At 33.8% G+C, this 57,671-nt stretch carries 41 protein-coding genes and 1 tRNA gene (1 of these 42 only partly in view); 17 read left to right on the plus strand and 25 right to left on the minus strand.

Going from position 1 to position 57,671, the window contains the following annotated elements:
• Window positions 1-1,665, plus strand: partial view of a penicillin-binding protein 2 gene (gene mrdA / locus PHR76_RS01475; RefSeq protein ID WP_300057644.1) — the 3' portion only. It extends 189 nt beyond the left edge of the window; only the last 1,665 of its 1,854 coding nucleotides appear in the window; the start codon falls outside the window, past its left edge; its stop codon occupies window positions 1,663-1,665.
• Window positions 1,665-2,918, plus strand: a complete 1,254-nt coding sequence (gene rodA / locus PHR76_RS01480) for a rod shape-determining protein RodA (RefSeq protein ID WP_300057647.1) — start codon at window positions 1,665-1,667, stop codon at window positions 2,916-2,918. Before mrdA ends, rodA begins: the two co-directional genes overlap by 1 nt.
• Window position 2,919: 1 nt before the next feature.
• On the opposite strand, the gene PHR76_RS01485 is transcribed toward rodA, so the two are convergent.
• Genes PHR76_RS01485 through PHR76_RS01500 form a run of 4 tightly spaced genes read right to left on the minus strand, consistent with a single transcriptional unit; the run spans window position 2,920 to window position 7,968 of the window.
• Window positions 2,920-3,750 carry an endonuclease/exonuclease/phosphatase family protein gene (locus tag PHR76_RS01485; protein ID WP_300057650.1) on the minus strand — a complete coding sequence of 277 codons (831 nt, stop codon included), beginning with the start codon at window positions 3,748-3,750 and terminating at the stop codon, window positions 2,920-2,922.
• Window positions 3,751-3,759: 9 nt separating this feature from the next.
• Window positions 3,760-4,584, minus strand: coding sequence for a DNA/RNA non-specific endonuclease (locus PHR76_RS01490; RefSeq protein WP_300057653.1), 825 nt, complete (start codon window positions 4,582-4,584; stop codon window positions 3,760-3,762).
• 15 nt (window positions 4,585-4,599) lie between these two features.
• Window positions 4,600-5,706, minus strand: coding sequence for an ABC transporter permease (locus PHR76_RS01495; RefSeq protein ID WP_300057656.1), 1,107 nt, complete (start codon window positions 5,704-5,706; stop codon window positions 4,600-4,602).
• A 42-nt stretch (window positions 5,707-5,748) separates the two neighbouring features.
• The gene (locus PHR76_RS01500; RefSeq protein WP_300057659.1) at window positions 5,749-7,968 is read right to left on the minus strand and encodes a carboxy terminal-processing peptidase; all 2,220 of its coding nucleotides are present in this window, start codon (window positions 7,966-7,968) and stop codon (window positions 5,749-5,751) included.
• A 234-nt stretch (window positions 7,969-8,202) separates the two neighbouring features.
• Between PHR76_RS01500 and surE the strand changes: the two genes are divergently transcribed.
• The 4 genes from surE (at window position 8,203) to PHR76_RS01520 (ending at window position 12,538) form a co-directional block, all read left to right on the plus strand.
• Window positions 8,203-8,979 carry a 5'/3'-nucleotidase SurE gene (surE, locus tag PHR76_RS01505; RefSeq protein WP_300057662.1) on the plus strand — a complete coding sequence of 259 codons (777 nt, stop codon included), beginning with the start codon at window positions 8,203-8,205 and terminating at the stop codon, window positions 8,977-8,979.
• Window positions 8,979-9,251 (plus strand): hypothetical protein, encoded by a 273-nt coding sequence (locus PHR76_RS01510; protein ID WP_300057665.1) that lies wholly within the window; start codon window positions 8,979-8,981, stop codon window positions 9,249-9,251. The genes surE and PHR76_RS01510 overlap by 1 nt, the downstream gene beginning before the upstream one ends.
• Window position 9,252: 1 nt before the next feature.
• Complete coding sequence (lpxB, locus tag PHR76_RS01515) at window positions 9,253-10,362, plus strand: lipid-A-disaccharide synthase (RefSeq protein WP_300057668.1); 1,110 nt, start codon at window positions 9,253-9,255, stop codon at window positions 10,360-10,362.
• A 151-nt stretch (window positions 10,363-10,513) separates the two neighbouring features.
• Window positions 10,514-12,538 (plus strand): ComEC/Rec2 family competence protein, encoded by a 2,025-nt coding sequence (locus tag PHR76_RS01520; RefSeq protein WP_300057671.1) that lies wholly within the window; start codon window positions 10,514-10,516, stop codon window positions 12,536-12,538.
• Here PHR76_RS01520 and PHR76_RS01525 read toward each other — a convergent pair whose 3' ends face one another.
• The 5 genes from PHR76_RS01525 to PHR76_RS01545 all read right to left on the minus strand — a co-directional run bounded on the left by PHR76_RS01525 (window position 12,539) and on the right by PHR76_RS01545 (window position 19,072).
• Complete coding sequence (locus PHR76_RS01525) at window positions 12,539-12,994, minus strand: thioredoxin family protein (protein ID WP_300057674.1); 456 nt, start codon at window positions 12,992-12,994, stop codon at window positions 12,539-12,541.
• Between the two features lies 1 nt (window position 12,995).
• A complete protein-coding gene (locus tag PHR76_RS01530; RefSeq protein ID WP_300057676.1) occupies window positions 12,996-13,460 on the minus strand; it encodes a thioredoxin fold domain-containing protein in 465 nt (154 codons plus the stop codon).
• A gap of 56 nt (window positions 13,461-13,516) precedes the next feature.
• Window positions 13,517-15,019, minus strand: coding sequence for a peptide MFS transporter (locus PHR76_RS01535; protein ID WP_300057678.1), 1,503 nt, complete (start codon window positions 15,017-15,019; stop codon window positions 13,517-13,519).
• A gap of 140 nt (window positions 15,020-15,159) precedes the next feature.
• Complete coding sequence (locus PHR76_RS01540) at window positions 15,160-16,875, minus strand: peptide MFS transporter (protein ID WP_300057681.1); 1,716 nt, start codon at window positions 16,873-16,875, stop codon at window positions 15,160-15,162.
• Between the two features lie 22 nt (window positions 16,876-16,897).
• On the minus strand, window positions 16,898-19,072 hold the full coding sequence (locus PHR76_RS01545) for a S9 family peptidase (protein ID WP_300057684.1): 2,175 nt from the start codon (window positions 19,070-19,072) through the stop codon (window positions 16,898-16,900).
• Between the two features lie 162 nt (window positions 19,073-19,234).
• Between PHR76_RS01545 and PHR76_RS01550 the strand changes: the two genes are divergently transcribed.
• Together PHR76_RS01550 and PHR76_RS01555 are read left to right on the plus strand one after the other, a co-directional pair.
• The gene (locus PHR76_RS01550) at window positions 19,235-20,551 is read left to right on the plus strand and encodes a hydroxymethylglutaryl-CoA reductase, degradative (RefSeq protein ID WP_300057687.1); all 1,317 of its coding nucleotides are present in this window, start codon (window positions 19,235-19,237) and stop codon (window positions 20,549-20,551) included.
• A 3-nt stretch (window positions 20,552-20,554) separates the two neighbouring features.
• Entirely contained in the window at window positions 20,555-21,475 is a 921-nt protein-coding gene (locus tag PHR76_RS01555; protein ID WP_300057691.1) for a GYDIA family GHMP kinase, read from the plus strand.
• An 84-nt stretch (window positions 21,476-21,559) separates the two neighbouring features.
• Here PHR76_RS01555 and PHR76_RS01560 read toward each other — a convergent pair whose 3' ends face one another.
• The 7 genes from PHR76_RS01560 to PHR76_RS01590 all read right to left on the minus strand — a co-directional run bounded on the left by PHR76_RS01560 (window position 21,560) and on the right by PHR76_RS01590 (window position 29,269).
• Window positions 21,560-23,662, minus strand: a complete 2,103-nt coding sequence (locus PHR76_RS01560) for a peptidylprolyl isomerase (protein WP_300057694.1) — start codon at window positions 23,660-23,662, stop codon at window positions 21,560-21,562.
• Between the two features lie 175 nt (window positions 23,663-23,837).
• A complete protein-coding gene (locus PHR76_RS01565) occupies window positions 23,838-25,103 on the minus strand; it encodes a hemolysin family protein (RefSeq protein ID WP_300057697.1) in 1,266 nt (421 codons plus the stop codon).
• A gap of 6 nt (window positions 25,104-25,109) precedes the next feature.
• Window positions 25,110-25,298, minus strand: coding sequence for a hypothetical protein (locus tag PHR76_RS01570; RefSeq protein WP_300057699.1), 189 nt, complete (start codon window positions 25,296-25,298; stop codon window positions 25,110-25,112).
• Between the two features lie 51 nt (window positions 25,299-25,349).
• The gene (lptC, locus tag PHR76_RS01575; RefSeq protein ID WP_300057701.1) at window positions 25,350-25,904 is read right to left on the minus strand and encodes an LPS export ABC transporter periplasmic protein LptC; all 555 of its coding nucleotides are present in this window, start codon (window positions 25,902-25,904) and stop codon (window positions 25,350-25,352) included.
• Window positions 25,905-25,907: 3 nt separating this feature from the next.
• Window positions 25,908-27,269, minus strand: a complete 1,362-nt coding sequence (locus tag PHR76_RS01580; RefSeq protein ID WP_300057704.1) for a tetratricopeptide repeat protein — start codon at window positions 27,267-27,269, stop codon at window positions 25,908-25,910.
• Window positions 27,270-27,288: 19 nt separating this feature from the next.
• Window positions 27,289-28,542, minus strand: coding sequence for a hypothetical protein (locus tag PHR76_RS01585; protein WP_300057706.1), 1,254 nt, complete (start codon window positions 28,540-28,542; stop codon window positions 27,289-27,291).
• A complete protein-coding gene (locus tag PHR76_RS01590; RefSeq protein ID WP_300057708.1) occupies window positions 28,535-29,269 on the minus strand; it encodes a type III pantothenate kinase in 735 nt (244 codons plus the stop codon). The genes PHR76_RS01585 and PHR76_RS01590 overlap by 8 nt, the downstream gene beginning before the upstream one ends.
• A 98-nt stretch (window positions 29,270-29,367) precedes the next feature.
• Between PHR76_RS01590 and PHR76_RS01595 the strand changes: the two genes are divergently transcribed.
• Window positions 29,368-29,440: transfer RNA gene (locus PHR76_RS01595), tRNA-Phe, on the plus strand.
• 49 nt (window positions 29,441-29,489) lie between these two features.
• Here PHR76_RS01595 and PHR76_RS01600 read toward each other — a convergent pair.
• The 5 genes from PHR76_RS01600 to PHR76_RS01620 all read right to left on the minus strand — a co-directional run bounded on the left by PHR76_RS01600 (window position 29,490) and on the right by PHR76_RS01620 (window position 41,069).
• Window positions 29,490-32,360, minus strand: a complete 2,871-nt coding sequence (locus tag PHR76_RS01600) for an AsmA family protein (protein WP_300057711.1) — start codon at window positions 32,358-32,360, stop codon at window positions 29,490-29,492.
• Between the two features lie 105 nt (window positions 32,361-32,465).
• Window positions 32,466-35,351 carry an alpha-amylase family glycosyl hydrolase gene (locus PHR76_RS01605; protein ID WP_300057713.1) on the minus strand — a complete coding sequence of 962 codons (2,886 nt, stop codon included), beginning with the start codon at window positions 35,349-35,351 and terminating at the stop codon, window positions 32,466-32,468.
• Between the two features lie 67 nt (window positions 35,352-35,418).
• A complete protein-coding gene (locus PHR76_RS01610) occupies window positions 35,419-36,462 on the minus strand; it encodes a SusE domain-containing protein (protein ID WP_300057716.1) in 1,044 nt (347 codons plus the stop codon).
• Window positions 36,463-36,493: 31 nt separating this feature from the next.
• Window positions 36,494-38,095 (minus strand): RagB/SusD family nutrient uptake outer membrane protein, encoded by a 1,602-nt coding sequence (locus tag PHR76_RS01615; RefSeq protein WP_300057718.1) that lies wholly within the window; start codon window positions 38,093-38,095, stop codon window positions 36,494-36,496.
• Window positions 38,096-38,105: 10 nt separating this feature from the next.
• Complete coding sequence (locus tag PHR76_RS01620; protein ID WP_300057720.1) at window positions 38,106-41,069, minus strand: SusC/RagA family TonB-linked outer membrane protein; 2,964 nt, start codon at window positions 41,067-41,069, stop codon at window positions 38,106-38,108.
• A gap of 222 nt (window positions 41,070-41,291) precedes the next feature.
• On the opposite strand from PHR76_RS01620, the gene PHR76_RS01625 reads away from it, so the two are divergent.
• The 8 genes from PHR76_RS01625 (at window position 41,292) to PHR76_RS01660 (ending at window position 54,267) form a co-directional block, all read left to right on the plus strand.
• Window positions 41,292-42,317, plus strand: a complete 1,026-nt coding sequence (locus PHR76_RS01625) for a LacI family DNA-binding transcriptional regulator (RefSeq protein WP_300057722.1) — start codon at window positions 41,292-41,294, stop codon at window positions 42,315-42,317.
• A gap of 200 nt (window positions 42,318-42,517) precedes the next feature.
• Window positions 42,518-43,879, plus strand: a complete 1,362-nt coding sequence (locus PHR76_RS01630; RefSeq protein ID WP_300057725.1) for an MFS transporter — start codon at window positions 42,518-42,520, stop codon at window positions 43,877-43,879.
• Entirely contained in the window at window positions 43,879-44,538 is a 660-nt protein-coding gene (gene pgmB / locus PHR76_RS01635) for a beta-phosphoglucomutase (RefSeq protein ID WP_300057728.1), read from the plus strand. The genes PHR76_RS01630 and pgmB overlap by 1 nt, the downstream gene beginning before the upstream one ends.
• Window positions 44,539-44,612: 74 nt before the next feature.
• The gene (locus PHR76_RS01640; protein ID WP_300057730.1) at window positions 44,613-46,922 is read left to right on the plus strand and encodes a glycoside hydrolase family 65 protein; all 2,310 of its coding nucleotides are present in this window, start codon (window positions 44,613-44,615) and stop codon (window positions 46,920-46,922) included.
• 149 nt (window positions 46,923-47,071) lie between these two features.
• Entirely contained in the window at window positions 47,072-48,934 is a 1,863-nt protein-coding gene (locus tag PHR76_RS01645) for a glycoside hydrolase family 13 protein (RefSeq protein ID WP_300057733.1), read from the plus strand.
• A gap of 3 nt (window positions 48,935-48,937) precedes the next feature.
• Window positions 48,938-51,352, plus strand: coding sequence for a TIM-barrel domain-containing protein (locus PHR76_RS01650; RefSeq protein ID WP_300057736.1), 2,415 nt, complete (start codon window positions 48,938-48,940; stop codon window positions 51,350-51,352).
• Window positions 51,349-52,998 carry an alpha-amylase family glycosyl hydrolase gene (locus tag PHR76_RS01655; RefSeq protein WP_300057739.1) on the plus strand — a complete coding sequence of 550 codons (1,650 nt, stop codon included), beginning with the start codon at window positions 51,349-51,351 and terminating at the stop codon, window positions 52,996-52,998. Before PHR76_RS01650 ends, PHR76_RS01655 begins: the two co-directional genes overlap by 4 nt.
• 729 nt (window positions 52,999-53,727) lie before the next feature.
• A complete protein-coding gene (locus PHR76_RS01660; protein WP_300057741.1) occupies window positions 53,728-54,267 on the plus strand; it encodes a hypothetical protein in 540 nt (179 codons plus the stop codon).
• 228 nt (window positions 54,268-54,495) lie between these two features.
• Here PHR76_RS01660 and PHR76_RS01665 read toward each other — a convergent pair whose 3' ends face one another.
• The 4 genes from PHR76_RS01665 to PHR76_RS01680 are packed head-to-tail and all read right to left on the minus strand — an operon-like array spanning window position 54,496 to window position 57,356.
• Entirely contained in the window at window positions 54,496-54,975 is a 480-nt protein-coding gene (locus tag PHR76_RS01665; RefSeq protein WP_300057744.1) for a hypothetical protein, read from the minus strand.
• A 23-nt stretch (window positions 54,976-54,998) separates the two neighbouring features.
• Complete coding sequence (locus tag PHR76_RS01670; RefSeq protein WP_300057747.1) at window positions 54,999-56,531, minus strand: T9SS type A sorting domain-containing protein; 1,533 nt, start codon at window positions 56,529-56,531, stop codon at window positions 54,999-55,001.
• An 11-nt stretch (window positions 56,532-56,542) separates the two neighbouring features.
• Window positions 56,543-56,872 carry a T9SS type A sorting domain-containing protein gene (locus tag PHR76_RS01675; RefSeq protein WP_300057750.1) on the minus strand — a complete coding sequence of 110 codons (330 nt, stop codon included), beginning with the start codon at window positions 56,870-56,872 and terminating at the stop codon, window positions 56,543-56,545.
• Window positions 56,865-57,356 carry a protease complex subunit PrcB family protein gene (locus PHR76_RS01680; RefSeq protein ID WP_300057753.1) on the minus strand — a complete coding sequence of 164 codons (492 nt, stop codon included), beginning with the start codon at window positions 57,354-57,356 and terminating at the stop codon, window positions 56,865-56,867. Before PHR76_RS01680 ends, PHR76_RS01675 begins: the two co-directional genes overlap by 8 nt.
• Window positions 57,357-57,671: the final 315 nt, after the last annotated feature.

The raw sequence follows: 57,671 nt of genomic DNA on the forward strand, positions 1-57,671 counted from the left end.
CAACCTTCTTATGACATTATGGTGGTGCCGAGAGAAATTAAAAATTTGGATACCTTAAAATTTTGCGAGCTATTAAGCATCACCCGTGCAGAATTTAATAAAAAAATTAAAAAAGCTACAATTTATAGTCCGCGACTACCTTCTGTTTTTTTACCCCAATTGAACAAAAAAGAATATGCTGCTTTTCAAGAAAAAATAAGAAAATTTGAAGGTTTTTATATTCAAAAGCGATCCTTACGCGATTATCAAATAAATGCAGGAGCCAATGTTTTCGGATTTATCACCCAAGTAAATCCTTCTATAATTGAAAAAAATCCTTACTATAAAAGTGGTGATTTAATTGGAAAACAAGGCGTTGAAGAATATTACGAAGAATTTTTACGTGGTCAAAAAGGCGTAAAATACATTCAACGAGATAAATTTAATCGTGAAATTGGCCCCTATAAAGAAGGAATTTACGATACTTTATCAAAACAAGGGGATGACATTACACTATCGTTAGATGCCGAATTGCAAAAGTATGGCGAATTACTCATGCAAAATAAACGTGGCGGAATTGTTGCTATCGAACCTAAAACGGGTGAGATTTTAGCTTTAGTTTCTGCCCCAACCTATGACCCTGCTTTATTAGTTGGCAGACAACGATCTAAAAACTATACGGCACTGTATAACGACAGTATTGCCAAACCACTGTATGACAGAGGATTGCTTGCAGAATATCCGCCAGGCTCACCTTTTAAAATTCTAACGGCTCTTATCGCTTTACAAGAAGAAGTAATTGATGAGCAAACTTCTTTTATGTGTCGAAGAGGTTTTAGCTATGGAAATCGGTTTATGAAATGCCACGATTCGGGCCCGTCTCAATTGCGAGATGGTATTTATAAATCCTGTAATACCTATTTTGCAAATATTTACATGAAAACAATCCAAAAATACCCAAATCCTGCAGATGGTGTGGATGTGTGGAGCAATCATTTAAAAAGTTTTGGATTGGGCGATTTTATGGGATATGACTTACCTCCTGGAAGAAGAGGGAATGTACCCACTTCTAAGTTATACAATAAATATTATTCTGCTGGCGGATGGAAAAGCACCACGATTATTTCTAATTCAATTGGTCAAGGGGAAGTGTTAATGACGCCAATTCAATTGTGTAACGTCATGTGTGCTGTAGCAAATCAAGGTTATTATTATACGCCTCACATCATCAAAAAAATAAAAGATCATACCATTGACAAAAAATACACTACTAAACGACAAACTACGGTAGACCAACAATATTTTCCGCCAGTTATTCAAGGTTTGTTTGATGTTTACAATATAGGAACCGCTTCTCGTTTGAAAGTCGAAGGCATTGATATTTGTGGAAAAACAGGTACCGCAGAAAATTTTACAAAAATTGACGGAAAACGAGTACAACTTACCGACCATTCTATTTTTGTGGCTTTTGCACCAAAAGACGACCCAAAAATTGCGATTGCCGTTTTTGTAGAAAATGGTTATTGGGGAGCTCGAATTGCGGGACCAATTTCTAGTTTGATGATTGAAAAATACATTAAAGGTAAAATTACCCGAACAGACCTTGAAAAACGAATGTTAGAATCGAGTTTAGAAAGCGAATATGCTAAAGTAATAAGTGGGCAACCTTTTTCAATTAATAAATAATGAAAAATCAAAGTGTAGTCAATAACTTAGACTGGATAACTGTATTAATGTACACTATTTTGGTTTTGATGGGTTGGTTAAATATTTTTTCAACTTCTATTCCAGTTGAATTTACTGATTTTGATTTTGGCGATTATTACGGCAAACAGTTGATTTTTATCTTATTAACCATTCCCTTAATCACGATTATTTTAACTATTGATGCCAAAATATATGAGAAGTTTTCATTCGTTTTCTATATTTTGGGAATTATACTTTTACTTGGACTCTTTGTATTTGGAAAAACAGTAAAGGGTCAAACCAACTGGTATGGATTAGGTTCTTTTGGTTTTCAACCTTCAGAATTTGTCAAAACGGCGACATCTCTAATCTTAGCCAAATACTTGAGTGATTCGCAAGTTTTTTTAAAAAACACGAACCATCAACTCATTGCTTTTGGAATTATCGGCCTACCGGTTTTGTTGATTATGATGCAGCCGGATGCAGGAAGTGCCATGATTTTCTTTTCTTTATTTTTAGTTTTAAATCGTGAAGGATTGCCAGAATGGTATTTGTGGTCTGGATTTGCAGCAGTTGTTTTATTTTTTGCGGCATTACTCATTCAGCCTATTTACCTAATTATTGCTATATTAATTTTGATGATTCTTCATTATTTAAGAGCCCGAAGAATGAATCGAATACCACTAGCTTATTTAATTGTTTTTATTGCTGCTACTAGCTTTGTGCTTTCAGTTGATTTTGTCTACAACAACATCTTAGAGCCACATCAAAAAGACCGAATTAATGTTTTATTTAGTGATACTGTCGATTTAAAAAATGAAGGTTATAATTTAAATCAATCAATGATTGCGATTGGTTCTGGTGGACTTATTGGTAAAGGTTTTATGGAAGGTACGCAAACTAAAGGTGGATTTGTTCCTGAACAGCATACCGATTATATTTTTACAACCGTTGGCGAAGAATGGGGCTTTGTGGGCTGTGCAGTAGTTATTCTTTTATTTGTAGCCTTACTTTTACGCATTATCTATTTAGCCGAACAACAAAAAACAAAATTTAGTAGGATATATGGCTACTGCGTTGCTTCTATCTTATTTACGCATGTGTTTGTAAACATCACCATGTTAATCAAACTATTTCCCACAATTGGCGTGCCCTTACCTTTCTTTTCTTATGGTGGTTCAAGTTTATGGGCGTTTACAATTTTACTTTTTGTGTTTTTAAAGCTAGATGCCAATAAAGTAAACGAATGGTAAGCTATTTTGTTAAGACAAATTCTACCAATACCGGAAAATGATCCGATGGATATTTACAAGAAGCACTGTCTGTAATTACCGCATATTTTTTTACTGTAATTCCATTTTTACTAAAAAAAATATAATCAATTTCAGTTAGTGCGGGCACATGAAATTCAAATCCGTTAAACGTTCCAGTTGCATTATAAACAAAAGCGGCTGCACGTTTAGAATTCAAATAGCGTTCATTTAAAAACTTCACTTGTTCAGTATCGGGTTCAGAGTTTAAATCGCCCATAATAACTACGGGGTAATTTTTCGGATTTAACGTTGCGATTTTCTCATCAATTAAAGCAATACTTTTAATGCGTGCCTGCTGTCCAATATGATCTAAATGCGTATTGAAAACCCAAAAAAGTTCCTCTGATTTTTTATCTTTAAAAAGAGCATACGTACAAATTCTGTTTAATTGAGCATCCCAACCTTTTGAAATTAGGTCTGGAGTTTCAGAAAGCCAGAACGTATTTGACACGACAACTTCAAACCTTCTATCGTCATAGAATAAAGAAGACTGCTCTCCATTTTGTCCGCCATCTCTACCTTGTCCTATTACTTTATAATTTGGTAATGAAGCGTCTAAATATTTTACTTGATTAGGCAAACCTTCTTGAATACCAAAAATATCAGGTTCATAAAACACAATTAAATCGACAACTTTTTCTTTACGAAAAGTCCAACTGTTTTCACCATCGCTTGTTAAATCCAATCGAATATTATAAGTCATCACTTTATAGTTTTGAGACTCCATCGTTAGCGATACTATCACCAATAAACTGCTTAAAAATATTTTCATAATTCAGTATTAATCAAAGCTCCACGCTTTATAATCGGCATTTTGTTCTAATCTATTTTCTGTTTCATCTGGTAAATTAGGAAAAAAATCAATTCCGGTTAATTTTTCTAATTCATCCGTAGAAATTACAAATTCATAGAGTGGTTTTGTGCTGTTTTGATGCGGAACTAAAAAAGCAATCATTCGAGGTTTTTCTGTAGATAAATTTAGCAATACTTTATAAAAATAATTAGGAACGGCTACATTTTCCTTTCCAATTGTTTTCAAATTTGGTTCCAAAACACCTCCTGTAACGACATAAATTCCGTCATATTTATCAGCCCAATACCGAACTTTTTGTTCTAAGCGATTCCAAACTCCTGCATTGAAATCTTTTCGTTGTGGAGCAATATTAGAAGTAAAAAAAGTATCATTAAATGCCTCTTTTGAAAATTTCATATCTCCAGCCGGGCATAAATGTCCTTTATCATAACCCGAATTTTTATAATTTCTCCAATCTGCCGAGCCTGTTTTAACTTTTGGATCAGCAATAAAATAAGGTCGTGAATAATTATTTTGATTTCGTGTCGCTTTTAACTCATAAGCTACCCACTCTGCTTGCTCGTTTTTTTCTGAATAAGACAACGTATAATAATTGTGATTTATAATTTGATTAGTGGTTGACGTTGGATAATAATTAAATCCCGTAGTCGCAATCTTTTTTTGAGCTAGTTTCGGATTGGAACTTGAATCAGTTTCAATACCCACTAGGTCTTCCTTACAACTGCTTAACACTATAAGTAGAATAAGTTGAAGTACTAAAACAAATTGTTTTTGAAAAGAATTTAAATTCATCGAATAGAAATAAAATTAATTTTTAACGTCTAAGGCATCGCGAAAAGCGTTTCCTGTCATCATAAAAGCTAAGGTTATGAGCATAATTGCTGCACCGGGAATCAACGCTAAATACGGTTTGCCCAAAATAATATAGCTATAATGATCTTTAATCATACCACCCCAACTCGGAATTGGGGGCTGAGCTCCTAGTCCTAAAAAACTTAACCCACTTTCTACCAAAATCGCAGAAGCAAAATTGGCGGCAGAAATCACAATAACAGGTGCCATGATATTGGGTAGGATATGATTTAAAATGATTCTTCTGTTAGAGAAACCTAAGGCACGAGCAGCAGTAACATATTGCATTTCTTTCACACTAATAATTTGTCCACGCACTACACGGGCTACTTCTACCCACATTGTTAATCCGACTGCGACAAAAACTTGCCAAAAACCTTTACCAAGAGCCAAGGTGATTGCAATCACGAGTAACAAAGTAGGAATAGACCAAATGACATTGACCAACCACATGACAAAAGCATCAACTTTGCCGCCATAGTATCCGCCTAAAGCACCAAAAAACAAACCAACCACTACCGATATTAAAACCGCTACAAATCCAATAGAAATAGAAACCCGTGAACCTACTAGCATTCTACTTAATAAATCCCGACCGTATTTATCTGTTCCCAGCATAAATTTTTTAGTCGTAATTAATTTCTTTTCCACCTCTTGCCAACTAGCATAACCTGAAAACTGAGTCAATGCTAGTTCTTTGGTTAATTGAAGGGATTTATCATCAGTAAATTCAACATATTGAAGCTGATTGCCTTGAATAGAATACGATAAAATTGGGATTTCGGCTACTTGATTTTGATGTCCAAATAGGTAATCTTGAAAGGAAAACTCTTTTTTTTCTCCAAATGGGACGGATAGCATTTGAACTGAAAAACCAGGTGGTTTTGAATGTATGGCTAAATGCATTTGATTGGCATTGGCAGAATTATCTGGAGCAATAACATAAGCAAAAATGGATAAAAAAACCATTATCCCAATATAACCCAAACTAAAAACACCCCAAAAATTCTTTTTGAATTTTTGAAGTGCTATAGCGGTTAACGATTGATTAGTTTTGGACATTAGCTATTTTATTCGCTTTTGCTCAAAGATACACGTTGTGATTTAAGATTTAACAACTTTCTCTTTTTTCTTTAAATTCACTTTTCCTTTAATAACCGGACTAGTTTGTAAATCATCTAAAACATTCAAGGCCTCTTCTACATAAATGTCTTTGGCTAAGCTTTCAAACCATCGTTCTCTTTTTTCTTTGAATGATTCGTCTTTACTCATTAACGTTTCATCCTCTGGAATGGCTTTAAAAACCAACTCATTTTTATAGTCGGTAATCGGTTTAAATACTTTTCCTTGCTCTTCAACCTTTTTTTGTTCTGCCATAAAAACATCTAATTTCAAACTATAAACATTGGCATCACGACGGGTTTTTGTCCATTTTGCACTCTTGTCAATCAACTGAAATTGTTCATTTTCTTCCATTCTTTTTTTACTGTTGTCAATGGCTTTATCAAAATTAATTTGTTTATTCCAAACGGTGTAAGATGCTGCATCAATTTTAGACCAAGGCATGGCATTGTCCAAATCGCGTTCTCCAATATCAATATAAGAATAACGATCAGGCATAATCACATCGCTCGATACGCCTTCTAATTGTGTTGAACCACCGTTTATTCTATAAAATTTTTGGGTCGTTGTTTTTAAAGCTCCTAAATCGCCCACCGTATTTCCTCGAACAAATTGATTTAAATCGATAACGTTTTGAACCGTTCCTTTTCCATAGGTTTGCTTGCTCCCAATGATTACACCTCTTTTATAATCTTGAATTGCAGCGGCTAAAATTTCTGAAGCTGAAGCAGAAAAATTATTCACCATTACAACCAATGGCCCGTCCCACTGAATTTTATTATCTCTATCGGACAAGACTTCTTTTTTTGTCCCTGTTGATTTAATCTGTACAACTGGTCCTTGTTCGATAAACAATCCCGTGATGTCTACCACCGTTTTTAAAGAACCACCGCCATTATCGCGAACATCCATGATGATTCCACTAACGCCTTGTTTTTTTAATCGCTCTACTTCAATTGCCACATCTTTTCCGGCATCGCGACTATCTTTATTTTCAAAATCAATATAGAATTTAGGTAGGTAAATAATTCCGTATTTAACGCCATTTCTTTCTACAACACTAGATTTAGCATAGGTTTCTTCCGTTTCAACCATATCTCTAACCAAGGAAATAACGGTAATCGAACCATCAACTTTTTTAACAGTTAATCGCACTTCTGTTCCTTTTGGTCCCTTTATTTTTTTTACAACATTATCCAATCGCATCCCAACAATATCCACCGGTTCTTGATTGCCTTGAGCAACTTTCAAAACCACATCTCCTGGCTCCAATTCTTTTCCTCGCCATGCTGGACCACCAGAAATTAATTCGGTTATTTCTGTAAAATCATTTTTCTTTTGCAAACGGGCTCCAATTCCTTCAAATTTACCGCTAATACTAACATCAAAACGCTCTTTATCATCGGGAGCCATATAATTTGTATGCGGATCAAAACGAGAGGCAATTACATTTACAAAAACACCAAACCAATCATTACGATCTAATTCTTTGATAAACGTAAAATAATCATCCAATGATTTTAACGAACTTTCTCTGGTTTCTTTTTCTAATTCTTCAAACGATTTAGGTTTGTTATCTATTTTAGATTTATCAATTGTAGTTGTTGAATCTTTGATTTTTCCAGATTTTTTATCCTCTTCTAATTTCAATTTATCTGTCAAAGAAGACAAGTTAGAAAGCTTAATCTGTTTTCTCCAACGCTCTTTTAATTCTTTGACATCTTTGGCATACGGCATTTTTTCATACTCCGTGTTAATCGATTCTTCTACATTATAATCAAAAGGATTTTCTAGAATTTCTTTATAATATTCTTGACTTTCCTTCATTCTCTTCAGATAAACCCCATAGGATAAATCAAAAAAAGTCAAGTCTTTATTTTTTATTTGATCATCTATTTGATTTTCATAGACTGAAAATTTATCAAGATCCGATTGCATAAAAAAACGTCTCGAAGGGTCTAGAGCTTCAATATAATCCTTATAAACTCCTTTTGAAAAGGTATCGTCAATATCTACTGGATTATAATGACCTCGTTCTATTACAAAAACCATTAACTCTAGTAAAAGCTTATCTTTTTCAGGATCATTACTGTCGTTAAATATATTTTCTGTTGATTTAAATGCAAATAAAGCCGCCGACAGAACGACCGCTAACAAAACTAATTTGATGTTTCTTTTCATAAATAACAAGATTGTATTCATTTTATTCTTGGATAAGTAGTCATAAAAATGATGCCAACTATAAATTAAAATTACTTTTTGTGAAATTTTTAAGATTTCTTCTACTAACTGAACAAAGTTATGAAAATTGTGATGCGTACAAATCTTAAAAAGAGTTAATTTTGTTAATAATAACAACTGTAACTGTTAGTTTTGTGTTTTTTAGATGAATTTAGTAAGATTTAAACCCGCACAAAAAAACAAAAAAATATTGATATGCAAAAAAGACCGCTCATTTTAGTAACAAATGACGATGGCATTTCTGCCCCAGGAATACGGACTTTAATTGAGGTTATGAAAACACTAGGCGATGTGGTCGTGGTTGCACCAGATAGTCCGCAAAGTGCCATGGGTCATGCCATCACTATTAATAGCACTATATTTGTTAACCAAGTTCATTTTGATGAAAGTTTGAAAGCAGAATACAGTTGTTCTGGCACTCCTGTTGATTGCGTAAAATTAGCAGTGAATGAAATCATGAAACAAAAACCAGATTTATGTGTATCTGGAATCAATCATGGCTCCAATTCCTCTATCAATGTTATTTATTCTGGAACAATGAGTGCTGCAGTGGAAGCGGGTATTGAGGGCATTCCTGCGATTGGTTTTTCCTTATTGGATTATGATTGGAATGCTAATTTTGAACCCATAAAAAATTCAATCCGAACGATTGCCTCAGAAGTATTGATAAATGGTTTACCCGATGGCGTAATCTTGAATGTTAATTTTCCAAAACTAGAAGAAAAAGCAATAAAAGGAATGCGTATTTGCCGTCAAGCAAAAGCAGTTTGGATGGAAAAATTTGACAAACGTCAAACTCCACAAGGAAAAGATTATTATTGGTTAACAGGCGAATTTGTAAACCAAGATAAAGGAGAAGATACCGATGAATGGGCTTTGGAAAATGGCTATATCTCCATTGTTCCGGTACAATTTGACCTAACCGCTCATCATGCAATTCAGCGTTTGAACACTTATAAATTTGAATTATAATGGAAAAAAAAGAGCTTTTTATCGGATTTATTTTAGGCCTCTTAGGAGCAGCTCTTGGCGTTTTTTTATTCGTCACTATCTTTACCGATTATGCTTTTCTGGAAGGAATAACGTATTTGAAAGCTCAACATTCCTTGGGAAAACTCATCGCTTTAGGTGCAGTGGTTAATGTGATTATTTTCTTTATTCTATTAAAATTTCAAAAAGAGCTGATGGCAAGAGGTGTTGTATTGGCTACTATTGCCTTAACCATCGTTACTTTATTTGTATAACATGAAATATTACATCATCGCCGGTGAGGCATCTGGAGACTTACACGGGTCTAATTTAATGAAAGCTCTACAAAAAGAAGATCCTCAGGCAAACATTCGGTTTTGGGGTGGCGATTTAATGCAGCAAGCCGGAGGCGTTTTAGTAAAACATTACCGAGAATTAGCTTTTATGGGCTTTGCAGAGGTTTTGTTTAACCTCAAAACCATTCTGAACAACATTGGTTTTTGCAAAAACGACATCGAAAAATTTCAACCAGATGTGTTAATTTTTATTGATTATCCAGGCTTTAATATGCGAATTGCCGCTTGGGCAAAAAAGAAAGGAATCCCCACTCATTATTATATTTCTCCTCAAATTTGGGCTTGGAAAGAAAACAGAATTAAGGATATCAAGCGTGATTTTGATCACTTATATGTGATTTTACCTTTTGAAAAAGATTTTTTTGAAAAGAAACACCAGTTTCCTGTTGAATTTGTAGGCCATCCTTTAATTGATGCTATTCATCAAAGAGAACAAGTGAATCCTGAACTCTTTAAAAAGGAGCATCAACTAGATGAAAGACCTATAATTGCCCTTTTACCTGGCAGTAGAAAGCAAGAAATCAGCAAGTTGCTTCATGAAATGCTGGCAATTGTACCCGATTTTCCTGACTATCAATTTGTGATTGCGGGAGCTCCAGGTCAAGATTTTGCTTTTTATGAAGGCTTTTTAACAAATCCGGCTGTTAAGTTCATTTCCAATAAAACCTATGATTTACTCAGTGTTTCTCATGCTGCACTCGTAACCTCTGGAACTGCCACTTTAGAAACCGCTTTGTTTAAAGTTCCAGAAGTGGTTTGTTATAAAGGAAATTGGGCCTCGTATCAAATTGCTAAAAGAATCATTACGTTAAAGTATATTTCCTTGGTTAATTTAATTATGGACGAACCCGTGGTGGCCGAATTAATACAAGGTGAATGCAATTCTAAAAGAATTAAAGAAGAATTAACTACGATTTTAAATCCATCCTATCGTTCTGAATTACTAAAAAAATATAATCTTTTGGAAGAAAAACTCGGAGGAGAAGGTGCTAGTGAAAAAGTAGCAAAACTCATCGTGAATTCCATTTAAAAAAATAATTGACCTTTAATTTTATAAAAAGTCAATACTATAAAAAACTTGTGTTAAGGAAGCTATTGTTTTAGGGAATCAGGTTTTGACAAAATTCATTTTTAATTTCATCCATTTATTTTTGTATTGAATTTTTTGTTACTTTCGTGACATGAAGGTGATTAAATTTCCAGCCTTAAACATCACGTTATGTGTTGTGTTGGGAATTTTGGCTTCAAACGAAACCAAGCCCGACCTTGCTACTGCATTTTTATATTTTTCTGTCGCTGTTTTCCCTTTTTTGCTTTTCTATGCCCTTCTTATTTTCAAAAACAAATACAAATTGTATTTTGGAATTTCTACTTATTTGCTCAGTTTTTTTATTGGTGTTTTAACCTATGCCTTACATTATAAACCCAACCAACCGCATCATTATTCTAACAACTCAAACGATGAAAAAGCTGTTGTACGCGGAATAATTTCTGAAAAATTAAAACCAAATGCATTTAGTTATAAATATTTTCTAGAAGTTGAATCCATAAATAAAGTCCATCAAAACGGAAAACTTTTGATAATACTTTCGAAAAAAACCGCCGAAAAAGAATTTCAAATCGGCGATGTAGTATTGACGTATGCGAAAATCAAACCAATCATTCGGCCACACAATCCCAATCAATTTGATTATGCTGCCTATTTAGAAAAAAAGGATGTTTTTGACCAACTGTATTTAGAAAATCGGAATTTTGAAATCATTGGTTCCGAAAAAAACCTTCGCTATCATTTGGAACAAATTAGGCAAAAAATTATTTCTTATTTAGAAAAAGAAAAGGTTCCTAATAATCGGCTTTCTATCATCAAAGCCTTGTTTTTAGGTCAACGACAAAATATTGAGCAGCAAACCTTAAATCAATATTCTCAAGCAGGAGCGATTCATATTTTAGCCATTTCAGGTTTGCATATTGGAATTTTATTATACTTTTTCAAAACTTTATTCAAGCCTTTGGAGCGTTTTAAGTATAGCCGAATTTTTATTCCAGCCTTGCTCCTACTTATTTTATGGTTTTTTGCAATTCTGTCAGGGCTTTCTGCCTCTGTTGTTCGGGCTGCCATGATGTTTTCGGTCGTTACTTTTGTGATGTATTTAAAACGAGATACAAACATTTATAATACGTTGGGCGTTTCTATTTTATTCATTTTGTTATTTGAACCTAACTTTATCTTTGATGTTGGATTTCAATTGAGTTATAGTGCCGTTTTTGCCATTGTAACTATTCAACCGTTGTTTTCAAGGTTGTGGAAATCAAAAAACAGAATTGTACAATACTTTTTTGACATTTTGACGGTTTCCTTTGCGGCTCAAATTGGCGTGCTCCCCTTAAGCATTTATTATTTTCACCAATTCCCGGGTTTGTTTTTTCTGACCAATTTAGTTGTCATTCCACTTTTGACGCTCATTTTAGTTTTAGGATTACTGACATTTATTTTGGGTGGCTTAGGAATGCCCATTTCGATTTTAATTCATTTCTTATCCACATCCGTTGGATGGATGAATCAATATGTGGCGACCATTGCCTCGTTTGAAGACTATATTATTAAAGGAATTCCGTTTAATTCAGCCTTGTTATTGAGTTCAATTATAGCCATCATTTGTTTTGTATTATGGTTTAAAAAACCAAAGTTCATTCATTTAGCAATCGCTTTGATTACCCTACTATTATTTCAGCTAATGCTTTTTGGTTCATGGGAATTTCATCGTTCTAAAAATGAATTTTTAATTTTACAATATCCAAAGCAGACTCTATTGGCGATGAAAAAAGATAATTTAATTACCTTATGGAGTAATGAAAAAGAAGTAGCAGACAATTATGTAATTAAAAATTATTTGCAAGCTAATTTTGGGAAAATTGACTCGATTTCATCCATTCAAAATGTGATGAAAATTAATGAAACTAAATTATTGATTATTGATGAGAAAAGTATTTTTGCGATTCCGATGAAACCCGACGTTATTTTATTAACGCAATCACCAAAAATAAATCTGGAACGTTTGATAACCGATTTACAACCAAAAATTATAGTTGCTGATGGTAGTAATTTTAAAACCCTAGTTGAACTTTGGCAAAAAACCTGTGTCAAAAAAAATATCCCTTTTCATTCTACGAGTGAAAAAGGATATTTTAAAATTGATTTGCCTTAATTATTTTGGTAAAAATTGATTTGCAACCTCAAGAAATTTTTCTGGACCACCAGCCACATAACCCGTTTTTCCGAGTTGTTCTAAATTAATTTGAGTTCCGTTTTTTTGTGGATTCACAAACCATATCGTGGGATAACCTTGTACTTGAAAAATCTGTTGTAATTGTTGATTTTGCTGTTTTAATTTCTCTTCTAGCTGCATCTTACGAGGAAAATCTAATTCTACTAAAATCACCTTATTAGCCCATTCTACGAATTCAGGTTTCATAAAAACTTCTTTTTGAAGTTTGATACACCAGCCGCACCAATCGCTTCCTGTAAAAAATAACATAAGCGGTTTTTTACTTTTAGCAGAAAGTTCAATCGCTTTATTAATGTCTGTTTGCCAAGTAAGTTCCTGTGCTCCAACCGATTGAATTGTCCAAAAAAAGACAAGAATAAAAACTAGCTTTTTCATCTTATTTTACCGTTTTTAATTCAGCTAATAACTGTTCTGGTTGGTAATACCCTACAATAACTTTGGCGATTTCTCCTTTTTTATCTAAAACATACATCGAAGGATAACCCTCTACTTTTAAAAATGCGGTGAATTCATGTAGGCTATTTCGTCCTTTACGTGAGGCATCAAAACCTGGATTAGCATATTTTTTTCCTTTATAATTCACGACAGTGTTTCCTTCTCCGTTAAATTTCACGGCATAATAACTAGCATTGATAAAATCGGCTACTTCTTTGGTTTGAAAGGTGTTTTTATCCAGCATTTTACATGGTCCGCACCAATCAGTATAGACATCCATAAAAATAGGTTTTGGTGATTTTTTTTGCATGGCCAATGCTTCATCAATCGTCATCCAATTAATTTGTTGTCCATTCATGGCAAAAGTAGCAAGAGCTAACAGGAAGGTAAAAAGTACTTTTTTCATTTCTTAAATTTTATTATTTATTCATTTTTCAAAAACAATGCCGAAATTTAAAATAATTATTTTACATCTTGCATTAATTTTTTCACAAAAGGTGAAATTGCGATTAAAACAATGCCAAATATAAGAGCATAAAGGGCTAAATCTTTATAACCATTAGCATATACAATCAATTTATCAAAATTTGAAGCATTTTCAGAAGCTTCGGCTATATTTGCCCCTAGAATTCCAGCAAAATACTGTCCATAAGCACTCGCTAAAAACCACATTCCCATGATCACCGCTTGGGTTTTTTCTGGAGATAATTTAGTCATTGCCGACATCCCGATGGGTGACAGACACAATTCACCAAACGTAATAACCAACCACCCGATTGTAAATAAATCTAAAGAGGTTATTCCTTCTGCATTGGAAAAGAATTTAGTGTAATAAAACACATAGAATCCACCGGCAAGGAATAAAAATGCCAATCCGAATTTAACTACAGTATTGGGCTCTATATTTCGTTTACTCATCCACAGCCAAACCAAGCCTATCAAAGCTGCAAAAGCTATGACAAAAAAGGAATTAGAGGAATTATTCACGCCATTCGGGTCTAATTTAATCCCCAAAACCGTATTGTCTAGATTATTCGCAGCAAACAAACTTAAAGAGCCGCCACTTTGTTCAAAAAATGCCCAGAAAAAGATAGAAAAAATGATAAAAACCAAAGCAGCCATTAATTTCTTATTTTCAACAAGTGTAAAATTTCGCATTTCATAAAACAAATACAAGAGGGCTAACGGTCCGATGGTAAACATAAAATAATCGGTGTATTCTGTTTTGGCCACCATTGTCATAATCACAGGAATAATAATTAAAGAACCCAAATACGTTGCGATTTCTAATTTTCTTCTCTTTGATTTTTCTAAATGAGCTAAGGGTGAAAGTCCAATTACTCCTAACGTCTTTTGCGTTTGAGTGAACGTGAGCAAACTAATCATCATCACAACAGCGGCAAACCCGAAAGCATAATTCCATCGAAATGCTTGCGGAATAAATGATTCCCATAATGTTCCATTCGCTACAGCAATACAAATATAGCCGCCTAATAAAGCTCCTAAATTTACACCCATATAGAAAAAAGAAAAACCGGCATCTCTACGATTGTCATCATCGCGATAAAGTTTTCCGACCATCGTAGAAATATTTGGCTTAAAAAAACCAGTTCCAATAATGGTAAAGCTAATACCGAAAAAGAAAAATTGTTTTGGGTCAATTGCTAAAATGATACTTCCAACAATCATCAATAAACCGCCCCAAAAAAGCGATTTACGATAGCCTAAAATTTTATCAGCAAATAGTCCGCCAATAAAAGTAAATGCATATACGAATGCTTGGGTTGCCCCATATTGTAAGTTTGCCGTTTTTTCATCCATCATTAATTGGCTTACCATAAAGACAGCCAACATCCCTCGCATTCCATAAAAGCTAAAACGCTCCCACATTTCACTAAAGAATAAATACCAAAGCTGTTTTGGATATTTGCCTTTGAAATTATGAATCTGTTCTAATGCATACATTGATTAATCATTTATTGATTGTATTTTATTAGAAATCAACACAAGTGATGATTGCTAATGTGGTGAATTTGTTTGTGACTAAAAAAAGCCTGCAGAATTATTCCGCAGGCTTGAAAGATATGAATTATTTTTAATAAAAATTAACGAACACCGTTCATCATTTTCTTGATAAAAGGAGTTAACAAAAATAAAATTAATGACGCGATACCACATAAAACCACAAAAACCATAAAGAAATCATATAAATTTTGAATTTCAAAACCTGCAAATACTTTATAAGAATCATTAATTTGATTTTTTGCTAAAAGCTGTAATTGTTCAGCTGTTGGCGTGATTGTTTTATCTAAAACTGCTTGTAAATCAATTCCTAATTCAGATGCTTTTTTAAATTTATCGCCTGTAGCAGGAAGAATTGAACCTAAAGTTCCAGATAAGGCATATCCTGCGGCACTCGAAATAAAGAAAACCCCATATGCTAAGGAAGCAAATCGTTTAGGTGCTAATTTTCCAACTAATGAAAGACCAATTGGCGATAAACAAAGCTCTGCAAATGTTTGAATTAAATATAACAAAATTAACCATTTTATAGCTAATAAGCCAGAATTACCTAAATCAGCCACATTGTTAGCGATAATAAAATAACTCAAAGCAATTAACAACAAACCAATTGATTGTTTAACTGTTGATAATGGTTCCATGTTTTTTTCTCTCAATTTATCCCACAGCATACTAAATGGAAAAGCAAACATTACTACGAATAATCCATTAAAAATTTGCACCATCGAGGGCGGCATATTCCAACCAAAAATATTTCTATCGGTTTGGTTATCTGCTATAAATGTTAAGGACGAACCAGCTTGTTCAAAGGCAGCCCAGAAGAAAATAATAAAAAAGGACATAATATAAATAACCCAAATTCTTTGTGTCTCTACTTTGGTAAGTGTTTTATCCAATAAAATTAATGTTGCTAAGGCTACGCCGCTGGCATAAATAAAAGGATAGATATAGAGTTTGACGACATTTTCACCATCAGTGAAGAAGTTAAAGGTAAAGAAAACTGCTGCAAAAACAGCAAGTGCAGTCATAATTGAACGAGTAGAAAATTCAGCTTTCATTGATTCTCCTTCTTCATAATCATCTGCATTGTGTCCAGATGGCAATCCGCCAATTGGTTTTCCGTCTGGAGAAACTACGTATTTATCCTTTAGGAAGTAGAAAATAGCAGTCCCTAAAATCATTGCTATACCTGCTGCTAAAAATCCATATTTAAACGCATGCACATCTCTAATCATGTTTAAAGAACCATCAGGCATCAATATTTCATCTTTTACGTCACCAACAAAAGGGCAAATAAATTGACCTAAGAAAGCTCCGATGTTAATTCCCATATAGAAAATAGTGAACGCCGTATCTAACTTTGATTTTTCTTGTTTTGGATATAAACTTCCCACCATAGAAGAAATATTTGGTTTGAAAAAACCATTTCCAAAAACAATAATTCCTAATGCAGACCACAATAAAATATTGGCTAATCCTAAATTTGTACTAAAAATACTAGCACTAAAAAACAACATGATTTGACCTACTGCCATCATGGCTCCACCAAGCATAATACAATTTCTATTTCCAAAAAATCGATCGGCAATAAAACCTCCAAGCATAGGAGTTAAATAACAAAGCCCTAGAAATCCACCATAAATAATAGAAGCTTCTTCTTCTTTCATTAATAAGGCATTTACCATGAACAGGGTTAAAATCGCCCTCATTCCATAGAAATTGAACCTTTCCCACATTTCGGTTCCAAACAGAACCCAAAGACCTTTTGGATGTCCTGATTTTACAGCTACTTCACTCATAAAAATTGTTTTGGTTAGTTAATTATAAATTTTGGTTAATATAGTTTGTCATTTTGGTATATAATTGTAATCGGATTTTTCCTCCATAAATTCCGTGATTGGTATCTGGATAAATGGCTTGGTCAAATTGTTTATTGGCTAATTGCAAAGCCCTAATCATTCGGGTTGCGTTCTGAAAATGCACATTATCATCTGCCGTACCGTGAATAATTAAATAATTTCCTTTTAATTTATCGACATGATTAATAGGTGAATTTTCATCATATCCACTTGCATTTTCTTGTGGTGTTTGCATATAACGTTCGGTATAAATCGAATCATAAAATCGCCAATTGGTTACCGGAGCAACAGCAATGGCCATTTTGAAAACCTCATTTCCTTTTAAAATACAGTTACTAGACATAAATCCACCGTAGCTCCATCCCCAAATTCCAATACGAGCGGCATCAATATAAGCATATTTGCCTAACTCTTTAGCGGCATCAATTTGGTCTTCCACTTCATATTTTCCTAATTCTTTTTGGGTTACTTTCTTAAAAGCTGCTCCTTTAAAACCAGTTCCGCGACCATCTACACAAGCTACTAAAACGCCTTGTTGAGCCAACATCATGTGCCAATAATCATTAGCTCCTAACCATTGATTGGCTACTTGTTGTGAACCTGGTCCACTATATTGAAATAAAAGTAAAGGATATTTTTTGGTAGCATCAAAATCTTTTGGTTTGATAATATACGCATTCAATTTGTGTCCTTTTTCGGTTGTGATTTCAAAGAATTCTTTCGTTGGGAGGTCATATTTTTCAATTCGTTTGGCCAATTCATCATTTTCTACAATGAATTGAACTTGTTTTCCGTCTTTAGAATTCATTAAAGTATAACTTGTTGGACTTGTTGCACTAGAATAAGCATTGATGAAAAATTGAAAATTTGGACTAAACGTTGCGTTATTCGTGCCAACTTTTTGGGTTAGACGTGTTTTGTTTTTTCCATCTACTTTAATTTTGTAGACATCCCGATTGATAGAACCATTTTCTACCGATTGATAATAAACTTGCCCATTTTTTTCGTCAAAACCATAGTATGCGGTTACTTCCCAGTTTCCTTTTGTAATTTGATTACGTAATTTCCCTGATTTGTCATAATGATAAATATGATTAAACCCATCTTTTTCAGAAGTCCAAATAAAACTATTGTCTTTTAAAAAAGTAAGGTTGTCTGTCACGTCTACATAAGCCGCATCTTTTTCGTTTAAAACTACCGTTGTTGCTCCTGTTTTGGCATTTACAAAAACTAAATCCAAATTATTTTGATGACGATTTAACACTTGAACACTTAACGTATTGGCTTCATTTGTCCATTTCATCCGAGCAATATAAAAATCATTGTATTGACTCATTTTGATGGTTTGCGTAGCATTAGCAACAACATCATATACATGGAGAGAAACTAACGCGTTTTTTTCACCTGCTTTTGGGTACTTAAAAACTTCTTGCGTAGGATATAATTCTTTTCCATAAACATCCATTGAAAATTCAGGAACTAAAGTTTCATCAAATTTAATATAGGCCAAATGCGTACTAGATGAATTCCAATCGAATGCTCGAACAAAGGCAAACTCTTCTTCATAAACCCAATCCGTTACGCCATTAATAACCTGATTTTTCTGACCATCGGTTGTAATTTGTGTGTGTTTTTTGGAGGCTATATCAAAAATATAGAGGTTGTTTTGGTAGGCATAAGCAATTTTTTTGCCGTCTGGAGAAAAAGCAGGCTCTTGAATTTTATAATCGGCTACTTTTTGTACGGATTTAGACGCGATATCATAAATGTAAAAATCGGCCACAGAAGAATGTCTAAAAATGCGTTCTTCATTCATCGCAATAAGCATTTGCGTTTCCGATTGGTTAAAGGTATAACTATCAACTGCTGTTAATTCTGATAAAGTTTTAGTATCTAAAAGCGTATTTACTTTTTTTAATGTAGCAAATTCGTACAAATCAATCTGATAATTTTTAGCTGCTCGGTCATAATTTAGGACCGTATATTGATTCGTGTTTTTTAAAGCTTGCAAAGCATCCATTCCTTTTGCTCGGAAAGTTCCTGATGCCCAGATATCTTCGAGTGTGATTTTTTGCTGCCCAATTGCTGTAAAAGATGTAATTAGAAATAAGAAAAAAGCCTTTTTAAACTGATTCATTTTTGGGTTGTTAAAATATGGTTCAATTTTAGTAAAAAAATTGCAATAATCCGCGATTTAGAGTGTTAAATAGCATTATTTTTAATTTAAGGGTCTTATTAATTTTACAAAATTACCAAAGGAAACTTTATCTTTGTGATTCATTTGATTTAAGCCATTAACATGCATCACCAAATTTCAGGATTTTCAAAATTGAATAAAACCGAAAAAATTGATTGGATTGCCAAACATTATTTTTCACAACCGCAGGAAGCCATTGCGTTAATTAAGCGTTATTGGAATAGCGATGAAAAACTGCAACAATTGCATGATGAATTTATTGAAAACACCATTACCAATTTTTATCTACCACTTGGAATTGCCCCTAATTTTTTGATAAACGGCAAAAAATACACAGTTCCAATGGTGATTGAAGAAAGTTCTGTAGTTGCTGCAGCAGCTAAATCAGCAAAATTTTGGCATTCGCGAGGCGGATTTAAAACCACTATTTTGGGCACTGAAAAAATTGGTCAAGTCCATTTTATGTTTACTGGTGAATCGTCAACATTGAATGCTTTTTTCAATCATATTAAACCAAAATTTTATTCAGAAACAGAAAGCATTACCAAAAATATGCAAAAACGCGGCGGCGGAATTTCAGAAATTCTATTAGTTGACAAAACTGCCGATTTGGAAAATTACTTTCAACTTCATGCTACTTTTGAAACAAAAGATAGTATGGGAGCCAATTTTATCAACTCTTGTTTAGAACAATTTGCAAAAACCTTAAAATCAGAAGCCCAATTTTACGATGCTTTTACAGAAGAGGAGAAAAACATCGAAATAGTAATGAGCATTTTATCAAACTTTGTCACAAACTGTATTGTTCGAGCAGAAGTTTCCTGTCCGGTAGAGGCTCTTTTGGAAAAGCAATTGGAAAACCCTGCCGAATTTGCCGAAAAGTTTGTTAGAGCCGTTCAAATTGCTAAAATCGAACCTTATCGAGCCGTAACGCATAACAAAGGAATAATGAATGGTATTGATTCGGTTGTTTTGGCAACGGGCAATGATTTCAGAGCTGTTGAAGCAGGTGCTCATGCGTATGCAAGTCGGAACGGGAAATACAGCAGTTTGTCTAATGCTACAATTGAAAATGGCATTTTTAGTTTTTGGCTGGAAATTCCATTGGCTTTGGGAACTGTTGGTGGATTAACGTCATTGCACCCCATGGTCAAACTAAATTTAGAAATTTTAGAAAAACCCACAGCCCAAGAGCTTATGCAAATTGTAGCTGCTGTTGGTTTAGCACAAAACTTTGCTGCCTTACGTTCATTAACAACCAAAGGAATTCAAGAAGGTCACATGAAAATGCATTTGAACAATATTTTAAATCAATACCAAGCCACTGTTGATGAACGCTTAAAAATAATGGCTTATTTTAAAGATAATTCAATTTCTCATGCTTCTGTAGCAGATTTTCTAACACAATTACGAAAATAATTTATGTTAAAAAAAACGTATTATAGTAATGGCAAATTACTTGTAACAGGAGAATATGTCGTATTAGATGGTGCTATGGCCTTGGCTTTGCCCACACAATTTGGCCAAAACCTTATCGTAGAACCAGGAAAATCGAAGGAAATCAATTGGAAAAGTTTTGATGCGGATGGAACAACTTGGTTTGAAGAGAATTTTTCGTTTGACACGATTCTTCATGAAAATAAAGATTTTATTGACAATCCAATTCACCGAAGATTAGTTGGAATCTTGCACGAAGCCTTTCAAATGAATCCAGATTTTTTATTAGCCGATTACGGCTATCAGATTACAACCCAGCTTTCATTTCCAAAAAACTGGGGTTTAGGCACCTCGTCTACTTTGATAAATAATTTAAGTCAGTGGTTAAAAATCGATGCTTTTGAATTATTGCAACGCAGTTTTGGTGGAAGTGGGTATGACATTGCGTGTGCCAAAAAAGATACGCCAATTGTTTACCAGTTGCTCCATAACGAACCTCACTATCGTCCGGTAGATTTTTATCCGCCGTTTCACCAACATTTATATTTTGTTTATTTAAATCGGAAACAAAATAGCCAATCGGCCATTGCCAATTACATTAACAAGCAAAATGAAATTGGAAAAACAATTGAGAAAATAAATACCATTACGAAAAACAGTATCGCCACTAGCGACTTAAAATCATTTGCTTATGAAATGGAGAAACACGAAACCATTTTGAGTGACCTATTAGAAATGAACACCATTAAAGAAGCGTTTTTTGACGACTTTAATGGTGTTGTAAAAAGTTTAGGAGCTTGGGGTGGCGATTTTGTTTTGGCAATCACCAAGGAAGACCCAACCGGTTATTTTAAAGAACGCGGATTCGAAACGGTAATTCCGTATGAGAAAATGATTTTACAATAGAAACAATCACCTTTTTATAGACCAAATTAAAACAAAAAAATCCCAACCTTTCGATTGGGATTTTTTAATATACTATTAGTTGACCTAGTAATTAAACTGAAATCTTGTATCTGTAATTTCTGCTTTTTCTTTTAAAGCTGGAAAAACACGATTTACACCTTGAGCACTTTGAGCTTTCAACGCATTTAATTGAGCTGAATAATCTTTAGTTGGCAATGCTTTAGTTACCGTAGTTGTTTTTAAAACAAAAACACTAGCATTTCCTTCAATTGGAGCAGAAATCTTATTTGCAGCAGTTGAAAATGCTAAACCAACAACTTTAGGTTCATATCCAGAAGAGGCAACCATTGGACTTTCTAGTGTAATATCAGCTGCATTTTGTACTTGAACAGCATTTGCAGTTGCAATAGCTTCTAATGAAGATCCTTTCATTTTAGCCATGATTTTTTCTGCTTTCTTTTTATTTTTCAAGATAGGTTCAACTCGTACACGAGCATCTTCAATATTCAACAAACCTTCTTCATTAATCTTTTTCAGACGAGCGATAACGTGTCCAACTTTTGGAATTTCAAATCGTTTGATTGTATTTACATCGGTATCTTTTTCAAAAGCCCAACGAACTACTTGTCTTTGTGGCCCTAATTGTCCTAAGTTCTCATCAAAAGCTTTCACTCTCACGGCAGGAACTGCAGTTAATTTTGATTCTTTCAAAGCTGTTTCAAATGATTTTTCTGTAGCTGCTACTTCAAATTTCACCGCATTCGTATAAGCAACTTCAGAAGTTTTTTCTGATGCTTCAATTTTTTGTGCAATCGTAGCCAAACGAATAGCATCTTGCTTATCGGTCACTTGAATAATATGGTAACCAAATTCTGTTTCTACTAAACCAATTTTTCCAACAGGATTATTAAAAACGAAATCGTTAAATGCTGGCACCATTTGACCTGGACTAAAGAAGTCTAAATCTCCTCCTTTTTGTGCAGAGCCTTGATCTTCGGATACTGTAAAAGCTAACATGGTAAACGAATCTGGATTAGCATTAATTTGAGCCATTAATTCATCAGCTTTTACTTTTGCTTGTTCTTTTGTTCGGTCTTCTTTTGGCTGAGCTCTAGAACCCGTGAAGCTAATTAAGATATGACTTGCTCTTGCTTTTGCACCAGCTTTTCTTCCCATAGAACGGCTTAACGCATAATAATCACCATATTGGTATGGGCCATAAATTTGTCCTTCTGCTAAATTAAAAATTTGTTCTGCATGTTCTGCTGGCAAATCTGATTTTCCAACATAGGTTGAATCATATGGGAAATCTGAATTTGCATTTACAAATTCTACTAAATTTGGTGTGTTTGCAAAACCAACAATGGTATCATTTGCACCTGTTTCTTTATTATAAACCACTCTTGGATTTAATAAAGCACTCAATTTATTTTGAATATCGGTTTTATCTGCATCAGAAGGTTTGTCTTCCATGACAACATATTCGATTTCTCTAGTTTCTTCTGATTTGAATTTTTTCTCATTCTTTTTCATGTAGTCTACGATTTCTTGATCGGTAACTGCTACATCGCTATCTTTAATAGAAGAATAAGGAACTGCAACATAATCAAAACTTACTTTGTTATTTTGCATTTCATATTTAAACTTGGCATCATTTTGAGTGGTAAAAAAACCGCCTTTTACCAATGAGCTATACAATTGGTATTTTGAATTGATATTGGCACTGGCCTCTGTAGATTCAAAATATTCTACTTCTTGCGGATTTGAACTCGCTTTAATGTATTCTCTGTATTTATTAATGTCAAATTGCTTTAACTCATTTTGAAAGCTAGGATTTTGACCAAAATTAGGATCACTTTTTAAGGTTTCAATTAAGTGTTTTTCGCTAATACGAATTCCTAATTTCTCTAATTCTTCTGTTAATAAAGCTACATTAATTTCTTGCTCCCAAACTCGATTAACGGCTTGAGTAGTTGACATACCTTGACCTGATTTTTCAGTATTTGCAACTTTAAGTCGAAATTCTTCAAATGCTATGTCTTTTCCATTAATGCTTCCTACATTATTCGAAGTAGATGCAAATCCACCACTGTTGATAACATCTGCCAATACAAATGAGAATAATGCCAACGCAATTATTACAATTAAAATAAAGGAACGCTGTCTAATTTTTCCTAAAATCGCCATTTTATTACTATTTAATTTTATTTCAGTTTGCGAAAATACAATTATCTATGAAATAAAGATAATGAAATCGATATATTTTATTTAATTTTTGTAGTCGTTAAAAAAAGAAGAGAAAAAAAGAGAAAAAAAGCTTCAAAAACCGTTCAAACCTGACTGTTTAAAATAGGATTTTGAGCTATTCAACCACAGTCATGGTGACCAACTCAATTTTTTTGTTTGTGGCTTCTTCGATTATAAAATGGAAGTTTTTAATTTCAATTTCATCGCCTTTCGTAGGAAATTCTTTAGTATGATTGATAATGAATCCACCTAAAGTAGAATAAGAGTCTTCTTCTGGGATATTAAGTTTGTAGGTTTCGTTGATATATTCGACATCTAATCGGGTAGAAAAACGAAATTCTCCTTCTCCAAGTTGCTCTTCAATTAAGGTTTCGTCGTGGTCATGTTCATCTTCAATTTCGCCAAAAAGTTCTTCTACAATATCTTCTACGGTTATCATTCCGGAAGTTCCACCATATTCGTCTAAAACAATGGCAACACTTTTTCGTTTTTTGGTCAATAAATCCAACACATCTTTAATAAACATTGTTTCGGGAACAAATTCGACCGGAATTAATACCGATTTAATGGTTTTAGGCTTTCTAAAGAGTTCAAAAGAATGCACATATCCAATAATATCATCGAGGGAAGACTGATAAACTAAAATTTTAGAATAACCTGTTTCAATAAACATTTGTTTGATTTCGTTGACCTTATCGTGAATCTCGATAGCAGCAATTTCTGTTCGCGGAATCATGACATCGCGGGCTTTTACACCAGAAAATTCTAAGGCATTTTGGAACATTAAAATTTCTGAATCAATCGATTCATGATCTTCAACAGAATTCATTTGTTCTGAAATAAAATTTCCTAATTCCACTTTACTAAAAAACAATTGGGTTTCATCACCCTCTGTTTTAAATACTTTTTTGAGTACAAAATCAGATATCCAAATCACAAAAATGGAAATAAAATATAATAATAGGTAGAAAACATATGCCGGAATGGCAAATATTTTCATAAATGTATTGGCGTAAATTTGGAAGAAAACTTTCGGCAAAAATTCAGCTGTAAGCAAAATAACTGCTGTAGAAATTAGGGTTTGAATAAGCAAAATTTGTATGGGCAACTCGCTTGAGTTAATATAGGAAGGGAATATTGCTTTGATGATTAAATCGCCCATCATAAAGCCATAAACAACTAAGGCAATATTATTACCCACTAACATCGTGGCAATAAAAAGTGACGGCCTTAGGGTTAGTTTGGTTAGGATTTTAGCAACAATTCCTTCTTGTAATTTTTCTATTCCGAGATATACTTTGTTGGAGGACACAAACGCAATTTCCATTCCCGAAAAAAAAGCGGAAAGCAGTAGACAAATGACGATAATACTGATTTCCATCGTTAATTACTTTTTATCATTATCCATTTTCTTCATAAACTTTCGTCTAAAGAAGAACATAAAAATAGCCATTGCAGCAAAAAAGAACATGAGCCACGGGCTTTTTTCTTCTGAATCTAAGTGAACAACGCCTTGATAAATAAAAAACCCGGCGGCAAAAAGATAAAAATATTGAATGTATTTAAGGTATGTCATTGTCTTATTGTTTTGTTTGTAATGTTTAACACTGCTTTGTTACTTGATAAATTATTCAGCATCATTAATCAAACCATATACTTTTTGAAAGTTAATTCGTTTAAAATCTTTACTAAAATCGAGTCCTTCACCAGTTGAAAGCCCTTTGTTAGGGTCTGTAAATTTAAACTTTTTTTCGGTAAAAAACCATTCGTTTTTTTGGTCGTAGTACAATTGCTCGGTTTCCAAATACTGTCCGCCATCAGAAGTCATTTTTACATTACCTTGTAAATCGATGATATCCGTGCCTTTAAAAGTAATCGCGTAGTTGGCTTGGATGTAATTTTTCTTACCGCTTTCATCGTATAACGTCACATCAATTCCTTTTGGAAATTCTGTAAAAGGATATTGGGCTGAGCTATAATCAAACATTTTAGGCCCTTTTAAAATGGCTTTTATTCTTCCTGAATCGGTATATTTCATATTAACCGAATCTGCTTCGCCCGTAGGCATGAATTCAGAAACATTGAACTTCTGAATTTCTTTAAAATTACTTTCACACGCAAAAAACAATGTCACAGCAAAAACTGTGACACTGATTTGTACTATTTTTTTTAATAGGTTCATTTACTATAAACTAGGAACCGTAATGCTTCTTCCTACCCAACATTTAAAGCTAATACTTTGACCTGCTCTACCTGAGTTAAAAATCTCTTGTTTAGATGGAGCCAATCGATCATAAGAAGCAGCAGCGTTATTTCCTGCTGTTGTACCCGCTTTACGAGCAGTTTGAGCAGCTAACCAATAGATTGCTCTTTTTTCGAATGGATCATTACCACATTCATTGGCACTGTTGGCATATAATTGAGCAATATAAACATGTGCTTCACCCATGGATGGTTTTGCTGCCAACGCTTTTTCTGCATAAGCTCTTGCTTGTACTTTGTTTCCGTTACCGTAAATGTTTCTGGCAATCGTATAATATACATTTGCTTTTTTAGTATTGTCTTTTTGCAATTCTGCTGATTGGTTAAAATACTCTAACGCTTTAGTGGTATTCTTTTTAGAATAGAAAGACACTCCTAAGTTGTATGCTGATTCTGCAGTTGGATTTAATTTATGTAAGGCATCAGAAATTTTAGAGAATAATGGATCTTCTGAACATCCTTTTCTATCTAAACGTTCTGCAGCTCTTCTTAGCCATTCTTCGTTGTTTTTATTTTCTTCATAACTAGCACCTAAAAACGGTATTAAACGTTCACAAGTTGCCAATTGAGCAATTTTAGCATCCATACTTGAACGAATAGTTTCAAACGCGTCCATGTTAATCTGGTGATTTTCTTTGTACCGGTTTTCTTTGTCTGTTAAAACTGTTCCGCTATCTTCTTTCTGAATTAAAGCATCTAATGCATCGGATACTACTTTTTCTTCCTCTCCAATTTTATCAGAGATTTCATCATATTTAGTAAAGATATCTTGTAATTTAATTCCTTTTTTTCCAGCTTCAAAATCATTTACATAGATTTCAAAATAAACATATAATGCTTTTGGATTACTAAAATTATCTTTGTCTGTTTTAAAAGCTGTATCTAACAACTGATAAACCTCGTCTGAAGTACCCACATTATTTTCAAAAAGGGCCATTGCTTTTTTAACGTCAATCCCTTTTACTTTAGCAGGAAAATGAGTTCTGTATTCATCTTCCAACTTCATTAATTCACGTACTTCTTTTTCTTTATCTGCAGGTGTTTTGGCATTATCAATTCTGAAATTATAAATTCTCTCCCCGTAGATATAAGTTGCTTCACTTAAAGTAGCACAGTCTTTTCTAAGTTCTTGAAGATGTTTAAAGGTTTCTTCACCATAATTTTTAGTTTTGGCCATTTCTGCAAAAATGGATAGTTTTTCAGCACAGTTCACTGTGGCTTGACCAAACACATTTGAAGTTAGCACTACTAAGAAGGCTGATAAGATTGTTATTTTAGTTTTCATATTATTTAAATTTTTACTTTTAATCATATTTTCTTTTAATAAACCATTTGTCGTTTAGAGAGAAGCTTACACTTAAGTTTGAATAATTTTCTTGAATGAGTCCACCGTATACTGTTCCTCTACTTCCGTACTCATAAGTGATATTAATATTTGAGAACGAACCTTTGATTGGTAAACCTAAACCAAAAGTTATGCCATAATTATCTATTGCCTTATTATTTAAAACTAAACCTGTGTTTTGATAATTAAAACCAGCCCTGTAAGTAATTCGCTTATAGTAACTTGAAAAAGAATTATAATCCGGTAAAAAATAACCTCCAACATTATATTTAGTGACATTTTCATAATTCACATCATCAATATCAGCAAAACGATTTCCTAATCCGCTACTTTTTACAAAAGTTAGTTCTGCTCCAACTGACCATTTTCTTACTTCACCAATTCCTAAACCCAATCCAATTTTTGAGGGATATTTAATTTTACTATCTGGAACTAGAATGTCTTCTTCATTTATAATAATTTCTCCAAAATTATCTGTTAATTGAATAATCGCGATACTTCTTTCATTTGAAGCATTTAAAGTAGTTTCTGGTGAATAAATCAAACTACCAAAAACAGTTCTTTTTTTATCGATTAAACGACTATACATTAAACTCGTATTAAAGTTAAATCCTGTAATTTCGCTTTGATTTAATTCTCTTGTTCCATATTGAACTGCGGAGAGAAATGTAATGTTGTTAGTAGAAACATTTCCAAAATTAAAATTAGCATCGGCACCTACTTGAAAATTCTTGTTAATTTTATAGCCAACCCCTCCATAAATTTTATTTATTCCACCTGAGCCGGTAAACTGAGAAATTGGAATACTCGCATCTGTATTGTCACTTCGAATCTTATAACCAACAGATGTAAAAGGCATGGCACCAAATGCAGTAGTAAAACGTTTAGAAATTGGAATGGCCAAAGCGATATAATCAATAGAGGCTCTTTTGGCTGATTCAGATTGCTGTTCAGTTTTAAAATTAGTGTAATTAAAATTACCTCCAATAGTAAAAGTGGTATTCATTATGTCTGATAAAGAGGCGGAGTTATTGATATTTATATGAATTGAATCTTTTATCATATTGATTCCGCCCATTGCTCTATTTTCTACATTCCCTTTGAAAACAAAATCACCAAGTCCATAATAAGAATAAGGAGAGGAAGAGGCATTTTGTGCTATTGCAGAAAAAGAAAATACCAAGCAAAAAATGATACTAATTTTTTTAATCATTGTTGATTTTATATTGAAAAAATTGGTTTAAACTTTCTAAAAGAAAATTTGAATTGGCAAATATGGTATTTTTTAATCTTTTAGCCAAAAATTCGGCGTCGCCACCCGTTAAAATTATGGTAAAATTTTCATTCTCCAATTGATACTGCTCAATAAAGCCTTCGATTTCATAAATTAACCCATTCACCACACCCGAATGGATGGATTGATTCGTAGTATTTCCAATAAAATGAAGCGGGTTTTCTTTTGTCAATAAAGGCAATTTTGCCGTAAACTGATGCAGCGATTCATAGCGAAGTCGTAATCCAGGTGAGATGGCTCCACCCCAGTACTTATTTTGAGCATCAATAAAATCATAGGTCACACAAGTTCCCGCATCGATAACCAATCGATTTGTATTGGGAAACAACAAAGTAGCTCCTGCTGCCAAAGTGAGTCGGTCTATTCCAACTGTTTGGGGTGTTCCATATTTATTCTGAAAAGGAAAATGATCTTCATTTGATATAAAGTGAACCGAAATCGACTTTGACAATTTACTAAAATCAAAATCTACTGTTTTTCCAACTGATGAAACTACTAAATGAGCAATTTTTGGGTACTGCATGAAAATATTTTTAAAATTTTCAGTGGCATTCTCTGGCTCAAAGCCAAACAAATCGATAAGCGTATTGCCCTCAAAGACAGCACTTTTAATTCTTGTATTTCCTACATCAATTGCTAAAAGCATTTTTATAATTTGAATTGGCTAAGATACGAATTGATTTTTTTTCACAAATGTTTTGGATAAAATAAAAATCGTACTATATTTGCACCCGCAATAGCAACGGTACCTTAGCTCAGATGGTAGAGCAATGGACTGAAAATCCATGTGTCCCTGGTTCGATCCCTGGAGGTACCACTTAAACCCGAATAGTTCTATTCGGGTTTTTTGTTTGTTATAAATAATCTTAATTTCGAATCGAATCCTTAACTGTTTCTGGCACTTGTTGCCCTGGTGATTCTATTTTTTTGGGGATAGGCGTTTCAGGGATTTGTTGAAATGGCGTTTGTGTTTTTTTTCCTGTTTTATCCTCATAATTAGGTATTTGCGTAGCATCTACAAACTCCGTTTCTTCCAAATCTTCTGTTTGTTTGCCAATGCCAATATTTGGATTTTCTTGATTTCCTGTCACTTTAATTGGTATTCCTATGATTCCTAAAGGAGGCAAACCTAATCGCATTTTTAAGTTTAATTTACTGTCAAAACTAGATTCTCCTTCTACACGCATTCTAAATCCAGCTGCTCTAAATTTAAAACGTTCAATTTTGATAAGGTTATTTTTAATAGTAGTTTTAATGTCCACTTTTGATAAATCGGGATTCGTTAAGCCTTCGGATTGCGTTTTTTTACTAACCACATTAAACAATTTATAACCATTCATTTTTACCTTGTTGACCGATAAAATACCACCACCAACTAAAGAAGGATAAATCGGGCTCATTGATTGGTCTAACTTTCCTGCTATTTTATAGTCAAGGGAAACAATTCCTTCGGCAAATTCTGCTGCAGAAACCATTGCTTTAAACATTGGTAATTCGGCATAAGCCCGTTTAATATCGAAATCTGTGGCTTTAATAGAAAAACCAAAATCAGCTTGTTGCTCTGACTCATCAAAATAGTGAGCACTCATGTTAACTTTTGTACCAATAATTGAAAAACCAGTATTTTGAAGACTCAATTTCCCTTGATTAAGGCGTAAGTTTCCTGCTAATTGTTCAATCGGTATTTCGTCAAAAATGACTTTTTGTGCCGCTGCTGTAAGGTTAAAGTCAAAGCGTTTCGGAATGACTATTACACCAGCAGCCGTCTCTGCTGTTTCAGCTTCTTGAGTTTGTTCAACGGTGGTTTCTGACACAAATTCGTCGACGTTTATCAAATTAGAGCGAACAGAAAAATTGCCTTTTAAAACCTCTGATTCAGCTAGAAAAAAATTAATCACATTGTGCATTTCTCCTTCCATCATAAAATCAGATTGACCATAAGTAGCTAGGAAATTAGTGAAATACATATCATTTTGATTAAATACAAACGTTCCTTCTTCTATCACAAATGGTTTGGGTAAATAGTTGGAAGTAGTTTTTATCTTTTTCAAATACATCGTTCCCTTATTCTCCAAATTAGCATAATTTCCGTTGGTTGCATCGCTTTGCTTTCCTTTAAAGGAAACATCTACTCTTGCAAAACCGGTCATATCAATACCTTCAGCAGAAAAGACTTTGTAAATTTTTTCAATATCTAATTCGCCTTTTGCTTGAATGGCATAAGCAATGTCTTCAAAGTTTTCAAATGAAGCACTAATTGAAAAAGGCTTGTTTTCAAATTGAAAACTGGAAGGTTTTATTTGAATTTTCAGCTCTTTAAATGTTCCAGTTTTATTTTCGGCTGAGGCAAATAAATTAATTTTTTCGATAGGATTTGGATAATAACTTGTTTTGAGATATCCATTTTGTAAAGTAAAATTTCCTGTTGTAATTGGAAATTGTTTCTTTTCCCTATCATAAACTCCTTTTGCTTGAATAGCTGTATTTAGTATTCCTTTTACATCCAAATTTTGAATTCCTAAAGCTTGATTAAGTTTATCTAAATCTAATTTGGCCTTAATTTTTGCTTGTATGGAAGGTTTGGTAATTCCGATAATTTCAATGGTTCCGTTTAAAAAATCTTTGCCAACGTCAAAATAAATCGAGTCAATTTTCAAAGCAAATTGATCTAAATCAAGTTGTGGTAAACGCGTATCGAGATTTAAAAATATATTTTTTGCAGGTAAGTTTGCTTTTTGATGAGCGATAAAACCTTCTCTGATTTTCATATTAAAATGAACATCTGGTTTTTTATTTTCGGAAGCTATATAGTTTCCTTTTAATTCAAACAACAAATCTGTTTTTCCAGTAATCTTTGTATTTTCTAACCATTGAACATAATGTGGTGGCATAGCCGTAAAAAAGTCGTTCAAGTGACTATTGTCTGATTTTACGACAAAGTCTAAAGCATATCCATTTTTTAAGAAATTGAATTTTCCTTTGAACTCAACTGGTAACTTATTGATTTTTAAATTGTTTTGCTCAAATACAAAGGCCAAAGAATTGGTGTTGATTTTTGTAATTAATTCGGCATTTACTTTTTTATTTTTTAAATACGGCTCATCATTCATGGTAAAATCAAACGATTCGATTTGAGCATTGGTTTTCAAATCAAAAATGGCATCATTTAAATCGCCTTTGCCAAGATAATTAAACCCTTTGGCAGAAATCAAGATTTTCGTCGACTTATCATCATAATTCAAGTTCATTTTTTTAATATCAATTCGCTCTAATTTTAAGGATGCAGAAGACGAATTTGCCTCTTTTTCTTGGCTATCCGAAACATAGACATTATAGTTGGGTTGTCCTTTTGAATTTACTTTAATATTGATATTTCCACTAGTAACAAAAACCTTATCGATTTTAATTTTATCTCCAAAGAAAATCGATTTTACATTGATTCCGAATGCTACTTGTTGAGCAGAAAGCAAGGTGTCTTTTTCAAAAGGAGCGGACCCTTTGAGCACAAAATCATCTAACGTTAAAGTTAAAGAAGGAAAATGAGAAAAAAATGAAAGATGGGTTTCCGTAAAACTCAATTCGCCTGCCAGTTTTTCATTGGCAAATCCTTTGACTTTATCAGTCAGTGCTTTAGGAAAAAGAATAGGCAATATAAAGAGCAAAAACAACAAGAAAACAACTGACAAACCTGTAATTTTCAGCACCTTAAACACGCGACTTTTGACATCTTTTTTCATAACGCGAAAGTAAATATAAACTTATAATATACCAAAAAACAAAAATTAAAAAAACCCAACTAAAAAGTTGGGTTTTCAAATTCTAAACACTAACTAACTCTAAATTTAATTTTTAATTAATTTCATTGACTTTTCACGATTATTTAAATCTTTTACTCTTACAAAGTAAATACCTTTAGTAAGGTCACTCACATCAAATCGATCGTTTTCATCATAGCCTTTTTCAAAACGTTTCACAACTTGACCAGTCACAGAATAGATTTCTACACTAGTCGTAGGAATTGTAATTGAAAAAGAATCATTCGCCGGATTTGGTGCCAAAGCAATATCATCTCTCAATTCAAAAGAATCAGTACTTAGCGTTGGCAAACGATTTCCATACACTTTAAATTCACCTGGTGCTAATGTAATTTGAGCCGTTGTACTCGTTACATTGATAGGTGCTTCGGTCATTAAATCATACCAAGTTCCGATGTAAGGAAAATCAGGTGTAATATTTTGATTGGCTACCGAAAAATTGGCCAAAATAACCACATTTTTTAATTGAGTTGAAGGCAAGGAATTATTGAATACATAAATTCGTTGACGGATGTTATTTCCGTTTGGACTTATAGAATATTCTCCATTAAATACCGGTTCATTTTTCTTTAGAGCAATAAACTTGGAATAGGCATTATAAACCGAATTTCGCAAGGCATCACCCAGCCAGTTTTCAACCCATTGTGGTTGTGGTTTGGTATCTAATTTACAATCTCCTGGAGCGGTATCATAATCGGTATTAACTGTACCATTAGAACAGGTGAAAATAGAATCATCCATTCCTAATTCTTGAAAATGCCAAATCATTTTTGGCCCAGGAATTAAGATACTAGTCGCTCCTATAGCTTTCATTCTCGGAATGGTATTATTCAAATTATTATTAACCGGAGCAGTTCCGCCACCATTTCCAAAAGTCACGGCTTCATAAATAATTCGGTCTTTATCATGACTTTCTGGATAACCCAATAATCGTTTTCCTTGAAAACCTCTACTCACGTGGCCCATTCGCGAAATGTCTGCATTGGCAGAATTTCCGCTAATTAACTGTTTGTAAGGCGTCCAAAGCTCACCCCACATCATCACTCCTTTTCCTTCATTTATCCGATAATTTGCCCATTGTTGTTCTTCATTATCCGAACCTAAATGTTCAAAAATAGCATAGTGATTTGGGTCTATTGACCAAGAATAATCGGCATATTCTTTTAATACAGCAACTCTATCTGCTTGATAATTGTTGGTACATGTTTCGTCACCGGCAGTACAATTTTGAGTAAAACCTTTCGTTAAATCCCAACGAAAACCATCAATTTTATATTCTTGTATCCAGTGTTTAATAACACGTTTGGTATAGTATTTTGTTAAAGCAGATTGGTGATTAAAATCATCGCCAACACCATAACTATGTCTTGCCACAGTATTAAAGTAAGGATTATCGGTTGCTGGCGGCCCCCATCCATCACCATCTGGATCACTCATCCACATTCTCACGCCAGGATTTCTGCCAAAAGCGTGGTTTAATGCTACATCTAGAATGACTGCAATTCCGTTTTGGTGGCATAAATCTACCAATTCTTTTAGTTTTGCTTGTGTGCCATAAAATTTATCTAAAGCCATATGAAAGGCTGTATTATATCCCCAAGATTCATTTCCTTCAAATTCCATGACTGGCATTAATTGAATTGCATTTACTTTTAAATTGGTAAAATAACTCATTCGATTAATTAAATCTTGGAACGTTCTATTGGCATCAAAATCGCGAACTAACACTTCATAAACCACTAAATTGTCTTTATTTGGTTTTTGAAAATTTAAAGTCGCCTGACTCCATGGGTAAGGTTGTTGACCAGTTTGTAAAACCGTAACTTCTCTTTCTTGGCCTTGCGGATAAGCTGGCATATTAGGATAACTACTGTTTGGAATCCATTCATCATCATAAGGCGAAAGCACTAGAGTAGAATACATATCTGCCGCTTTTACTAAAACAGGAGAATTAGTGACAGGCGTTTGATCGACTACCCAATACTGATAAGTATATAATTCACCTGGATTTAATCCGGTTAATTCTAACCAAAAAATATTAGTAGACGGATCTTTTTTCATGGCATATGAACTATTAGGTTGCCAGTTATTAAAGCTTCCCGCAACATATACAAAATCTTTTCCGGGAGCATTTAATTTTAACGTAGCTCGCGTGGCATCGGAAGGATTATAGTTTATTCCGTCCTCTACTCCGGCAGGAACTGCTTGTGGAATTACGCCTGGATTAACCAAAACACTAAACGATCTAAAAATGGTACTAGACCCTTGTGTAACTTCTAAAATATAATTTTGATTTGAAGTTATAGTTGTATGGTTGTAGGAATAACTTGAAGTTGATGGATTTGAATTCAGCACCGCTCCATTCGATTTCAACACATAACTAGCGTTTCCACCGGTATTATTGGCTGCGATAGTCAAACTTCCGTTAGCATTAATGATTGTCGCACTATTATTGGCAGGAGAGGTTAAATTAACCTGAAACGTTCCCACATTGAAAATAAAGTCAGTACAAGAAGGTGCTTCTTTTAAGGTTTGAGAACCATTGGCATTTCTAAATACCATTCCTAATTTGGTAGCATTGGCTTGTTGTGTTGCATTGATTCCAAAATAAACACTTGGAGTCAACGTAATCGACCATGTTCCATTTCCGTTATTGGTCATTAATCCGAGACCATTATCTTGTCCCCAGTTTCCAACAACTGAAAAACCAAAAGCATTTGTGTCATCACCAATGCCGGCATGCATATAAACTTTAGCAGGATTTGTTCCCATCAGGTTACAAGCTTGAGCAGCAGTTGATACGGTAATGGTAATTTGGTCTGTCACATTAAAAGTAGAAGGAGTAATGGTTACTTGACCAGAAACAATTCCGGAAAATAGTGACAATATAAAAATAACTATATATTTTTTCATAGTATGAATTTTAAATGATAAAAAAGGGCTGTTGTATAACAGCCCTTTTTAGGAAAAAAGTAAAAAATTATTGAGCTATTAACTCATAAGTATATAATCTAGGATTAGATAAATCTAATTTAACCAAATAAGTACCTGCTACACTCACCGAAAGATTCCCTCCGTCTTGAGTCAAAGCTGCTGGATCACCACCAAAGTTGATTGTCCAAGCGTCATTTGCTCTAAATTTGAATTCATCAGCCGTTAACGCCATAATACCTTCCCACATTTTAGTGTCAGCATTATATGTTAATGGTGTACTAGCATCCCATCCACCTGGAGTGGCTGCACCAATGATGCCCCAATTGGTTAAAGTAGTCGAGTAAGTTAATGCGGTTGTATTAGCATTTACACGATAATAACCAGGAACTGCAGAACAATCTGTTTCATCTTGTTCTACTAAAATACCAGAAAATGAACCATCATCACCCCAATCCGTATTACCCCAATTGAAAGCACCTGAAGCATCTGGAGCTAAAAACTTATAGCTACCATCTAACCATACAAATCCTTCATAATCAGTTTCTCCATAAGCAGAAGAAGCCAATCTAGGTGCTGTAGGTGGATTCCAACCTTGATGATTACCAGGAACCGCGATTGCTGGTAAACTTGTAGAAAATGTTGTAACCAATACAGTTACAACATTTGAATAAACAGGTTGAGAACTTATTGTACCCGTATCCGATTTAATTCTAATATCTAATGCTTCTTCAACAAAAGGCGTTAAACCTGCTGCTACTGCTGCGTTATTTAACTCTAAAACGGTCCAAGTGATAGTAGTTCCGTTTGTAGTTGATACTTCGATAGCATTTTCAAAGTCAGTTCCTCCAGCAGCTATTTCTACTGTATAGGTTATAGCTGTAGGCGAACCATAATCAGCATCTTCCCAACTCACAGTTAACGCTGGGTTAGTATCTAATTCAGGTGTTAAAACTACCGAAGTTCCAGCATCTGGAGTTAGAATAGCAAATTCAGCTGGTGGCGTTGTAAACATTAAATCTTGTTCGTCTTCGCAAGACCAAAACCCAATGGAAATAAGGGCAACTAGGAATATATTTAATTTATTTTTCATTTGTATTTATATTTATGTTAAAAGATAGTTATTAATAACCGGGATTTTGAGTTAAATTAGGATTTGATGCCAAAGAAGCTTCAGGAAGTGGGTACAATTTTAAGTGATTAGAAATTGAAATTCCATTTGATCCATTCCCTTTCCACGCCCAATTATAGGCTCCACCAGTATATTTATTAAAACGGATTAAATCTTGTCTTCTGTGTGACTCCCAGTGTAATTCTCTTGCTCTTTCGTCAAGTATAAAATCTAGGGTTAATGCTGAAGAATTAATATTTGCCGCAGAAGAACCATTGTTAGCACGTTCTCTCAAAGCATTTACATATCCTAAAGCAGTTGAAGTAGATGCATTTCCAGCTCCTCGTAAAGCACATTCAGCATACATCAAGTAAGCATCTGCTAAACGAAATAAAGGAAAATCCGTATCAACAAAAGTTGAGTTTGGCCCTACAGCACCTGTAGAAGAAATGTTTGAGTATTTACCTAGAATATAACCTTGGTCTCTGTTCGCAACATCGGTGATATTAATGTCTCTAGAACCCGAAATAATAGTGTTTCTAGTATCATTATCAAATTCAGCTCCATTGAATTTTTCGACAAACTGCTTTCTCAAGCGAAGAGCTCCGCCCCAAGCACCAGCACCAACTCCAAAAGATTCGCCATTCTGTTCTATAGAACCAACTTGACCATTTATCATTACGGTGGTTGGACCATAATTTTGAGTTACATTTCCATCAGATTGAATTGCAAAAATCATTTCAGGAGATAAATTATTATCAGCTTTAAAATTATTTAAATAATTTGAATTTAAAACATATCCTCCTGAAATAACAGCATTACACTGATCTACGCAATCTGTATATCTATTTGTATTGATATAAACCTCAGCATTTAAATACATTTTTGCTAAAATCATGTGAGCAAAACCTTGGTCTAAACGACCTGATTCATTTGTTTTTGGAGCTTTTAAATTTGGAATAATAGCCAATAATTCAGACTCAACAAATTCAAACAACTGCTGTCTGTTGTATTCAGGACCAGCAGTATTAATTGGATCATTTTCAGTTACAAAAGCTGCTTTTCCAAATAAATCCATTAAATGATAGTAGGCCAATGCTCTTTGTGCTCTAGCCTCATATCTGTATGCCTCGATATCAGCAACTTCTTGCGTACTTGTTATACCTCTAGAAGCTAGTTTTTCAGGAGTTGATTCTCTTAAAAACTCGTTTACTAAAGCCACGTGATACATTCCTCTACTATACATTCCTCTAAATATAGGATTGGCTGCATTCCAAATGTTTCTTTGAATTTCACGAGTGCCTGGGTCATTTTCATAACTCCAAATCACTTCATCAGTAGCAAGGTCTTGCATATACCACAAACATCGACCATATTGACTTGTTCCAGCATCTACTCCACCAATATTTGATGAGCCAGAACCATCTGTTCCAGTTAACGATAAATTACCATAAACCCCAGCAATAGCTCTTTTATATGCACCTGGCTGACTGTAAAACTCGTCGACGGTCGTTGACAAAGGATCTTCCGGTGTCACGTCTAAATCATCCATACATGATTGCATAAAAAATGCAAATCCTAGTAAAGCGATTAATTTAACATTTATTTTTTTCATAGTTTTTTAATTAAAATTTCACATTAGCTCCAAACAAAAATTGTCTTTGTCTTGGATATATTGTTTGATCAACTCCTCCTGTAATTTCAGGATCTAATCCATCATATTCTGTAATAATTAATGGGTTTTGAACTGAAGTAAATATTCGTAAAGAAGCTTTCCCTTCTAACCATTTTGGGAAAGTATATCCCAATGTTGCATAATCCATTCGCAAGAAAGAACCATTTTCAACAAACAAATCTGACAATACGTTTTCACCATTTTGCTGCTGAAATCCAGTAAATTCATAGAATGTTGAAATATTTTCTAATACTTGACCTTCTTGTAAAACACTACTATAAGATCTTGAAGATTTTGTTGTATTTAGAATGCGATTTCCAACACTAGCTCTTAAGTTAAACCCTAAGTCAAAATTTTTGTAATTAACATTCGTAGCAAAACCAAGTAAAAAGTCTGGATCTGGATTTTTGTATACATATCGGTCTTCACCACTAATAATACCATCTCCATTTAAATCGGCAAATGCTCCTTCAACTGGCGAACCATTAACATCATATAATTGTTTGTATACAAAGAATGAAAAAGGTGCGTATCCTTCATCTATAATTTGAGAAGTTCCTCCAGTACCTGCTCCAGTTGCACCAGTATAAATAGGCTGACCTAAAGCAACTTTATCAATTCTTCTTTCATATTTTGTTGCATTAAAAGAAACATTCCAAGTAAGATCCTCTTTTTTAATCACATCATAAGCGATAGAAAACTCAACTCCTTTTGTACTCATGTCCCCAATATTTTGAGGCCCTTGGTTTGTATAATTTCCACCATCAGGAAACGGAGCCGTTTGGAATAAATCATAAGATTGCTTGTAGAATAAATCTAATGCTCCCGTTAATCTGTTATCCATAAATCCATAATCTACACCCACATTGTATGAATAGGTTTCTTCCCATTTAACTGGGCCATAAGGTTCTGGAACTCCAACTGGATAAACAGTTCCGCCAATAATATACTGCGAATAAGGGTCACCCGTACTGTATTTAGGTAAGTAAAATGTTCCGGCTGCAATATCTTGTTGCCCTGTAATACCCCAACCCAATCTAAGTTTTAAATCAGAAAGCTTAGTACTATCAGCAAAGAAATCTTCTTTTAGTTTCCATGCAAAAGCTACAGAAGGAAAATCCCCCCAACGGTTGTCTTCTCCAAAACGAGAAGTACCATCACGTCTATACGTCATCGTAACTAAATACTTATTACTAAAATTTAAATTAGCTCTTCCAAAGAAACCTAACAAAACAACATCGTCATTTACATAAGAACCTGGAACATCTTGCGGATTGTTTCTGTTTCTTGTAAAGTTTCCTTCATTTTCAAATTTTTGATACGAATAACCACCCGTAACCTCATATACTAAATTTCCAGTTTCGTTGTTGTAAACTAAATAACTGTCTAATAATTTATTGGTAACCGTACTTTCAGAATAAGAATCGGTTCCGTAAAGCTTAGTTCCATTTATAAACCCTGTTAAAGCATTTTTGCTAACTTCAACAGTTCTGTTTCCATTTTGTTGATCGTAACCCAAATTAACTACAGCTCTCAACTCAGGTAAAAAATGAAATTTATAATCAACTTCAAAATTTCCAAAAAATCGGTTATTTATACCTATATCATTCGTTTGCATCAATTGAGCTACTGGATTTCTAGTAGCCGGTGCAAGGAAATTTGATGTGTTTGGTCCATTTCTGTACTCAAAAAAGCCATCATAAGGAGAAGCTGCGTCGTAAACGGGTTGTGTTGGATCAAAACGAATAGCGGCTCCTTCTACTCCAGCGGCAAATCTATTTTTTTGATTTGTATAATTTGCAGTTACTTTAAACTTCAAATGATTTTCAAAGAATTCAGGAGAAAGATTTAAAGCCACTGTGTTTCTAGTAAAACTATTGGTCAAACGCAAACCTTCTTGGTAAGTGTTACCTACAGAAAGACGCGTTGGGATCATTTTAAATAGATTTCCTTTTATAGACAAATTATTGTCCACAAAATCAGTTCTTCTATAAATTTCATCTTGCCAATCGGTATTTGCTGTGCCTAATTTATTGACTACGTTGATATTTCCCGGTTTGTATTTAGGATCCAGCGGATCGGTAGGATATTCTGATATAATTAAACTTCTAAATTGATCTGCACTATATACATCAACTTGATTGTAGTTTTTACCAGTCCCGTATTGAAAATTATAATCTACTTGCAACGTTTTTCCTGCTCTTTTTGTTGTAATAATAATTACACCATTAGCGGCACGCGAACCATAAATTGCAGTAGCTGATGCATCTTTCAATACCGTAAAGCTTTCAATGTCATTTGGATTAATTGAAGAAAGCACAGAAGTTGCTCCTTCACCTGTTGAATTTGAAACTGGTAAACCATCAATTACAATCAAAGGATCGTTAGAAGCTAATAAAGAAGAACCTCCACGAATTCTGATTTCTGCACCAGAACCAGGAGCTCCACTTTGATTGATAGTAACACCGGCTACACGTCCGTTTAATAAACTCTCAGCCGTAGCATTTGCACCTTTATTAAAGTCTTTAGTTGAAACTGTTGCCACAGCTCCAGTTGCATCTTTTTTCTTAACAGTACCATAACCCACCGCAACTAAGGTTACCTCATCTAGTTGTGTTAAATCTTCTTCTAATTTAACAGCGATGCTCTTTTGAGATTCATAGACAACATCTGTTTTCTTGTATCCTACATACGAGAATTCAAGAACATCTCCTTTTTTAAGATCTGACAGTGTAAAATTCCCATCAAAATCAGTTGTAGTACCTTTGGTAGTACCTTTCACAATTACATTTACTCCAGGCAAGGGCTGACCAGAAATATTTTCCGTCACAACCCCACTTAATGTGTTCTGTGCAAGTGCACTAAACGGCAGTAGCAGTAATAAAAATAACAACTTTTTATAAATTGTTTTCATACAGTTTGTTTAAATTAAAAATTTTTGTTTTGAACTTATATCATTACTTCGAGTGTTAAAATTACGCAAAATTTATGATAATTTTCACAGTCGGTCGTTAATTAGGCTGCGAAAACGTTTTCGTGTTGAAAAGTTTTACGATAGTTGTGAATTTATCCATAAAAAATACGATTTTAGGAAAATAAAATTATCTTTATTGTCAAATTACTAATTCAACAAAACATGAAAAGAAAAGTTACTTTAAAGCAAATTGCCAAAGAATTAGACGTTTCCATTTCCACCGTTTCTAAATCACTTAAAGATAGTTCTGAAATTAGCGAAGATACCAGACAAAAAGTACAAGCTTTTGCAAAGTTATATAATTACAAACCCAACAATATTGCACTCAGTTTAAAAAACAGAAAGACAAAAACTATTGGCATAATTATTCCGGAAATTGTCCACCATTTTTTTGCCACCGTAATTAGTGGTGTTGAAAATGTGGCCAACGAAAACGGCTATAATGTTATTGTTTGCCTTTCGGATGAGTCTTTTGACAAAGAAGTAATCAATATGGAAATGTTAGCAAACGGAAGCATTGACGGCTTTATCATGTCGTTATCAAAGGAAACACAACAAAAGAAAGATTTTCATCATATCTCTGAAGTAATTAACCAAGGAATGCCGGTCGTAATGTTTGACCGCGTTACCAACGATATTTTATGCGACAAAGTAATCATCGATGACAATCTAGCTGCCTTTCAAGCTGTTCAAACTTTAATTGATAAAGGATTAAATAAAATAGCCCTTATTACTACGGTAGATTATGTTAGCGTTGGAAAACTTCGAACCGATGGCTATATAAAGGCTCTGCAAATGAATGACTTGAAAGTAAATGAGAACCTCATCATAAAAATTGAAGACATTGACCAATCGGACGAACTCATTGAAAAACTAATTGAAAGCGAAAAAATTGACGCTGTTTTTGCGGTAAACGAACTCTTTGCCGTAACCGCTATCAAGGCCGCCTTGAGAAAAGGGTTGCGAATTCCAGAAGATATTGCCATCATTGGTTTTACAGATGGAATTATTTCTAAATATTCTACCCCAAGCATTACCACAGTCAGTCAAAACGGTATAAAAATGGGAGGAAAAGCAGCAAAAATGTTGATTGAACGTTTAGAAAGTGATGACGAAGATGACGAGCAATACAGAACCGAAGTGATTGAGACACATCTAGTGGAACGAGAATCTACGCCAACGTTATAGTAGCCGTAAACCACTGATTTTATTGACCTTAAAAAATAAAAACTCAAAAATCACTTCTTAAAAAAATTACTAAAAAATAGTTTCGTTTTAAAAAAAAACTATATTTGTACTTAATTATCAAAGCTTGTATTTTTACTTCGAACCAAAGTTTTGATAAGCCATAAATCGCTTATCGTATTAATTATTAACTAATTACGATAATGGAAAAGCGTAAATTAAGTTTCTGGGAAATTTGGAACATGAGTTTCGGTTTCTTAGGGATACAGATGGGTTTTGCCCTTCAAAATGCTAATGCTAGCAGAATACTTCAAATTTTCGGTGCAGATGTTCATCATCTCTCTTGGTTCTGGATAATTGCTCCCTTAATGGGATTAATAGTTCAGCCCATCATTGGCCATTATAGTGATAATACTTGGGGGCGTTTCGGCCGAAGAAAACCCTTTTTTCTTGTTGGAGCAATTCTAGCTTCAGTGGGTTTAATCTTAATGCCACAAGCCGATATTTTTATTGCCATTTTACCTGCTCTTTGGGTTGGTGCCGGAATGTTGATGATTATGGACGCTTCTTTTAACATTGCCATGGAACCTTTCCGGGCTTTAGTTGGAGATAATTTAAGAACAGACCAACGCACTTTAGGATTCAGCGTTCAAACAGCCCTAATTGGCTTTGGAGCAGTTCTTGGTTCTTGGTTGCCTTACGTTTTAGCCAATTGGTTTGGCATTTCAAATCAAGCAGAAGCAGGTTCAATTCCTTTAAATCTTATTCTCTCTTTTATTATCGGTGCTGTAATATTAGTTGCCTCTATTTTGGTGACGCTGTTTACAACTAAAGAATATTCGCCAGACGAATTAGCCAATTTTGAAGATGAAATTGCACACCAAAATGTTGTTCTGGAAGAAGCAGAAGTAAAAGAATCAAGGTTAATTGACATTTTAGAGGATTTCAAAAAAATGCCTGACACGATGCGTCAATTAAGTTGGGTTCAATTTTTTTCTTGGTTTGGTCTTTTTGGGATGTGGGTTTTTACAACACCCGCAATTGCACAACATACTTATGGCTTGGCAATTAATGACCATTCAAGTGCCGAATTTCAAAGTGCTGGAGATTGGGTTGGTGTTATTTTTGGAGTGTACAATCTTGTATCTGCTTTATTTGCGTTTACCCTACCTTACATCGCGAAACAAATTGGTCGTAAAAAAACCCATTCCATTTCGTTAGTAATTGGGGGAATTGGATTGATTTCCATGTATTTTATGCCAAACAAAGAATCACTCATTTTTTCTATGATTTGTGTCGGAATTGCTTGGGCAAGTATTTTGGCAATGCCCTATGCTATTCTAGCAGGCTCTATTCAGCCTAAAAAGATGGGAGTTTATATGGGAATTTTTAATTTTTTTATTGTAATTCCACAAATTATTAATGCCCTTATTGGCGGATTACTAGTTAAATATTTATATAATGATCATGCCATTTTTGCTTTGGTAACCAGTGGCGTAAGCTTTTTAATCGCTGCCGCATTGGTCTATAAGGTAAAAGATGTAGATGATGTAGTACAAAAATAATGAATCAAAAATGTTTTATATTCGACCTTGATGGCGTAATTGTGGACACCGCTAAGTATCATTATTTAGCTTGGCAAAAGATTGCTCATCAACTTGGTATCGCGTTTACTCCAGAACACAATGAAGAGTTAAAAGGAGTTAGCCGTGTTCGCTCACTTGATATTATTCTCGCTTTAGGACAAATTGAAGCAAGTCAAGAAGATAAAAATAAATGGTTAGTTCAAAAAAACGAAGACTATTTAACTTATTTAGTTGATATGAATGAAAGCGAAATTTTGCCAGGCGTGCTTCCTGTTTTACAATTTTTGAAAGAAAATAATCAAAAAATTGTCTTGGGCTCTGCTAGTAAAAACGCTAAACCAATTTTAGAGAAAGCAAAGATTAGGTCTTATTTTGATGCTATTGTTGATGGTAATGATGTTACAAATGCCAAACCAGATCCCGAAGTTTTTTTACAAGGAGCTAAAAAAGTAAATTTTAAACCTGAAAATTCAATCGTGTTTGAAGATTCTGTTGCCGGAATTCAAGCCGCTAATATCGGCGGAATGATTAGTGTGGGAATTGGAGACGATTCAATTTTAGGAGAAGCCGATTTTGTTTTTCCAGATTTCACCCATATCGATTTAAATTTTATTGAAAATCTAATCACAAGAGAATAAGTATTTTTAAAGTTTTCGATGAATCTGAAGATTTTCAGCATCCAATTGAAACCTTAAACTTTAAACACAAAAAAATGAATCAAGATTATATCATACCTGCTAATTGGTCAATTATTGAAGAAGGATTTGAACAAGATTTAGTAAAATCTTCAGAAAGTTTGTTCAGCATCGGAAATGGTGCGATGGGTCAACGGGCCAATTTTGAAGAAGACTATTCTGGCAAAACTTTCCAAGGAAGTTATATTGCAGGGGTTTACTATCCCGATAAAACCAGAGTAGGCTGGTGGAAAAATGGTTATCCTGAATATTTTGCAAAAGTATTAAATGCTCCAAATTGGATCGGAATTACGATTGAAATTAACGGAGAAAACCTCGATTTAGCAAAATGTAGTACTGTAAATAACTTCCGCCGTGAATTGAACATGAAAGAAGGAATTTATTACCGTTCATTTGAAGCAACCTTACAAAACGGAATAGAAGTAGCCATTCATGTTAAACGATTTTTGTCATTAGACATGGATGAGTTAGGCGTTATTCATTATGAAGTAAGACCCTTAAATCAAGATGCAAAAATTGTTTTCAAACCTTATATCGATGCCGGAATCACCAATGAAGACACGAATTGGGATGATAAATTTTGGGATATTTTAGCTATTGAAAATCAAGGAAATACTAGTTTTACAATTTCAAAAACACTAAAAACAAACTTTTCGGCATGTACTTTTATGCATAACAGTATTTTAGTAGAGGGTCAAAATACACAATCAACACCTTGCCATACTGAAAAATCTTCTACAAAAATTGAAAGTTCGTATGAAGTTTTTGCCTCAAAAAATCAATCCGTTGCCATTTTAAAATACGGAGGCTACACCGTTTCAACCAATCATGAGGAGAGTAATTTAGCACAAGCAGCTCAACAAATTATTTCAAAAGCGAATGAATTTGGATACGATGTATTAGCAAAAAATCAAATCGATGCTTGGGCTAAGATTTGGGAAATGAGCGACATTACCATTGAAGGAGATGTAAAAGCACAACAAGGTATTCGTTTTAATATTTTTCAGTTAAATCAGACCTATTTAGGAAAAGATTCGCGATTAAACATCGGACCTAAAGGATTTACGGGCGAAAAATATGGCGGCTCGACCTATTGGGATACAGAAGCCTATTGCATTCCGTTTTATATGGCGACTAAAGACCAAGAAGTGGCTCGCAATTTATTAACATATCGTTATAATCACCTGGAAAAAGCCATTGAAAATGCAGCAAAACTAGGTTTTAAAAACGGAGCGGCTTTATATCCGATGGTGACCATGAATGGCGAAGAATGCCACAACGAGTGGGAAATTACCTTTGAAGAAATTCACCGTAATGGAGCCATCGCTTTTGCTATTTTTAATTACCATCGCTTCACAGGCGATTACAGCTATATTCCTGAAAAAGGATTGGAAGTTTTAATCGGAATTGCTCGTTTTTGGCATCAAAGAGCGACTTATTCTACTGACCAAAATCAATTTGTAATTTTGGGAGTTACGGGTCCAAATGAATATGAAAACAACGTCAATAATAATTTTTATACCAATTATATTGCCAAATGGTGTATTGATTATACTATTGAACAAATTCATAAAATCGAAAAAGAATACAGTTCAGATTACACACGGATTCTAGACAAAGCAAAACTTTCTCTCTCAGAAATCAATCAGTGGAAAGAAGTAGCAGACAAGATGTATTTCCCGTATTCAGAAGAACACGGAGTCTATTTACAACAAGATGGTTTCTTAGATAAAGAATTGGTAAAAGTTTCTGATTTAGACAAATCGCAACGACCAATTAACCAAAAATGGTCATGGGATAGAATTTTACGTTCGCCTTACATCAAACAAGCCGATACGCTACAAGGATTTTACTTTTTTGAAGAGCATTTTAGCAAAGAGCAATTAGAAAAACATTTCGATTTTTATGAGCCGTTTACTGTTCATGAGAGTTCTCTTTCTCCTTGTGTTCACTCGATTCAAGCTGCTGTTTTAGGCAGAATGGAACAAGCGTATACCTTCTATTTACGGACTTCTCGTTTGGATTTAGATGATTACAACAAAGAAGTGCATGAAGGCTTACACATTACGTCTATGGCTGGAACTTGGATGAGCATTGTAGAAGGTTTTGGCGGAATGCGAGTAAAAGATAATCAACTCCATTTTGAGCCAAAAATACCAAACCAATGGAAAGGTTATTCGTTTAAAATTAACTTCCGAAATCAAATTTTGAAAGTAGATGTTCGTCCAAATGAAACTAAATTATCGTTGGAAGGTGACAAAGAAATTATAGTTTTTGTAAATGGAAAACAAATTATAGTAGAACCGAATAGTTTAGTAACCGTATAATAAACGCTCGCTAAGACGCTAAGATATGTTTAACGTCTCTGCAAGTTTGTGAGTTAAAAAATAAATTATATAAAAACGCTCGCAAAGAAGCTAAGTCGCAAAAGAATTGCTTGGCGTCTTTGCGACTTTGCGAGATAAAACAATAAATCATGAAAAAAATTTCATTACTCTTGTTTTGTTTCGCATTTTCATTTTTAACCGCTCAGGTCAACCGCATTGAGCCACCCAATTGGTGGACTGGATTAAAAAATGAGCAGCTTCAATTGTTAGTTCATCATCCAACTATTGGAAAAGCAAAAGTGTCAATCGCTTATGAAGGCCTTTCGATTACAAAAGTGCATCAAGCTAAAAGTCCAAATTATTTGTTTATCGATTTAACGATTAGTCAAGCAACTAAACCAGGAAAATTCAATATTGTTTTTGAATTTGAAAAAGGAAAAAAAATAACGCATTCCTACGAATTAAAACCAAAATCAAAACCTTCCGATGAATTTTTGGGTTTTGACAGTTCTGATGCAATTTACCTCATTACACCCGACCGATTTGCAAACGGAAATCCCTCCAATGACATCGTAAAATCGATGAAAGAAACTTCTTTAGACAGAACCCATGACTATAAACGACATGGTGGTGATATTCAAGGAATTACAAATAAAATTGAGTACATCAAAAATTTGGGTTTTACAGCCATTTGGCCAACACCCGTTTTAACAAATGATATGAAAAGTGGTTCTTATCATGGTTATGCAATAACCGATTTATATCAAGTTGATCCTCGTTTTGGCACATTGACCGACTATAAACAACTTGCCGAAAAACTCAATCAAAACAACATGAAACTCATCATGGATCAAGTGGCAAATCATTGTGGTAGCGAACATTGGTGGATGAACGATTTGCCTTTTCCAGATTGGGTTAACTACCAAGAATTATATGAAAAAGAAGGGAAATATATTACATCCAATCACCGGAGAACAAGCAATCAAGACAATTATGCAGCCAAAATAGACAAAGAGCAAATGACGAATGGGTGGTTTGTAGAAACCATGCCCGATTTGAATCAACGCAATCCGTTTATGGCTCAATACCTCATCCAAAATAGTATTTGGTGGATTGAAACCTTGCACCTTGGTGGCATTCGACAAGATACATATCCCTATCCTGATAAAGAATTTATGAGTAATTGGGCTGGAGCCATCATGACCGAATACCCTAATTTTAGCATTGTGGGCGAAGAATGGAGTTATAATCCGTTGTTAGTTGGCTATTGGCAAAGAGGAGCTACTAACAAAGATGGTTACGAATCGCATTTACGTTCTACTATGGATTTTCCAATGCAAAGTTTAATTGTGAAAGGTATCAAAGAGCCCGAAACATGGGACACTGGTTTGGTTCGAGTTTATGAAGGTTTGGCCAATGACTTCTATTATCCTTCCCCAAAAGATATCCTGATTTTTCCGGATAATCACGATATGGATCGGATTTTTACACAAATGAATGAAAACATAGTAAATACCAAAATGGCATTGGCAACGTATTTGGTTTTGCCACGAATTCCACAATTGTATTACGGCACCGAAATTTTAATGCAAAATACTGCTAAACCAAATGACCACGGACTTATTCGCACCGATTATCCTGGCGGATGGGAAAATGACAAAGTCAATGCATTTACAGGTGAAGGATTAACTTCCGACCAAAAATCAATGCAAGCGTTTCTAACTAAAATTTTAAATTACAGAAAAAACAGCAAGGCAATTCATGAGGGAAAAACCATTCATTTTGCTCCCAATAAGGGCGTTTATGTTTTAGTTCGAATGCAAAAAGAAGAAGTAGTCGTTTTGATTTTAAACAAAAACGATTCCGTAACTTTACAGTTATCGACTTATGCCGAATTGGGATTGAGCACAAAAAAATTCAGAAATGTCTTGACAGATGAAGAATTTATTTGGGATAAAGAAATAAAATTAAATAAAAAAGGGGCCTATCTTTTTACGACCAAATTAAAATAAACCATGAAAAATATTTTACTTTTTCTGTTCATTACGGCGTTTTCATTTGCTCAAAACAGCAACCGAAAATATGTTAAACACGAAATCAAAAAAGAGTATTTAGAACTTTCGGTGAACGATGGAGCTTATCATATTCAATTGATTCCAGAAGGCGTTCAAACCTCGTTTATCCCGAAAGGTGAAAAATATGACGCAAATTCACATGCCGTTATTTCACTTAAAAAAGTAGACGGAACGCTTATAGATGTACAAGATAAATTACTTTTTTCCTATCAAGATTTTAAAGTGGAAATTATCAAAAACCCATTTCAAATTCGTTATCACTATCAAGGAAAAGAATTGCTTTCTGAAAAATTAGGCTATTTCAAACAAAAACATGCCGTTTTAGAAAAAGTAAAAGGAAATATTATTGCCGACTCAACCGAAGTGCTTCAATTTAATCTTTCAACAGATGAAAAATTATTTGGTGGTGGAGCTCGCGTTTTAAGAATGAATCGTCGTGGCACTAAATTAGCTCTTTATAATCGAGCTGATTATGGCTATGAAACGCATTCAGAATTGATGAACTATACACTTCCTATTGTTATTTCGTCCAAAAAATACATGGTTCATTTTGACAATGCTCCAGTTGGTTATTTAGATTTAGACAGCAAAAAGAACAATGTTTTAGCATATGAAACCATTTCTGGCAGAAAAACCTATCAAATTATCATTGGAAAAAACTGGGACGCGTTAGTGTCCAATTATACGAAATTAACTGGTAGGCAACCCTTGCCTCCTCGTTGGGCATTCGGCAATTTTTCCTCTCGTTTTGGATATCATTCTGAAGCAGAAACTCGAAAAACAATTCAAAAGTTTCAAGACGAAAAAATTCCAGTTGATGCTGTTATTTTAGATTTGTATTGGTTTGGAAAAGAGATTCAAGGTACCATGGGAAATTTAGAAGTTTTCCGCGATAGTTTCCCCACGTTTGAAAAAATGGTGGCTGATTTTACTAAAATGGGTATCAAAACTATCACGGTGACTGAACCTTTTATTTTGACCACTTCCAAAAAATGGGAAGAAGTTAAAACTAAGAAATTAGTAGCCACCAATGCAGATGGAAGTCCAGCCACATGGGATTTTTACTTTGGAAACACCGGTCTAATCGATGTTTTTAAACCCGAAGGAAAAGCTTGGTTTTGGTCTATCTATAAAGGATTAGCCGATAAAGGAATTGCTGGCGTTTGGGGCGATTTAGGAGAACCAGAAGTGTTTCCTTCTTCTGCGAATACGGTTGCTGGAACGGCGGATGAAGTGCATAATCTGTACGGACACCAATGGGCGAAATTAATTCACGAAGGCTATCGCAACGACTTTCCATTAAAAAGACCATTTATTTTGATGCGAGCGGGTGCAGCTGGTTCGCAACGATTTGGAATGATTCCGTGGAGTGGTGATGTGAATCGAACGTGGGGCGGATTGTCTGGTCAAGTGGAAATTGCCCTTCAAATGGGAATGCAAGGTTTGGCTTATATGCATTCTGATTTAGGCGGTTTTGCTGGAGCGAATTTAGATGATGAATTATATGTTCGTTGGTTGCAATATGGGGTTTTCAATCCGATTTTTAGACCGCACGCTCAGGAAGATGTTCCTTCTGAACCGGTTTTTAAAAGTGATTGGGCAAAGAAATTAGCCAAACAAGCCATTGAGTTACGTTACCAACTGCTTCCGTATAATTATAATGCAGCTTTTGAAAATTCACAAACAGGAAAACCTTTAATGCGACCTTTGTTTTTTGAAGAAGTAGATAATGAAGCTTTATTGACAAAATCGGATGGCTATTTATGGGGAAATGATTTTCTGATTTATCCGATTATGGAAGCAGGTCAAAAAACGAAAGAAGTTTATTTTCCGAAAAACGCAACTTGGTTCAATTTTTATAATCGAGAAAAATACGAAGGCGGCACTACCCACCCAATCGCAGTTGTGGAAAACAACATCCCAACCTTTGTTCGCGGAGGCAGCTTTATTCCAATGGCTAATTTAGTTCAAAACACAGAAAATTATAATGCAAATTACATGACTTTTCATTATTTCTTAGATGAAAAATCAACTTCTAGTAGTCGTGATTTTTATTTTGATGATGGCTCTACCGTTGATGCTTTTGAGAAAGAAAATTATGAAATCATTAAACTAAAAGCTCAAAACAAAAGCAAAAAAATAGAAATAGAAATCCAGAGAGAAGTAGGTAAAAACTTCCAAACTTCCATTAAAATATATACTTTTATCATTCATAATATAGAATCAAAACCCAAAAAAGTTAAGTTTAATGATAAAAAGACAAGGTTTACCTATAATAAAAAAACCAACACCTTAACGGTAGGCATCACTTATTTTGGTAACCAAAAAGAAATAATTGAAATTATATCACAATGAAAAAAATAGCATTCCTTTTTTTAACAATTGTATTTTTGACGAATTGCTCTCCAAAAAAACAAACCATAAATACAGAAACTCCCTTCGTTTGGGAAGGGGCAAACTTGTACTTTTTATTGATTGACCGCTTTAACAATGGCAATCCTGCGAATGATAAAATTATTGTTCGTGACAAAGAAACGGGCGTACTTCGCAATTTTATGGGTGGCGACATTAAAGGAATTACCCAAAAAATTGACGAAGGTTATTTTACCGATTTAGGAATCAATGCCATTTGGATGACTCCGGTAGTCGAACAAATTCATGATGCCGTTGACGAAGGAACGGGAAACACTTATGGTTTTCATGGCTATTGGACCAAAGACTGGACAGCCATCGACCCCAGTTTTGGGACACGTGAAGACTTGAAAGAATTGGTTGAAAAAGCACATGCCAAAGGAATTAGAATCGTATTAGATGCGGTGATTAATCACACGGGGCCAGTTACTGAATTAGACCCTGTATGGCCTGAAAGTTGGGTGCGAACAGGTCCGAAATGTACTTATGACAGTTATGAAAACTACATTGACTGTACCTTGGTTGAAAACCTTCCAGACATCAAGACAGAAAGTAATGAAGCGGTTGAATTACCACCCGCTTTAGTGGAAAAGTGGAAGAAAGAAGGTCGTTATGAAGAAGAAATAGCCGAATTAGATGCTTTCTTTAAACAAACAGGTTATCCGAGAGCTCCAAAATATTACATCATGAAATGGTTGGCAGACTATATCACTGATTTTGGTATTGATGGGTATCGCGTAGATACTGTAAAACATACAAACGAGGCTGTTTGGGCTGATTTTTCTAAAGTGTGTCAAGAAACATTTGTACAATTTAAAAAGGACAATCCAACCAAAGTGTTAGATGATAATAGCTTTTTTATGGTGGGAGAAGTATATGGTTACGGAATTAATGGCAAGCAATGGTATGATTTTGGGGATAAAAAAGTGAACTATTTTGAGAATGGATTCAATTCGTTAATCAATTTTGATTTTAAAGGCGATGCGCATAAATCGTATGAAGAATTGTTTTCTAACTATTCGAAAACGTTACAAAATGACTTAAAAGGATTGAGTGTGATGAATTATGTTTCCTCTCATGATGATGGTTGGCCGTTTGATAAAAAAAGAGAACGCAGCCTTGAAGCGGGGACAAAGCTTCTGTTAACACCGGGTATTGCTCAAGTGTATTATGGAGATGAAACCGCTCGACCATTAGACATTAAAGGAACGGAAGGCGATGCAACTTTGCGTTCGTTTATGAACTGGGATGATGTTAAAAGCAATGAAAACACTAAGAACGTACTTTCTCACTTTCAAAAACTAGGGAATTTTAGAAGTAATCATCCTGCGATTGGTGCGGGAATTCATAAAGAAATTTCTAAAGCTCCGTTTTATACTTTTAGTAGAACATTTACCAAAGGAGATTATACCGACCACGTTATTGTTGGCTTAGATTTACCCATTGGCAAGAAAACAATCAACGTAAACGCTGTTTTTGAAGATGGTGAAGCGTTGATTGATGCTTATTCTGGTGAGAACGTTACCGTTAAGGATGGTGAAGTGATTATTGATAGTCCGTTTGGATTTGTTTTATTGGAAAGAAAGTAGCATTACCGCCCATTGTATTACATAAGCGTTTATAATCGAGTGAGATTGTAAACGCTTTTGTTTTTAGGTCAAGAGCCATTATTATAGATCCGTTGTGCCATTCGGAATTTCTTATCCTTATATTGAATTGAATGGGTAGACTTTTCGCATTTCGTCAGTAGAATTACTATTAATTCGTTTGTTTAGAGTACCACAACTATGACGATGGTATGACGTTGATATGACGTAAACACGACGCTAACACGACGCAAGCATGACGATGACCCGTCTGAAAATAGCATATTACCCGAAAGCATATTAAATCACGACTGACTGAATTTGATGTATTTTGACTAGTTTTGAACCTTTTTGACTGCATTTGAATAGGTTTGACGTTTTTTTTGGAATTTATAGGGGTTTTGTTCGAGTGTTGTTCGGGGTTTGTTCGAACGGGCTTCGGAAAAAGGGTGTGTTTTGCGAACAAATGTGCAATTGGTATGGAACAAAAGTGGAAAAAGCACTACACTATTAACAAACGAATCCTTTCGTACGGTTTTAGTTAATACAGAAAGTTTTTTACTATTTTTGAATTAAAAGAACAACAGGAGTGGGAACTCTAAATTTTAAACCGGAAAGGATTTATTTACTTTGAGGCCAAACGAAAGGATTCGGGAGACAGCGGTGGGATCATTCAAATTGTTCCACTAAATACAACATCAACTATGGTAATACCAATTAAAAATTATTAAAATGAAATATATAATTTCAATACTAGCTATAGTCCTTTTTCAACCTACAAAAATAATAACTCTAAAAGATTATTATTGCGGAGAAGGAGTGATTTTTGATGATAAATCGATTTTTGAATTTGAAAAAATAGGATATAAAAGCCTTTATGTACCTACTCTTGAGGATATCATAATTGGAGAAAATTTTTTGTTTGAAAATTATTTTGATTATGAAATAAATATGAAAGAATACTTCGATCTTGACAAATCTAAGATTAACACTAAATATAAAAATCCAGAAAACGTAAAGAAAAAATATAAAAAATATAATAGGCAATATGTAGCATGTATAAACAAAGATAATGATACTATTTTATATATTGGATTATTAAATTTTTCAAACAAAAAAGCAAAAGTATACTTTGATAATTGGAAAGAATATGTATATGGTGGTGCTGGAGACTATTATTATAAAAATTATAAATCTTATGTAATAAACTTAAGTAAAAAAAATTTTGTTTATTATGTAGAAGGTATTAAAGACAAAAGTAACACTCCATAATTAGGGTAATGTTCCAAAGTTAGTGATGAACCAAAAAAGAGGCAAGATGACAAAAACCGCTACCGTTATTGAATCCTTTCATGCGGTTTTAGCTAATAAAGAAAGTTTTTTACTGTTTTTGAATTAAAAGAACTACAGGAGTGGGAATTGTAAATTTTACCCCTGAAACGATTTATCTACTAGGAGGTCACACGAAAGGATTCGGGGGACAGCTTGATATACCACATCTCACTCAAAAACAATAGGTTTTGTCGCTTTTGGTATTTTTACAATGTGATAGGGTTGTGTACCAACACTTGATGTATTACCAGTCTGTAGATTTTCAACTGTGACAACAATAGTAGTTTCAAATTCAGTAATGTTAGTAATATCAATTGTATGACCACCATTACCATACACTTGGTCAAAAACGGCAATTACTGTGTAATTAGTAAAATCTATAGATGTCTCTTCAAAATATAATTGAGTGAAATTAATTCCACCTGTTTGATAAAAATCATCTATTTGAGTTAATAGGTTGTTCCATTCTATACTAGTATTAATAACAGTTTTTTGTTGATTAACTACATTAGGGTAAATATTACGTTTACTAATTAATGTATAATCTATAATTATTGGTTCAAAAGGAGGCGTGACAACAGGTTCTACATCGTCATCATTACAACTTATAACCATCAAACTAAATAATAGTAAAAATAAATTTTTCATAGCGTTTTTTTTAATTTCAATATTTACTTTGATCTTTTAAATAACTTTATCATTTCAGTTGAATCATTAATAAAAGTAATCAAACAAAAATAAAATCCATCTTTTAAAAATTCTGTATTAATTACAGTACTGTTATAAACAAATGAAGAGTTAATCTTTTTACCTAAAGCATCATAAAATGAAATTGATTTAATTGTTTCAGGATATTTTAAATTTAACTCATGATTAAACGGATTTGGAAATAGTTGATTTTGATTATCTTCAAAAGTAATTACATTTAAGTTTTCTAGTTCAATTTTAGCATGTGTAACATTATAATTACCCACCATTCCTGAATAACCTGATATTATTATTGAGGAATCATTATCAATAGCAATGTCTTTCAAATTATCATTTTGACTAGTTACATCTAAAACCAAGAAACCATTATTATTAAAGTCGGTGTTAATAGAACCATTTTCATTCAAATTAATTATTCTAAAATGGGGACCATTATTTTGTAATTCTATTCCACCTAAAAATATCTTTTCATTAGTATCAATTTCAACATCTACTATGTTAATAAAATCTCGAAATATTCCATCATTTGCAAAAAGTTGGTCTAATTGTCCAATTGAATTAAACTTTATCATTAAAAAATTACTGCCTGCTCTTCCACTACAAATAAAGTTTCCGTCTGGGCTTATGTTTATTTTATTTAAATATTCAAACTCACCATTAGATGTGGTGACATCTGTTAATAGTTTTCCATTATTTGCAAATGTAGTATCGAAACTACCATCTAAATTTAGTTTTAAAACTGCGGTTTTACTATTTGATGTATTCGTTCTATCATATCCACATAAAATCAACTTATTATCATTCGTTAATTGAAGCCTCCAAAGATTAAATTTGAAATTTGAATCACTAAGATTTAATACACCATCAGTGCCAAAACTAGTATCAATTTCACCACTAGAAGTCAACTTCATTAATGCTCCAAAAAAATTAGTACTGTTGCTACCAGTAATTCCAATAATAATACTTTCATCATTTAAAGAAATAACAGAACACAGGTCTGTAGAAGTTATAGAATTGAAATTGGTTATTTTTAAAATTCCATTGTTCCCAAATGAACTATCTAAACTTCCATCATTATTATAACGAATTACAAACGGTGAATTTGGAAAAATACCTTCTGATGGATTTTGCAAAGTATATTGTCCACCAAGAAGTATTTTGTTGTTAGCTTGAAAAACTACATCACTTGGAATATCCTTAAAATCAACATTAGTAATAGTTATACCATTATTTCCAAAAGTATCATCAGTTGTTCCGTCTTGATTTAACTTAACTAAAAAAGAATGTGTTATCAAATCTGGATTTGGACTTTCTAGTAAACTAAAACCAATGGTTAGAATTTTATTGTCAGGTGTAATGATTGTTTTTCTAGGTTCAGTAATATCTTCAGTTTCAACAACACCATTTGTGCCAAAAGTATTACTTAATTGATAAGTTTGACAATAAGAAAATTTCACGGAGCCAAAGCACACTAATAGGATTACCAATCTTTTCATAATTTTTTTTTTTATTGTTTAACTAAATTTTTGGCATCAATAATCTGTCCGTTGCAAATTAAAGCAACAGTATAAAATCCATTGGGGTAATTAGATATATCAATCGTGGTTTCTGTGCTGTTTAAATCTAAAACGTAGTTATTAGAATCATTCGTAGTACCATAACTTCCTAGTATCATGAGATAAGCGGAGCCTACTTCGTTTAGCTTATAGCTTACTGTGATTTGATTTATAGCCGGATTTGGTGAGATAGCATATAAAACACTTGGCTTAATAGCTACATCAACTTCCGAATAATATTTGAAGCCATCTACTGTTGTAATATACCACATCTTACTCAAAAACAATAGGTTTAGTCGCTTTTGGTATTTTTACAATGTGATACGTTTGAGTAACAACACTAGATGTATTACCTGTTTGTAAATTCTCAACGGTTACAGTAATGTTATTTTCAAATTCAGTAATATTTGTAATATCAATAGAATGACCACCATTACCATATACTTGGTCAAAAACGGCAATTACTGTATAGTTAGTAAAATCTATAGTGGTTTCGGTAAAATTTGTTTCGGTATAATAATTTCCTAAACCAAAAGCTATATAAGGGGCATCCATTAGATTCTTGATGTTTATCCAACTTGAATTCTCATTTATAATAAAGTTTTCCATTGAAATACCCTCAATAGGTATATTTTGATTATCTTTTGCAATTAGTACAGGGTTAATAACCACAGGCACAAAAGGAGGCGTTACAATGGGTTCTACATCGTCATCATTACAACTTATAACAATGAAACTAAGGAAGAATAAAAATAATTTTTTCATAGCGTTTTTTTTATTGTTTAACTAAATTTTTGGCATCTATAATAGTACCGTTGCAAATTAAAGCAACAGTATAAAATCCAGGAGGGTAACTAGAAATATCAATAGTGGTTTCGGTAGTGTTTATTTTTTGGAAATGTGGTATCAACAACAAAATTGTATCCAAGGAATGCAATTCTGAATAACACAAACTTACACAAAAAATATTTACAAAATATCTAAAGGTTATTTTTTTTAAGGTGTTCACAAGTACCGCTCCCAAACGAACAAACTACTTTATTCCTTTTTGTTGAGATTCCTCCTTCGTCGGAATGACAA

The sequence above is a fragment of the Flavobacterium sp. genome (assembly GCF_028689845.1).
In the GTDB taxonomy this organism is placed as follows: Bacteria; Bacteroidota; Bacteroidia; order Flavobacteriales; family Flavobacteriaceae; genus Flavobacterium.

Excerpts from the sequence above, each read along its gene's own strand:
- PHR76_RS01510 (WP_300057665.1), top strand. The coding sequence starts at position 8,979 with ATGGAAAAAAAAGAGCTTTTTATCGGATTTATTTTAGGCCTCTTAGGA.
- PHR76_RS01570 (WP_300057699.1), bottom strand. The coding sequence starts at position 25,298 with ATGACATACCTTAAATACATTCAATATTTTTATCTTTTTGCCGCCGGG.
- lptC (WP_300057701.1), bottom strand. The coding sequence starts at position 25,904 with ATGAACCTATTAAAAAAAATAGTACAAATCAGTGTCACAGTTTTTGCT.
- PHR76_RS01605 (WP_300057713.1), bottom strand. The coding sequence starts at position 35,351 with ATGAAAAAATATATAGTTATTTTTATATTGTCACTATTTTCCGGAATT.
- PHR76_RS01600 (WP_300057711.1), bottom strand. The coding sequence starts at position 32,360 with ATGAAAAAAGATGTCAAAAGTCGCGTGTTTAAGGTGCTGAAAATTACA.
- PHR76_RS01530 (WP_300057676.1), bottom strand. The coding sequence starts at position 13,460 with ATGAAAAAAGTACTTTTTACCTTCCTGTTAGCTCTTGCTACTTTTGCC.
- PHR76_RS01525 (WP_300057674.1), bottom strand. The coding sequence starts at position 12,994 with ATGAAAAAGCTAGTTTTTATTCTTGTCTTTTTTTGGACAATTCAATCG.
- PHR76_RS01645 (WP_300057733.1), top strand. The coding sequence starts at position 47,072 with ATGAAAAAAATTTCATTACTCTTGTTTTGTTTCGCATTTTCATTTTTA.
- PHR76_RS01650 (WP_300057736.1), top strand. The coding sequence starts at position 48,938 with ATGAAAAATATTTTACTTTTTCTGTTCATTACGGCGTTTTCATTTGCT.
- PHR76_RS01500 (WP_300057659.1), bottom strand. The coding sequence starts at position 7,968 with ATGAATACAATCTTGTTATTTATGAAAAGAAACATCAAATTAGTTTTG.
- PHR76_RS01545 (WP_300057684.1), bottom strand. The coding sequence starts at position 19,072 with ATGAATCAGTTTAAAAAGGCTTTTTTCTTATTTCTAATTACATCTTTT.
- PHR76_RS01590 (WP_300057708.1), bottom strand. The coding sequence starts at position 29,269 with ATGCTTTTAGCAATTGATGTAGGAAATACAAGAATTAAAAGTGCTGTC.
- PHR76_RS01580 (WP_300057704.1), bottom strand. The coding sequence starts at position 27,269 with ATGAAAACTAAAATAACAATCTTATCAGCCTTCTTAGTAGTGCTAACT.
- PHR76_RS01630 (WP_300057725.1), top strand. The coding sequence starts at position 42,518 with ATGGAAAAGCGTAAATTAAGTTTCTGGGAAATTTGGAACATGAGTTTC.
- PHR76_RS01625 (WP_300057722.1), top strand. The coding sequence starts at position 41,292 with ATGAAAAGAAAAGTTACTTTAAAGCAAATTGCCAAAGAATTAGACGTT.
- PHR76_RS01640 (WP_300057730.1), top strand. The coding sequence starts at position 44,613 with ATGAATCAAGATTATATCATACCTGCTAATTGGTCAATTATTGAAGAA.
- surE (WP_300057662.1), top strand. The coding sequence starts at position 8,203 with ATGCAAAAAAGACCGCTCATTTTAGTAACAAATGACGATGGCATTTCT.
- PHR76_RS01660 (WP_300057741.1), top strand. The coding sequence starts at position 53,728 with ATGAAATATATAATTTCAATACTAGCTATAGTCCTTTTTCAACCTACA.
- PHR76_RS01535 (WP_300057678.1), bottom strand. The coding sequence starts at position 15,019 with ATGTATGCATTAGAACAGATTCATAATTTCAAAGGCAAATATCCAAAA.
- PHR76_RS01620 (WP_300057720.1), bottom strand. The coding sequence starts at position 41,069 with ATGAAAACAATTTATAAAAAGTTGTTATTTTTATTACTGCTACTGCCG.
- PHR76_RS01565 (WP_300057697.1), bottom strand. The coding sequence starts at position 25,103 with ATGGAAATCAGTATTATCGTCATTTGTCTACTGCTTTCCGCTTTTTTT.
- PHR76_RS01670 (WP_300057747.1), bottom strand. The coding sequence starts at position 56,531 with ATGAAAAGATTGGTAATCCTATTAGTGTGCTTTGGCTCCGTGAAATTT.
- PHR76_RS01615 (WP_300057718.1), bottom strand. The coding sequence starts at position 38,095 with ATGAAAAAAATAAATGTTAAATTAATCGCTTTACTAGGATTTGCATTT.
- PHR76_RS01680 (WP_300057753.1), bottom strand. The coding sequence starts at position 57,356 with ATGAAAAAATTATTTTTATTCTTCCTTAGTTTCATTGTTATAAGTTGT.
- PHR76_RS01540 (WP_300057681.1), bottom strand. The coding sequence starts at position 16,875 with ATGAGTGAAGTAGCTGTAAAATCAGGACATCCAAAAGGTCTTTGGGTT.
- pgmB (WP_300057728.1), top strand. The coding sequence starts at position 43,879 with ATGAATCAAAAATGTTTTATATTCGACCTTGATGGCGTAATTGTGGAC.
- PHR76_RS01610 (WP_300057716.1), bottom strand. The coding sequence starts at position 36,462 with ATGAAAAATAAATTAAATATATTCCTAGTTGCCCTTATTTCCATTGGG.
- PHR76_RS01520 (WP_300057671.1), top strand. The coding sequence starts at position 10,514 with ATGAAGGTGATTAAATTTCCAGCCTTAAACATCACGTTATGTGTTGTG.
- PHR76_RS01555 (WP_300057691.1), top strand. The coding sequence starts at position 20,555 with ATGTTAAAAAAAACGTATTATAGTAATGGCAAATTACTTGTAACAGGA.
- rodA (WP_300057647.1), top strand. The coding sequence starts at position 1,665 with ATGAAAAATCAAAGTGTAGTCAATAACTTAGACTGGATAACTGTATTA.
- PHR76_RS01495 (WP_300057656.1), bottom strand. The coding sequence starts at position 5,706 with ATGTCCAAAACTAATCAATCGTTAACCGCTATAGCACTTCAAAAATTC.
- PHR76_RS01665 (WP_300057744.1), bottom strand. The coding sequence starts at position 54,975 with ATGAAAAATTTATTTTTACTATTATTTAGTTTGATGGTTATAAGTTGT.
- PHR76_RS01585 (WP_300057706.1), bottom strand. The coding sequence starts at position 28,542 with ATGATTAAAAAAATTAGTATCATTTTTTGCTTGGTATTTTCTTTTTCT.
- PHR76_RS01490 (WP_300057653.1), bottom strand. The coding sequence starts at position 4,584 with ATGAATTTAAATTCTTTTCAAAAACAATTTGTTTTAGTACTTCAACTT.
- lpxB (WP_300057668.1), top strand. The coding sequence starts at position 9,253 with ATGAAATATTACATCATCGCCGGTGAGGCATCTGGAGACTTACACGGG.
- PHR76_RS01655 (WP_300057739.1), top strand. The coding sequence starts at position 51,349 with ATGAAAAAAATAGCATTCCTTTTTTTAACAATTGTATTTTTGACGAAT.
- PHR76_RS01560 (WP_300057694.1), bottom strand. The coding sequence starts at position 23,662 with ATGGCGATTTTAGGAAAAATTAGACAGCGTTCCTTTATTTTAATTGTA.
- PHR76_RS01550 (WP_300057687.1), top strand. The coding sequence starts at position 19,235 with ATGCATCACCAAATTTCAGGATTTTCAAAATTGAATAAAACCGAAAAA.
- PHR76_RS01485 (WP_300057650.1), bottom strand. The coding sequence starts at position 3,750 with ATGAAAATATTTTTAAGCAGTTTATTGGTGATAGTATCGCTAACGATG.